General features: G+C 63.1%; 48 protein-coding genes, 1 tRNA gene and 1 riboswitch (1 of these 50 running past the window's edge). Of the genes, 30 read left to right on the top strand and 19 right to left on the bottom strand.

From position 1 onward, the window contains the following. Nucleotides 1–196: the end of an adenine deaminase gene (locus tag BMX94_RS02240; protein WP_091002985.1), read on the top strand. It extends 1,631 nt beyond the left edge of the window; the window shows 196 of its 1,827 coding nt (coding positions 1,632–1,827); its start codon lies beyond the left edge, outside the window; the stop codon is at nt 194–196. A 94-nt stretch (nt 197–290) separates the two neighbouring features. Here BMX94_RS02240 and yfbR read toward each other — a convergent pair whose 3' ends face one another. Continuing rightward, entirely contained in the window at nt 291–893 is a 603-nt protein-coding gene (gene yfbR / locus BMX94_RS02235) for a 5'-deoxynucleotidase (RefSeq protein ID WP_091002984.1), read from the bottom strand. Nucleotides 894–987: 94 nt separating this feature from the next. On the opposite strand from yfbR, the gene BMX94_RS02230 reads away from it, so the two are divergent. After that, nucleotides 988–1,611 carry a flavodoxin family protein gene (locus tag BMX94_RS02230; protein ID WP_091002982.1) on the top strand — a complete coding sequence of 208 codons (624 nt, stop codon included), beginning with the start codon at nt 988–990 and terminating at the stop codon, nt 1,609–1,611. Nucleotides 1,612–1,634: 23 nt separating this feature from the next. Here the strand turns inward: BMX94_RS02230 and BMX94_RS02225 are convergent, their stop codons facing one another. The 4 genes from BMX94_RS02225 to BMX94_RS02210 form a co-directional block, all read right to left on the bottom strand. Then, nucleotides 1,635–2,429 (bottom strand): energy-coupling factor transporter transmembrane component T family protein, encoded by a 795-nt coding sequence (locus BMX94_RS02225; protein ID WP_091002979.1) that lies wholly within the window; start codon nt 2,427–2,429, stop codon nt 1,635–1,637. A gap of 2 nt (nt 2,430–2,431) precedes the next feature. Continuing rightward, the gene (locus tag BMX94_RS02220; RefSeq protein WP_091002977.1) at nt 2,432–4,279 is read right to left on the bottom strand and encodes an ABC transporter ATP-binding protein; all 1,848 of its coding nucleotides are present in this window, start codon (nt 4,277–4,279) and stop codon (nt 2,432–2,434) included. Beyond that, the gene (locus tag BMX94_RS02215) at nt 4,280–4,891 is read right to left on the bottom strand and encodes an ECF transporter S component (RefSeq protein WP_091002975.1); all 612 of its coding nucleotides are present in this window, start codon (nt 4,889–4,891) and stop codon (nt 4,280–4,282) included. A gap of 7 nt (nt 4,892–4,898) precedes the next feature. Then, nucleotides 4,899–5,035: riboswitch (FMN riboswitch) on the bottom strand. A 62-nt stretch (nt 5,036–5,097) separates the two neighbouring features. Next, complete coding sequence (locus tag BMX94_RS02210; protein ID WP_091002973.1) at nt 5,098–6,090, bottom strand: hypothetical protein; 993 nt, start codon at nt 6,088–6,090, stop codon at nt 5,098–5,100. 146 nt (nt 6,091–6,236) lie between these two features. On the opposite strand from BMX94_RS02210, the gene murB reads away from it, so the two are divergent. Both murB and BMX94_RS02200 read left to right on the top strand, forming a co-directional pair. Further along, nucleotides 6,237–7,172 carry a UDP-N-acetylmuramate dehydrogenase gene (murB, locus tag BMX94_RS02205; RefSeq protein WP_091002972.1) on the top strand — a complete coding sequence of 312 codons (936 nt, stop codon included), beginning with the start codon at nt 6,237–6,239 and terminating at the stop codon, nt 7,170–7,172. Between the two features lie 524 nt (nt 7,173–7,696). Continuing rightward, nucleotides 7,697–8,548, top strand: a complete 852-nt coding sequence (locus BMX94_RS02200; RefSeq protein WP_143052245.1) for a hypothetical protein — start codon at nt 7,697–7,699, stop codon at nt 8,546–8,548. A 248-nt stretch (nt 8,549–8,796) separates the two neighbouring features. Here the strand turns inward: BMX94_RS02200 and BMX94_RS02195 are convergent, their stop codons facing one another. Together BMX94_RS02195 and BMX94_RS02190 are read right to left on the bottom strand one after the other, a co-directional pair. Next, nucleotides 8,797–10,161, bottom strand: coding sequence for a PFL family protein (locus BMX94_RS02195; protein WP_091002968.1), 1,365 nt, complete (start codon nt 10,159–10,161; stop codon nt 8,797–8,799). 168 nt (nt 10,162–10,329) lie between these two features. Next, nucleotides 10,330–10,980: an HAD family hydrolase gene (locus tag BMX94_RS02190; RefSeq protein ID WP_177171292.1), complete on the bottom strand. Its 651-nt coding sequence runs from the start codon at nt 10,978–10,980 to the stop codon at nt 10,330–10,332. Nucleotides 10,981–11,105: 125 nt separating this feature from the next. On the opposite strand from BMX94_RS02190, the gene BMX94_RS02180 reads away from it, so the two are divergent. After that, complete coding sequence (locus BMX94_RS02180) at nt 11,106–11,621, top strand: DUF1653 domain-containing protein (RefSeq protein ID WP_218138442.1); 516 nt, start codon at nt 11,106–11,108, stop codon at nt 11,619–11,621. Nucleotides 11,622–11,639: 18 nt separating this feature from the next. Continuing rightward, entirely contained in the window at nt 11,640–12,017 is a 378-nt protein-coding gene (locus BMX94_RS02175) for a peptide chain release factor family protein (RefSeq protein WP_091002962.1), read from the top strand. Nucleotides 12,018–12,237: 220 nt separating this feature from the next. Here the strand turns inward: BMX94_RS02175 and BMX94_RS02170 are convergent, their stop codons facing one another. Continuing rightward, a complete protein-coding gene (locus BMX94_RS02170; protein ID WP_177171291.1) occupies nt 12,238–12,876 on the bottom strand; it encodes a TMEM175 family protein in 639 nt (212 codons plus the stop codon). Between the two features lie 134 nt (nt 12,877–13,010). Between BMX94_RS02170 and BMX94_RS02165 the strand changes: the two genes are divergently transcribed. The 5 genes from BMX94_RS02165 (at nt 13,011) to BMX94_RS02145 (ending at nt 22,924) form a co-directional block, all read left to right on the top strand. Then, the gene (locus BMX94_RS02165) at nt 13,011–13,880 is read left to right on the top strand and encodes a MurR/RpiR family transcriptional regulator (protein WP_091002953.1); all 870 of its coding nucleotides are present in this window, start codon (nt 13,011–13,013) and stop codon (nt 13,878–13,880) included. Between the two features lie 281 nt (nt 13,881–14,161). Beyond that, nucleotides 14,162–17,260: a glycoside hydrolase family 3 C-terminal domain-containing protein gene (locus BMX94_RS02160; RefSeq protein ID WP_091002950.1), complete on the top strand. Its 3,099-nt coding sequence runs from the start codon at nt 14,162–14,164 to the stop codon at nt 17,258–17,260. Further along, nucleotides 17,260–17,712 (top strand): hypothetical protein, encoded by a 453-nt coding sequence (locus tag BMX94_RS02155; protein WP_091002947.1) that lies wholly within the window; start codon nt 17,260–17,262, stop codon nt 17,710–17,712. Before BMX94_RS02160 ends, BMX94_RS02155 begins: the two co-directional genes overlap by 1 nt. A gap of 98 nt (nt 17,713–17,810) precedes the next feature. Further along, nucleotides 17,811–20,393 carry a family 78 glycoside hydrolase catalytic domain gene (locus BMX94_RS02150; RefSeq protein ID WP_091002945.1) on the top strand — a complete coding sequence of 861 codons (2,583 nt, stop codon included), beginning with the start codon at nt 17,811–17,813 and terminating at the stop codon, nt 20,391–20,393. Then, nucleotides 20,390–22,924, top strand: coding sequence for a glycoside hydrolase family 2 TIM barrel-domain containing protein (locus BMX94_RS02145; protein WP_091002943.1), 2,535 nt, complete (start codon nt 20,390–20,392; stop codon nt 22,922–22,924). Before BMX94_RS02150 ends, BMX94_RS02145 begins: the two co-directional genes overlap by 4 nt. Before the next feature lie 507 nt (nt 22,925–23,431). On the opposite strand, the gene BMX94_RS02140 is transcribed toward BMX94_RS02145, so the two are convergent. After that, complete coding sequence (locus BMX94_RS02140) at nt 23,432–24,937, bottom strand: MFS transporter (RefSeq protein WP_091002941.1); 1,506 nt, start codon at nt 24,935–24,937, stop codon at nt 23,432–23,434. 311 nt (nt 24,938–25,248) lie between these two features. Here BMX94_RS02140 and rhaB point away from each other — a divergent pair, with 311 nt between their 5' ends. The 4 genes from rhaB (at nt 25,249) to BMX94_RS02120 (ending at nt 29,226) form a co-directional block, all read left to right on the top strand. After that, nucleotides 25,249–26,685, top strand: coding sequence for a rhamnulokinase (rhaB, locus tag BMX94_RS02135; RefSeq protein WP_091002939.1), 1,437 nt, complete (start codon nt 25,249–25,251; stop codon nt 26,683–26,685). Continuing rightward, nucleotides 26,678–27,964: an L-rhamnose isomerase gene (locus tag BMX94_RS02130; protein WP_286159988.1), complete on the top strand. Its 1,287-nt coding sequence runs from the start codon at nt 26,678–26,680 to the stop codon at nt 27,962–27,964. Before rhaB ends, BMX94_RS02130 begins: the two co-directional genes overlap by 8 nt. Before the next feature lie 27 nt (nt 27,965–27,991). Then, on the top strand, nt 27,992–28,807 hold the full coding sequence (gene rhaD, locus BMX94_RS02125) for a rhamnulose-1-phosphate aldolase (protein WP_091002937.1): 816 nt from the start codon (nt 27,992–27,994) through the stop codon (nt 28,805–28,807). Nucleotides 28,808–29,037: 230 nt separating this feature from the next. Next, a complete protein-coding gene (locus tag BMX94_RS02120) occupies nt 29,038–29,226 on the top strand; it encodes a hypothetical protein (protein WP_218138441.1) in 189 nt (62 codons plus the stop codon). A 129-nt stretch (nt 29,227–29,355) separates the two neighbouring features. Here BMX94_RS02120 and BMX94_RS02115 read toward each other — a convergent pair whose 3' ends face one another. The 3 genes from BMX94_RS02115 to BMX94_RS02105 all read right to left on the bottom strand — a co-directional run bounded on the left by BMX94_RS02115 (nt 29,356) and on the right by BMX94_RS02105 (nt 30,688). Next, nucleotides 29,356–29,670, bottom strand: a complete 315-nt coding sequence (locus BMX94_RS02115) for a type II toxin-antitoxin system RelE/ParE family toxin (protein WP_177171290.1) — start codon at nt 29,668–29,670, stop codon at nt 29,356–29,358. Further along, nucleotides 29,667–29,939 (bottom strand): type II toxin-antitoxin system Phd/YefM family antitoxin, encoded by a 273-nt coding sequence (locus BMX94_RS02110; RefSeq protein ID WP_091002933.1) that lies wholly within the window; start codon nt 29,937–29,939, stop codon nt 29,667–29,669. Before BMX94_RS02110 ends, BMX94_RS02115 begins: the two co-directional genes overlap by 4 nt. A 113-nt stretch (nt 29,940–30,052) precedes the next feature. Continuing rightward, on the bottom strand, nt 30,053–30,688 hold the full coding sequence (locus tag BMX94_RS02105; RefSeq protein ID WP_091002931.1) for a hypothetical protein: 636 nt from the start codon (nt 30,686–30,688) through the stop codon (nt 30,053–30,055). Between the two features lie 101 nt (nt 30,689–30,789). Here BMX94_RS02105 and BMX94_RS02100 point away from each other — a divergent pair, with 101 nt between their 5' ends. Both BMX94_RS02100 and BMX94_RS02095 read left to right on the top strand, forming a co-directional pair. After that, nucleotides 30,790–31,812, top strand: a complete 1,023-nt coding sequence (locus tag BMX94_RS02100; protein WP_091002930.1) for a LacI family DNA-binding transcriptional regulator — start codon at nt 30,790–30,792, stop codon at nt 31,810–31,812. A gap of 212 nt (nt 31,813–32,024) precedes the next feature. Further along, a tRNA-Val gene (locus BMX94_RS02095) sits at nt 32,025–32,099 on the top strand. Nucleotides 32,100–32,542: 443 nt separating this feature from the next. Here BMX94_RS02095 and BMX94_RS02090 read toward each other — a convergent pair. Beyond that, nucleotides 32,543–33,043: a hypothetical protein gene (locus BMX94_RS02090; RefSeq protein WP_091002928.1), complete on the bottom strand. Its 501-nt coding sequence runs from the start codon at nt 33,041–33,043 to the stop codon at nt 32,543–32,545. 352 nt (nt 33,044–33,395) lie between these two features. Continuing rightward, complete coding sequence (locus tag BMX94_RS02085) at nt 33,396–33,575, bottom strand: hypothetical protein (RefSeq protein ID WP_091002925.1); 180 nt, start codon at nt 33,573–33,575, stop codon at nt 33,396–33,398. Between the two features lie 903 nt (nt 33,576–34,478). Between BMX94_RS02085 and BMX94_RS02075 the strand changes: the two genes are divergently transcribed. The 8 genes from BMX94_RS02075 to BMX94_RS02040 all read left to right on the top strand — a co-directional run bounded on the left by BMX94_RS02075 (nt 34,479) and on the right by BMX94_RS02040 (nt 44,066). Further along, entirely contained in the window at nt 34,479–34,685 is a 207-nt protein-coding gene (locus BMX94_RS02075; RefSeq protein WP_091002921.1) for a hypothetical protein, read from the top strand. Then, nucleotides 34,685–36,520, top strand: coding sequence for a type I restriction-modification system subunit M (locus tag BMX94_RS02070; RefSeq protein ID WP_091002919.1), 1,836 nt, complete (start codon nt 34,685–34,687; stop codon nt 36,518–36,520). Before BMX94_RS02075 ends, BMX94_RS02070 begins: the two co-directional genes overlap by 1 nt. Then, the gene (locus BMX94_RS02065) at nt 36,517–37,734 is read left to right on the top strand and encodes a restriction endonuclease subunit S (protein WP_091002917.1); all 1,218 of its coding nucleotides are present in this window, start codon (nt 36,517–36,519) and stop codon (nt 37,732–37,734) included. Before BMX94_RS02070 ends, BMX94_RS02065 begins: the two co-directional genes overlap by 4 nt. Next, a complete protein-coding gene (locus BMX94_RS02060) occupies nt 37,734–39,026 on the top strand; it encodes a hypothetical protein (RefSeq protein WP_091002916.1) in 1,293 nt (430 codons plus the stop codon). Before BMX94_RS02065 ends, BMX94_RS02060 begins: the two co-directional genes overlap by 1 nt. A gap of 14 nt (nt 39,027–39,040) precedes the next feature. Next, nucleotides 39,041–42,163, top strand: a complete 3,123-nt coding sequence (locus BMX94_RS02055; protein WP_091003519.1) for a type I restriction endonuclease subunit R — start codon at nt 39,041–39,043, stop codon at nt 42,161–42,163. 279 nt (nt 42,164–42,442) lie between these two features. Continuing rightward, nucleotides 42,443–42,949 carry a hypothetical protein gene (locus BMX94_RS02050; RefSeq protein WP_091002914.1) on the top strand — a complete coding sequence of 169 codons (507 nt, stop codon included), beginning with the start codon at nt 42,443–42,445 and terminating at the stop codon, nt 42,947–42,949. Between the two features lie 124 nt (nt 42,950–43,073). Then, nucleotides 43,074–43,379: an integrase core domain-containing protein gene (locus BMX94_RS02045; protein WP_091002912.1), complete on the top strand. Its 306-nt coding sequence runs from the start codon at nt 43,074–43,076 to the stop codon at nt 43,377–43,379. Between the two features lie 141 nt (nt 43,380–43,520). After that, nucleotides 43,521–44,066, top strand: a complete 546-nt coding sequence (locus BMX94_RS02040; RefSeq protein ID WP_177171289.1) for a hypothetical protein — start codon at nt 43,521–43,523, stop codon at nt 44,064–44,066. A 63-nt stretch (nt 44,067–44,129) separates the two neighbouring features. Here the strand turns inward: BMX94_RS02040 and BMX94_RS02035 are convergent, their stop codons facing one another. Further along, on the bottom strand, nt 44,130–45,872 hold the full coding sequence (locus BMX94_RS02035; protein WP_091002910.1) for an RNA-binding domain-containing protein: 1,743 nt from the start codon (nt 45,870–45,872) through the stop codon (nt 44,130–44,132). 844 nt (nt 45,873–46,716) lie between these two features. Between BMX94_RS02035 and BMX94_RS02030 the strand changes: the two genes are divergently transcribed. The 3 genes from BMX94_RS02030 (at nt 46,717) to hslO (ending at nt 52,892) form a co-directional block, all read left to right on the top strand. Next, nucleotides 46,717–50,907, top strand: coding sequence for a hypothetical protein (locus tag BMX94_RS02030; protein WP_091002908.1), 4,191 nt, complete (start codon nt 46,717–46,719; stop codon nt 50,905–50,907). A 137-nt stretch (nt 50,908–51,044) separates the two neighbouring features. Then, complete coding sequence (locus tag BMX94_RS02025; protein WP_091002907.1) at nt 51,045–51,470, top strand: potassium channel family protein; 426 nt, start codon at nt 51,045–51,047, stop codon at nt 51,468–51,470. Nucleotides 51,471–51,938: 468 nt separating this feature from the next. After that, on the top strand, nt 51,939–52,892 hold the full coding sequence (gene hslO, locus BMX94_RS02020; protein ID WP_091002905.1) for an Hsp33 family molecular chaperone HslO: 954 nt from the start codon (nt 51,939–51,941) through the stop codon (nt 52,890–52,892). Between the two features lie 45 nt (nt 52,893–52,937). On the opposite strand, the gene BMX94_RS02015 is transcribed toward hslO, so the two are convergent. Then, nucleotides 52,938–53,450 carry a nitroreductase family protein gene (locus tag BMX94_RS02015; protein WP_091002904.1) on the bottom strand — a complete coding sequence of 171 codons (513 nt, stop codon included), beginning with the start codon at nt 53,448–53,450 and terminating at the stop codon, nt 52,938–52,940. 120 nt (nt 53,451–53,570) lie between these two features. Continuing rightward, nucleotides 53,571–54,086 carry a pyridoxamine 5'-phosphate oxidase family protein gene (locus BMX94_RS02010; RefSeq protein ID WP_091002902.1) on the bottom strand — a complete coding sequence of 172 codons (516 nt, stop codon included), beginning with the start codon at nt 54,084–54,086 and terminating at the stop codon, nt 53,571–53,573. Between the two features lie 357 nt (nt 54,087–54,443). Between BMX94_RS02010 and BMX94_RS02005 the strand changes: the two genes are divergently transcribed. Next, nucleotides 54,444–55,460 carry a GlxA family transcriptional regulator gene (locus BMX94_RS02005; protein WP_177171288.1) on the top strand — a complete coding sequence of 339 codons (1,017 nt, stop codon included), beginning with the start codon at nt 54,444–54,446 and terminating at the stop codon, nt 55,458–55,460. Between the two features lie 61 nt (nt 55,461–55,521). Here BMX94_RS02005 and budC read toward each other — a convergent pair whose 3' ends face one another. Then, nucleotides 55,522–56,313, bottom strand: coding sequence for a meso-2,3-butanediol dehydrogenase (gene budC / locus BMX94_RS02000; RefSeq protein WP_218138440.1), 792 nt, complete (start codon nt 56,311–56,313; stop codon nt 55,522–55,524). Nucleotides 56,314–56,422: 109 nt separating this feature from the next. Beyond that, nucleotides 56,423–57,274, bottom strand: a complete 852-nt coding sequence (locus BMX94_RS01995) for a GRP family sugar transporter (RefSeq protein WP_286159987.1) — start codon at nt 57,272–57,274, stop codon at nt 56,423–56,425. Nucleotides 57,275–57,444: 170 nt separating this feature from the next. Between BMX94_RS01995 and BMX94_RS01990 the strand changes: the two genes are divergently transcribed. Beyond that, a partial coding sequence (locus tag BMX94_RS01990) for a transposase (protein ID WP_143052243.1) occupies nt 57,445–57,671 on the top strand: 227 nt, incomplete at its 3' end.

The raw sequence follows: 57,671 nt of genomic DNA, 5'->3' as shown, positions 1-57,671 counted from the left end.
CCCCAAGAGCGTGGAGGAGGTGGCCGCGGAGGTCCGTGGCGCCGAGAAGGCCTGGGCAAAGATGGGCTGCACGATGCCCTCGCCGTTCATGACCATGGCGCTTCTCTCGCTTGCCTGCATCCCCGACCTGCGCCTCACCAACCGGGGCTACGTGGACTGCCACAGCTACCAGTTTGTCCCGGTGGTCGTGGAGTAGGCGAGAAGGACGTGCGTTTCCGGGGCGGCGGCGAGGGCCGCGCCCCGGGAAGCCCCGGAACGTCTCGTCCTGCTGTCCCGCGCTGCCCGCGCCCCTAGAGCAGCTGGTCGAGCGTCTTGCCGTAGCTCGGGAGGAACTCCTCCACAAAGTCGGCGACCTCGGGCAGCTGCGAGGCCATCTCGTCCACCTTGGTGCGTATGCCCTTCTCGGCAGTCTTGAACTCGGCGTTTCCGGACTGCGCCTCGTCGACACACTTGATGAGGGCCGAGATCTTGTCGGCAGCCTTCACCAGCCGACGCAGGTAGACGTCGTCTGCGTCGGCGGGGTTGCCGCGGAAGATTGCCTCGTACGTGGGGCGCAGATCTGCCGGCAGCGTGTCGAGCAGGGTGTCCTCGGCCCCGTGCTCCACGTCCTTGTAGGCGTCGCGAATGCCGCGGTTGGCGTACTTCACCGGTGTGGGCATGTCGCCCGTCACAATCTCGGTGGTGTCGTGGAAGAGACCGATGAGTGCGGCCTTCTCGGCATCTAGGTGGCGCCCGTAGCGAACGTTGCCCAGCGTGGCCAGGCCGTGCGCGATGGCCGCCACCTCGAGCGAGTGCTCCGAGAGGTTCTCCGGCCGCGCATTGCGCATGAGCGCCCAGCGCTCGATGTACTTCATCCTGGAAACGATAGCGAAGAACGTGGACTGTTCCGCCATTTCAACCCCTCCTGCCGAGTTCGCGTCGCTCAATGGTACGCTCGAATGAGACAAGGGGACAGTCCCTTTGTCTCATTCGAGAGAGGGAACGCACATGAAGGTCCTTATGCTCAACGCAGGGATTAGCCCCAAGGGGAACACCGGCATCGCGCTTGCGGAGGTCGGCCGCACGCTTGCCGAGCAGGGCATAGACTCCGAGGTCTATCACCTGCCGCTCACGCCCGCGCGCGACTGCGTGAGCTGTGGCAAGTGCTCCAAGCTCGGCCGCTGCGTCTTTGACGATGACGGCGTGAACGAGTTTGTCGAGAAGGCCGCGGCTTCGGACGGCTTTGTCTTTGGCACGCCCGTCTACTATGCGCACCCGGCCGGCCGCGTGCTGTCCTTCCTCGACCGCGTCTTCTACAGCGAGCATGGCCAGTTTGCCTTCAAGCCCGGTGCCTGCGTGACCGTGGCGCGACGCGGCGGCTGCACGGCCTCGTTCGACGTGATGAACAAGTACTTTGGCATCGCCAACATGATCACGGTGGGCTCCTCGTACTGGAACATGGTCTATGGCGCCAAGACCGGCGAGGCTGCGCTGGACATCGAGGGCATGAAGACCATGCGAAACCTGGGCCGCAACATGGCATGGCTGCTCAAGAGCATCGAGGCCGGACGCGCGGCCGGCGTGCCCGCGCCTGAGGTCGAGAGTGGCAGCTGGATGAACTTCATCCGATGAGACAAAGGGACTGTCCCTTTGTCTCATCCCAGCGCGACGAGAAGGGAGATTGCGGCGGCCGTCGCCACAAAGGCAACGGCGTCGCGCGCCCCAAAGCGCAGCGGATGCCAGTGCGACCGCGTGCCGCCGCTCTCGTAGCAGCGTGCGTCGAGGGCGCGCGCGAGGTCGTCGGCGTGGTGCATCGAACTCGCCAGGAGCGCCACGAGCACCGAGCCAACGGCGCGCAGACGACTGCCCACGCTGCCTCGTGCAACCTCGCCGCCGCGCGCAACCTGGGCGTCCATGATGGCCGAGGCGTCGTTTGCCAGCGTGGGGATAAAGCGCAGCATGAGCGAGAAGACCATGGCCAGCTCGTGGCCGGGAAGGCCCAACTTCGTGAGCGGCGAGCATGCGGCATCAAAGGCGTCGCCCAGCTCGGTGGGCGTGGTGGTAAGCAGGAGCAGCGCGCCCACCACGATGGCCGAGAACGCGCGCACGGGGTAGAGCACGGCCGACCATGCGCCGCCCGTGGTTATGGTCACGGGTCCGGCGGCGAGAAGCACGCTGCCGTCGCGAATGAGCAGCAGGTTAAAGACGGCAAGGACGAGAAGCACCCAGAGTACGCCCCGCACGGACGAGAGAACCTCGCCAGCCGGGACCCGCGCCGCCGCAAGCAGTGCAAGCACGCAGGCCACAAGCGCTACCAGCCCAAGCGGCGAGTGCACGAAAAACGTGGCAATCATGAGGGCAAGCGCACAGGCCGTCTTTGTGCGGGGGTCGAGGCGGTGGATGGGGGAGTCAGCGGCGTAGTACTGGCCCATGGAGATGCGAAGCGCCATGACTACTCGTCCCTTCCCTCGGCGGCTGCGGGTGTGCTGGTCGCAGGCGCGCTGGTTGTTGCACAGACGATGGCATCTGCCAGGCCTTCGTTGGTGAGGGGCTCGCCCAGAGGCGCACAGCCAGCGTCCTCCATCGCCCGCGCGAACGCGAGCGGCCGGGGAATTCCCAATCCCATGTCGTGGAGCTTCTCGGCATTGTCTGCCGAGAACACCTGGGCCGGCGTACCCGTAAGCACCACGCGCCCGCCGTCGAGCACGGCCACGAGGTCTGCCCGCGCGGCGTCCTCCATGGCGTGCGTGACCTCGACGAGCGTGGTACCAGTGGCGTTGAGGTCACAGAGGATGCGCCGCAGGTTGCGGCGGCCACGGGGGTCAAGTCCCGCGGTGGGCTCGTCCAGCACGAGAAGGTCCGGCTCCATGGCGAGGATGCCCGCAAGCGCGCAGAGACGCTGCTGGCCTCCGGAAAGCTGGAACGGCGACGCGTCGTCCTTGCCCGAGAGGCCCACGAGTGCGAGTGCCCGCCGCACGCGCTCCTCAACCTCACGGGGGGAAAGTCTCAGGTTGGTGGGCCCGTACGCCACGTCTGCCGCGACGGTCTCGGCAAAGAGCTGCCGCTCCGGGCGCTGCATCACGTAACCCACGCGGCCATGAAGCTGGCGCCTGTGCTTGCGGTCGGCCGTGGTGAGGCCATCCACCTCAATGCGCCCCTGGTCAGGCACCTCGAGGGCGGCAACAAGCCGCAGCAGCGTCGACTTTCCCGAGCCCGTCTGCCCCACGAGCGCAACGTGCGCGCCGCGCGGCACCTCGAGCGTCACGCCATCGAGCGCGGCGGGCGTGGCATTAGCGCTTCGGCGTCGGCGGCGGGACTGCTCGTAGGAAAAGTGCACGTCCTCCGCGAGAACCACGGGTGCTGCGGTGGGGTGGGGCGTCGTAGCTGCGGCGGGACGCACCTGCCGGCAGCCGTGGCCGCCCGTCCTTCTCGCCAGCTCGTGGAGGAGGACGTCCTCGTCGCAGGTCCAGGCAACGTCCATGCCGCGCTCTTGCAGCTGCGATGAGAGGCGACCTGCGAAGGGCTCCTCAAGGCCGAGCGCGCGAATCTCGTCCACGTGCGAGAAGACCTCCCGCGGCGTTCCCGCCAGGGCAACGTGACCGTGGTCGAGCACCACCACGCGGTCTGCGCCAAGCGCCTCGTCCATGAAGTGGGTCACGTGGACCACGGTGCACCCAACGCCGCGGAGCTTCTCGACGACCTTCATGACGGAGCGCCTGCCGCGCACGTCGAGCGAGGATGACGGCTCGTCGAGCACCAGTACGCGGGGCTCCATGGCAAGTGCGCCGGCGATCGTCACGCGCTGGCGCTGGCCGCCGGAGAGACGCGCCGGGTCGGCCTTGGCGTAGCGCTCCATCGCAACGCGATGCAGCTCGCGGCGGACGAGGTGCTCGATTCTCTCGGGCGGAAGGCCCAGGTTCTCGGGCCCAAAGGCCACGTCCTCCTCGACCACGCTGGTTACGATCTGGTCCTCGGGGTTCTGGAAGACCAGACCCAGCTTGCGACGCGCGCGACGGTAGGCGTCAAAGTCTGCGGCGCCGTTGACAAAGACCTTCTCGCCCACAAGTGTGACGTCGCCCGCGTCGGGGGCGAGAAGCCCGCAGACCACCGAGGCGAGCGTGGACTTGCCCGAGCCGTTGGCGCCCAGCACGCAAAGCCGCTCGCCCTGTCGCACGTCGAGCGAGACGCTGTCGAGCGCCCGCACGTCGCCGTACGCAACCGTTATGTGCGCGAGCGAGACGATGGGCGTCTCGCTCGCGTTTGCGCTGGTAGCTGCTGTGTCTGTGGTCTCTTGCGGCATCTAGCGGGCGTCTCCTGCGCTATTCGCCGCGGGGGCTTCGACGCCCATGGCCTTGAAGACCGGTCGCATGATGAGGACAAAGACAATGCAGTTGATTGCGATCTTGATAATGTTGAAGGGGAGAAGCGCCGGCACGATGAGGGCAACCACGGCGTCGACGGGCATGCCGGTGTAGAAGGGCGTCACGATGAGGTTGCCCACGATGCAGGCCGCGAGGCACACGATGCCACCCGTGACTAGCCCGATGATGACGCCGCGCATGGTGCGCTGCTTGCGGTAGATGAGAGACGCGGGCATGACCAGCGCGAACGTTGCGAGGGTTGCCATGACCATGCCGTAGACGCCGCTGGTCGTGGCGATGTGCACCAGGTACGGGATCACGGAGACCACGGCGCCGGTTGCCGGGCCAAACGCAAAGCCGGCGATGAGGGCGACGATGCCCGAGGGGTCGTACTTGAGCCAGGTGACCCCGGGAAGGATGGGGAACTCGAGCAGCAGCGTGCAGATGGCAGACATAGCGCAGAGAAGTGCGGTGACCGCGATGCGACAGGTGTCCCAACCCGAGGCTGCGTGCGTGGAGTGGCTTGCGTTGCGCGATGAAATGGTTGCCATAGCGGCATCTCCGTTTCTTCCATCCGGACTGTAACCGTTGGTCCTGGAATCTCACCAGGTCAGCCGCCTTTTTAGCGGGTCGCGGACTCCGCGCATGCGCGCGTCACCACCAGTGGGGAATTTCACCCCGCCCTGAAACTGTCAGAGGCACTATAGCACGTGAGGATTCATGCGCAAGAGTTGCCTACGGCTTTGGAGCAAGATCGCTACGCGTTTGCGCTTTCGGCGCCCTCCGCAGGGGTGTTGGAGGCGGAGCTCGTGTCCTTGTCGGCGCGCGTGGGACGGATGCCCGGGAACAGGAGGAGTGCGGCGGTCACCCACACTGCGGCACCGAGCGCGACCTCCACGGCGTAGATCCAGGGGTTCTGCCAGGGCACCAGGAAGGCGAGAAGCACCACGGCACCCGCGGGCGGAAGCCAGGTGCGCAGGCCGTTCCAGGCGAGCACGAGTGCCGCGAACGCGAACGCCGCCACGAGCGGGCTGGGCAGGCCAAGGGTGACCACGGCATTTCTCGCCAGCGTGCCTATGACACCTGCGACGGCAAGCACCGCCCAAGCCCGCCAGGGACGCAGGCGCAGCGTGAAGTCGGGGCGCGTGAGCTCGGTGTAGGCAACGAGCAGCGGCGGGACTGCGAGGAAGGGATTGCCGGTTGCGTAGGCGGGTGCTGCGAACAGCGCAAACACAACCAGGCGGCGCGTCCAGCTGGCAAGTGCCTTCTTGGCGGGCAGACGGAAGGGCTGGTAGTCGATGGGCTCGCGCAGGCCAGCGCGCTCGAGGGCAACCTGGCCCAGCTCGACGAGAGCTACCAGCACGAATACCGCCACGGGGTAGACCCAGGAGTCGGTGCCCAGGAGCATGGGGAGGATCGCTGCCGAGAGCATGGGGGTCATGTCGGCGCCGACGACGTTCATGCACAGGGCACAGAACGCATAGCCGATAACAGCGCGAACCGGCAGCGGAATGCCAGGGAAGGCGAGGTTCATGACCAGGCCAAAGACGGCACCCGCGGTCATGAGGGCAAGCATGCGGGGCCGGTTGACGTTCCAGGCCTGCCTAGGCTGGATCCATGCGCCGCAGAGGATGGCGGTCATCTCGGGGAAGAGGACCTCTGGCGAGCCGGTGAGCACCGAGGCGCCCACCATGGCGACGACAAAGACCCCGGCCAGAAGGATGGGCAGCCAGCGCTTTTGAAATGACATGCGGAACGGCCTTCCGTGTTTGTGGTGTCGGGAGTGTAAGCGCAGGATGAAGGCATGCGCACAACATCCAACATCGTAGCCCACCTTGCTATACTCAAGTGCCAAGCGCGTGTATGCGGCGCGCAAAACCCAAACTGAGGAGCAAGATGTCCGAAAGTGGCACTACCGGCGACGACCACTTGCAACCGCTCGCCTGGAAGCTTCGCTCGATTGTTGGCGAGGACAACGTCCTGATTAACGAGCCAATGAGCGAGCACACTACGTTCGAGATTGGCGGTCCGGCGGATTTCTTCGTGATTCCCGAGGACTTTGACGAGGTTCATGACGTTATCGATGCCTGCAAGCAGGCTGGCGTGCCCCACTTTGTGCTGGGCCGCGGCTCCGACCTTCTCGTTTCAGACGAGGGCTATCGCGGTGTGATTGTCGCTGTGGCCGATGGGCTCGTGGGCGTGAGCGTCGACGACGACGAGATGTGGTGCCAGGCTGGCGTGACCCTGCGCGAGGCTTCCGAGATGGCGTGCGAGCTGGGGCTTTCCGGCCTCGAGTTTGCCTGCGGCATTCCCGGCTCCATTGGCGGCGCCTGCTTCATGAACGCTGGGGCGTACGGCGGCTGCATGGCTGACGTCCTCAAGAACGTGCACGTGCTGCACCAGGACGGTCACGAGGAGACCATTCCCGTCGATGAGCTTGACCTGGGCTATCGCCACAGTCGTATTGCGGACGAGGACATGGTGGTCCTCTCGGCAACCTTCGACCTCGACCGCGGCGACCCCGAGAAGATTCGCGAGACCATGGACGAGCTCACGCGCAAGCGCGAGGAGAAGCAGCCGCTCGAGCTGCCTAGCGCTGGCTCGACGTTCAAGCGTCCGGAGGGCTACTTTGTGGGCAAGCTTGTGACCGACGCCGGCCTGCGCGGCTACCAGGTGGGCGGCGCCGCTGTCTCGAAGAAGCATGCCGGCTTTGTGGTTAACCTGGGCGGCGCCACGGCAGCGGACGTGCAGGCGGTAATCGCGCACGTGCAGGATGAGGTCGAGCGCCAGTTTGGCGTGCGTCTCGAGCCCGAGGTTCGCTTCCTGAGGTAGCGCTCCAGGAGTGCTGTGCGCGCTTGATGGCACGTTCTTACGGTTGGTGGCAGTTTTTCGGGGCGTCCCCGAGTATTGGACGGCTCTGGTTCCGCGGAACCGCAGGTCAGCGATTTGCGACTCTGGCTGTCTCACATAAGGTGTTTTCCGATTACTGCCACCAACCGTCATTTCTTGCAATGACTGCTCAAGAACCTAAGAGCAAGGGCCTTCGTGGGTGCTGCCTTAGAAACTGACGGTTTTCTGTCGATATTCCTATTCCGCCTTATGCGTAGGTCTACCTGCGCGTTCATACGTTCATCACGACAATTCTCTCCCTCTAGCTGCGGTGTCAGTTTCGTGTAAGCGCCTCACGAACGTGCTTGGACTCCGCGCGTTATTCTCAGCCAACAAACATTGAGGGGGTTGAGATGAGCGTCGTTCTGTGTCACGAATCTGCTCTAAGGTATTGGCTTACGAAGACCTGTAACGAGGCAGTTCCATCTGTGAGTCCTTGCCAGAGTCTTTCGTTCTCAAGTGCCAATATGCGTGACGTGCTCGGTGATGCGCTGCCTTTTGCCTGTTCAGAGCGACGACCATTGCACGTTTTGGTGAGCGATTCCGATTCGGTTCGAAATCAGCGAAGCCTAGTTGCGCACCGATGGGGCGGCGTGTTGCCGCCTGGTTCGTTCTACGAACTCTCCGGCTCCAACCTTGTTTGTTCACCCGAGTTTACATTTCTGCAGATGGCGCCTGGGAAGCCTTTGCGAGAGATCGTGGAGATTGGCGACTACCTGTGTGGCCTGTTTTCCATTGGCGACTCCGGTTGCGGATATACAGGCCAGCGCGATGCGCTAACAACGCCCGAGTCAATCGCTGGTTTCCTCGACCACGTTTCTGGAGCATATGGAGTCAAGCAGGCGCGCCGCGCGCTGCGTTATGTCGTTGAGCGCACGGCATCGCCTAGAGAGATCATGCTTTGCAGTGCCCTTGCTCTTCCCAAGTCGGAGGGCGGCAGGGGGATTCGTCGCATAGTCGCAAACCAAGAGGTCAAGGTCCCCGAGCACCTGTGGGAGTTTGCGGGTACCGACAGCTTCTACTGCGACGTGTATATCCCCAGCTCTCGCGGCGATGTGGAATATGACAGCGAACAGTACCACACGGGCCGCTACCGGCTGGATCACACACAGAAGCGCAGAAACATCCTGGAGGTTTCGGGCATCAAGACGATGTCGGCCACGCCTGGCCAGCTCAGCTCTTTCGAGTACTTTCAGAACTTTATGTGGATGCTCAACAAGAGATTTGGCCTCAGGGAGCGGGGGCTCGCGGATGCGCACCTCGAGGCTCGACGTGACCTGTACGAATTCTTCAGTGACCCTCGCCGCGCCCTTTTCTAAGCGCCCGGGGCGTGAGTCAGATACCCATTGCAAGAAATGACGGTTGGTGGCAGTAATCGGAAAACACCTTATGTGAGACAGCCAGAGTCGCAAATCGCTGACCTGCGGTTCCGCGGAACCAGAGCCGTCCAATACTCGGGGACGCCCCGAAAAACTGCCACCAACCGTAAAAATGTGCCATCAGAGGGAAAGCGCAGGGCTTGAATGACGCATAAGAGGCACCTTTGCGAGCCCCGCTTTGCCCCGTCCTAGTTCTTCAGGCTGTTGAGCGGCGCGGGGAAGCGACCGCCTCGGTGCGCCAGGACGTTCCCGGCAAAGCGGTTCACACTCATGACCGGCGCACTGCCAAAGAGACCGCCAAACTCCAGCGTGTCGCCGTCCTTGTGGCCAATCGCGGGAATCAGGCGCACGGCTGTAGTCTTGGTGTTGATGACGCCGATGGCCATCTCGTCGGCGATAATGCCGGCAATTGCCTCCACGGGCGTGTCACCAGGGATGGCAATCATGTCGAGACCCACGGAGCACACGCTGGTCATGGCCTCGAGCTTCTCGATGCAGAGCGACCCGTCCTCGGCGGCGCGAATCATCCCGGCATCCTCAGAGACGGGGATAAAGGCGCCGGAGAGCCCGCCCACGCTGGAGCTCGCCATGACGCCGCCCTTCTTGACGCAGTCGTTGAGCAGCGCCAACGCACAGGTGGTGCCGGGGCCGCCGCACTCGCCCACGCCGATGATCTCGAGGATCTTCGCCACGGAGTCGCCGGCAGCGGGGGTGGGCGCAAGCGACAGGTCCACGATGCCCTTCTCGACGCCCAGCCGGCGCGACGCCTCGCGGCTCATCAGCTCGCCGGCGCGTGTGATCTTGAACGCCGTCTTCTTGATGGTCTCGGCGACTTCCATGAGGTTTGCATCGTCGGGCAGCTGCTCCAGCGCCGCCGCCATCACGCCCGGGCCGGAGACGCCCACGTTAATCACGGCGTCGGCTTCGCCGGTTCCGTGCACCGCGCCGGCCATGAACGGCGAGTCCTCCACCATGTTGGCAAAGACCACGAACTTCGCCGCGCCGTAGCAGTCGATGTCCGTGGTGCGGCGCGCGCACTCGAGGATGGTCTGGGCCGAGAGAAGCACGGCATCCATGTTGATGCCGGCCCTGGTAGAGGCAATGTTTAGCGAGGAGCAAACGCGCTCGGTGGTTGCGAGCGCCTCGGGCACCGAGTTGATGAGGCGGCGGTCGGCGTTGCCGATGCCCTTCTGAACCAGCGCAGAGAAGCCGCCCATGAAGTCGATGCCCAGCGTCTGCGCGGCGCGGTCCATGGCGTGCGCGATGGGGGAGAGGTCTTCGTCTGCGCAGCCTGCCGCCACCTGTGCGACCGGCGTCACCGAGACGCGCTTGTTCGCAATGGGGATGCCGTACTCGGAGGCCAGATCGTCGGCAACGGAGACGAGGTTCTCGGCTTGGTGCGTGATGCGGTCGTAGATCTTGTCGCACATGCGATCCATGTCCTCGTCGGCGCAGCCTGCGAGCGAGATGCCCATGGTGATTGTCCGGAGGTCGAGGTTTTGCTCCGTGACCATGGCAAGCGTCTCGGATACTTCCTGCGGCGTGATGTCCATCTGGGCCCCTTTGCTGTGACTGCTGGCTGTGCCACGTCATTATAGGTGAGCCGGTGTGACGTTCGAGCCGCAGTATGCAACAGGAAAAGGCCTTGCAAAGTAGGGTGAGCGCTGTTGGCGGGGGCCGCCCGCGCCGCGGCAAGGGGCCGCCCGCGCCGCGCACGGCCTTTACCAGCGCAGCTCCTTGAACGACGAGAACCGCTCGTCTGCGGCTGGGAGCTCCTGCGGCACGCATGAACCTGTGAACCCCAGCGTGTAAACGCCCGCCGCCTGTGCCGACGCAACTCCCGAGGGCGAGTCCTCGAACGCCACAGCCTCCGCGGGCGCCACGCCAAACGCTTCGAGCGCGTGGTCGTACGGCTCTGGGTTTGGCTTGTGCTGCTCGACGTCATCTCCGCCAATCACCAACTCGACGAGGTCGGCAAGGCCAACGCGCGCAAGGCCAGCCTCTACGAGCGCGTGCCGCGTGGTAGAGACCACGGCGATGCGTGCGCCCGCCGCACGCAGCCGCTCCATGACCTCGCGCGCTCCAGGGGATACCTTGATGGGGAGCTCCCGGTAGATGATGTCGCTCGGCCCGCGACGGGCAAAGAACTCGGCGGCGCTTACGTCCATGCCGTGAGCGCGGAAGAGCGCGGGGATAGACTCCAAGCCGTCGGTCCCAGCCAGCGAAGCCTTCTCGGCCTCTGTTGGCTCGATGCCGTAGGAGGCGTAGGCCTTCTCGTCCAGCTCGATGCCAAAGCGCTCGGTGTCTGCGAGCGTGCCATCGAAGTCGAAAAGCGCCGCCTTCACGCATGCCGGCCGATGCGGCTTCCCCATGCTTCCTCCCGTATTCCTCGATTTCGCGTAGGGTTCATTGTAGTGTGTAGGGGCAGTTCGTCCGAAGCGATTTGCGCCGCGAGGGGCGCAGAATGGTGCCATGGTTTTGTGACGTTGGGAGCGACATGGGCAAGGGCAAGAAGCACGGCGACAAGGGTGCCAAGAAGGACGTCATCTGCGGTTGCAAGCATGTGACCAGGGCGGATGTGGAGGCCGCGGTTGCTGCGGGCGCGACGGGCTTGGCTGACGTCAAGCGCATGACCGGCGCCGTAACCAAGTGCGGCAAGTGCAAGGGCCGCGTGAAGGCGTGCCTCGACCAAGCGCTTGAGGCGCGGGCCGCAGCGGGAGCCGCCGCGCCGGAACCCGAAGCGGCGCCGGAACCCGAAGCGGAGAATCACCTGGTCATTCACGGGATTTACCGACACTTCAAAGGCGACTTCTACCTTGTCGAAGACGTGGCGCACGATTCCGAGACCGGCGAGGAGGTCGTGGTTTACCGCAAGCTCTATGGGGACGGCTCGCTTTGGGTCCGACCCAAGGAGATGTTCCTCTCGCCAGTTGACCGCGAGAAGTACCCGGAGGTCTCTCAGTACTGGCGTTTTGAGCTGCAGCACGTGGAGAGCGTGGCTCGAAGGGCTTAGGAGGTAGGCGGTTGACACATGGATAAGAGGTTTACATACCAAGATTATGCCCGCTTTGCCCACCTAGGCAGTTCGGAGCTTGCTCGCCAGTGCGTGGCAGAGGCGTTTCGGGCTACAGGCCCGGGCGGCCAAGGCGTCAACACCACCGACTCGGCCGTGCGCATGCGCCACGTGCCCACTGGCATAACCGTGGTGAGCAGGGAGTCTCGCAGCCAGCTCCAGAACAGGGAGCGCTGCCTCGAGAAGATCCATGCCGAGCTGCTCCGGCGCTCGCGGCGGCCGAAGAAGCGTCATGCAACCAAGCCTACCAGGGCATCTGTGCGTCGGCGACTTGACGAAAAGGGTAGGCGCGGGGTGGTAAAGCGCCTTCGGCGACGTCCTGGGATGGACGAATAGGGCAAAGGTGGTAATGCGTGCTCGACCAATTCCGGGTGCTACGGGTTGGTGGCCCCGCTCCGATGCATAATTTTGCTTTATCGGACGGCTTCTGGCTCCCGGCTGCATAAAAGTGGTCTATCGGACAGTGCTTTTTACCAACTATCATCAATAATTTAACTAACCCACGGGCACGAACCTCTTGATCCGGACCCGGGCCCGGGTCAAGAGCGCCGGGTCCTTAGCCCTCCTCTTCCTCCGCGAGGAAGTCGAGCAGTCGAACAATGCGCAGATCGGGGACGATCCACAGCAGAAATGCGACGACCACCGCCACTAGAGCGATGTGGGACTTTGGGAGGACAAGGGCGAGTACCAGCGCAATTGCCTCAAGCCCAAGGGTAAGTCGCTCCTTGAGGAGGGAACGCTCCTCGACCATCGCGCGGCGCTCCATCTCTCGGTCGTTTGCTGGATTAGGTGGGCACGAACGGCTGAGGTTTCGTCGGATGACACGCTCCAGGTTCATGTAGGCAACCGAGACCAGCATGTTCACTATCACGTAGCAGGTGGTGGGCAGCGCGGCGAACTCCGTCTTTTGCATCCAGTCGGTTGCCAGCGGAAAGAACGAGAGGACAAAGAGAAACGCGAGGTTCGACCAGAGCATGCGGCCGGTCACGCGGTTGACCAGCTTGAGCAGGTGATGGTGGTTGTTCCAGTACGTCCCCACGCCAACAAAGCTCACGGCGTACGCGGCAATGGCCGGCAGCAGCCCTAGCAGGTCGGTAAGCTCGTCGCCATCGGGTGCGGTGATGCCCAACACCATGATCGTGATAATGATGGCAATCACACCATCGCTGAACGCTTCCATCCGGCCCTTGTCCATACGTCCTCCCTCGCTGCAATCACGGCGCATTCAGGATAGCGCGAGCGTGCCCCGTGCGGCGGGAGCGCCCGCCGCGATGGCGCTCGCGGCCCCCCGCGGTGCTACCCTAGAGGTCTATCCAGAGAGGGGTCGCCATGACAGGAAGCGAGAGCCGCGGAGGCGTCGTTGACGCAATTCTTCAGCGTTACGAGGACCTTTCCGACGCCGAAAAGGCCGTTGCAGATTTTATCCTCACGCACAAGGGAACGGTATCGTCCCTCTCGGCGGTCGAGATTGCCCGTCTCTCGGGCATCTCCAACACGACGGTCTCGCGCTTCGTCCGCTCGCTCGGCTATGCAAGCTTCGCCGACATGCGCTACGCCCTCGCGCGCGAGGAGACCGCCAGCAAGGAGCGCTCGTTCGACGACTCCCGCGGCATAGGCCTCTCCGACGTCCAGGGCTCGCTCGACTACGTGCTCGAGACCAAGGTCGAGGAGCTGAGAAGCACGTTTGCCGCGCTTAGTGAGGAAAGCGTCGTCAAGGCAGTGGGCATCCTCTCCTCCGCACGCATCGCGATGTTTGTGGGCGTGGGCAGCTCTCTGCCCGTCGCGCAGGGCTCCGCCATCAAGTTCTCGCAGGCAGGTGTCAACGCCATCTCTCCCTCCACGAGCGACGGCGCAATGATTACCGCCTCGCTCATGCATCCGGACGACTGCCTGGTGGTCATCTCGAACTCCGGCCGTTCGGACCGACTGCGCAAGATCATGAGCAACGCCATCGACCGAGGCGTCTCCACCATCGTGATCACGCGCAACGCAGAGTCACCGCTCGCCGAGCGTGCGGACGTCGTCCTCAAGGTGGTCTCGCGCGACCACCTGCTCGTGAACGACTTCGACTTCTCCCACAACTCCATCAACTACGTGCTGGAATCGCTTCTGCTGCTGCTCTTCCACAGCTCGCGAGACGCCAACGAGTACAACCTCGAGCTCTTCAACCGCACCATCGCAAGCGAGAAGGAAGGCTAGCGAGAAGTCCAAAGCGCAAGCTCCTGGTACGCCTGCGGGCGGCGCTTCCCCAGGGGGCGCCGCCTGCATCTTGTATCATCGCATCACGGAGATAGGCTTCGCAACGCGCTCGCGGGCACGCACATACCATTGACGGAAAATCGTTTTCACAAAAATAGATAAACATGGCATTCTTTTTTACGAAAAACGGCACAGATGCCGGAAGAGCTGGCCGCGCGTCTAGTCGCGGGGGCGACCGTTGCCACACGGCCAGCAATCACGCAGTTGGAGGGAGCAATCGGATGGGGATAGAACAGAAGCAGGTCACGCGCCGCGGTGCTGTGGCCCTCGCACTGTCTGCCGGCCTCGGCCTGACGGGCATGCACGGCGTAGCTGATTCCTGGAGAGGAACCATCGACTCTGCGCTGGGCACGACAAGCACCGAGCAGACCGCGGACGACAAGTTCGCGCCTAGCCTCGCCTCGACGGATGACCTGGTGAAGGCCCACGAGGAGCTGGGCCGCCGCGTTGGTCAGGAGGGCACCGTCCTCATGAAGAACGAGGGTCAGGCGCTGCCGCTTGCCAAGGGCTCCAAGCTCACGCTCCTGGGCATGGGCTCGATGTATCCCTTCCTGGGCGGCAAGATGGGCTCGACGATCACCACGGATGCCGCCGTCGACCTTGTTTCTGCCCTTGAGCAGGGTGGCTTCGAGATCAACCCCACGATGACCGACATCTACGAAACCCTGGGCGCCGTCGAGGACACCGCGGCGGCAAACCCCACGCCGTGGATGCAGTCGGTTGCCTACAAGTACCGCCCCGCAGGCTTTGCCACGCCGTACGTGCCCAACGAGCCCTCCTTTGACACCTATGTGAGCGAGGGCGGCGCGAGTGAGGACTTTGCCAGCAGCTTTGCCGAGTACAGCGACGCGGCAATCGTGGTGCTCTCCCGCCCCGGCTCGGAGGGCAGCGACTACTATCCCGGCGCCACTGGCATCGATGTCGAGACCTACGGCACAAAGAACCCGCTGGGCATCTGCACCAACGAGCTCGCGCTCATCCAGCTTGCCGAGGAGAACTTCGACAAGGTCATTGTGATGGTGAACAGTGGCTCGACCATGGAGCTGGGCGACCTCAAGGATGACCCCAAGATCTCGGCGATCATGAACATCGGCTTCCCCGGAGCCTACGGCACCCTGGGAATCGCGGACATCCTCAACGGTACCGTGAGCCCCTCCGGCTGCCTGGCGGACACCTATGCCACGGACACCGCCATGGCCCCGGCGTCGCAGAACTTCGGCTCCATCAAGATCGCCGACACGTCGATGGTCACCTGGCCCGACTCCCGCATGGGCGCCATGGGTACCGACATCGCCGGCGGCTTCCTCGGCGGAGAGAACAGCACCGCGTCGGCCTACTATGTGGTGGAGGCCGAGGGCATTTACACGGGCTACAAGTACTACGAGACCCGCTACTACGATTCCGTCATTGGGGCGGGCAACGCAACGGGCGCGGCCGGCGCGTCCAACGGCGCCTCCTCGTGGAACTACGACAACGAGGTTGTGTATCCGTTTGGCTATGGCCTCTCCTACACCACCTTCCAGCAGACGCTCGACGACGTCCAGGTGAACGCGGACGAGAAGACCGTCACTGCCAAGGTCACCGTAACCAACACCGGTTCTGTTGCCGGCAAGCACGCCGTCCAGCTCTACGTCTCGGCGCCCTACACGGACTACGACAAGAAGGCTGGTGTCGAGAAGTCCGCCATCCAGCTCATTGGCGTTGCCAAGACCGACGAGCTCAAGCCGGGCGATGACCAGCAGCTCACCATCACCGCCGACCTCTACGACATGGCGAGCTGGGACTCCAGCGCCAAGGGCGGCAACGGTGGCTGGATCCTCGACGGAGGCGACTACTGCTTTGTCCTGGGCGAGAACGCCCACGCTGCCGTGAACAACGTGCTGGCAGCGCAGGGCAAGGGCACCACGGGCGACACCTCCCAGGCGAGCATCAAGCCCCTTGGCTCCGAGGGCTCCGTTGACGAGTCGACGCTTGCCAAGTCCAAGAACGGCACCGAGATCGCAAACCAGCTCGCGAGCGCCGATGTGAACTACTACCTGCCCGGCTACGCCACGCAGCTCTCGAGGAGCGACTGGAACGGCACCTTCCCCCGCACCTACGATGACCTCACCATTGGTGGTGACAAGCAGGAGGAGTGGGTCAAGAACCTCTGCTGCGAGGAGTACCAGATCACGCAGAACGGCGAGGTCGCAGACGTTGACGGTGCCCCTGCCGGCCTCACCCTCTCAAGTCTCGCGGGCGATGACAACATCGACGACGCCCAGTGGGACAAGCTCGTCGACGAGATCCCCGTGGACACCCTCTTTGCGAAGATCATCAAGGGTGGCAGCCAGTCCGACGTTATCCCCGAGATCGAGAACCCCGTGGTCTACCAGAACGACGGCCCCAACGGCTTTGGCACCACGCTCTCTGGCCGCGGCCTGCACACCGACGACGCCAACGCTGCCTACGTCCTCAACACCATGGCAAACGAGACGACCATCGCGAGCACCTTCAGCGAGGACATCGCCAAGAGCTGGGGCGAGCTTCTCGGCAACGACGGCCTTTGGAGCGGCAACTACCTCCTGTGGGGCACAGCCGCGAACCTGCACCGCTGCCCCTACAACGGTCGTAACTTCGAGTACTACTCCGAGGACCCGGTGCTCTCGAGCCTCATGTCCGCACGCACGGTCGAGGGCGCGCTCGAGTATGGCATCATCATCGGCCCCAAGCACTTTGCCTTCAACGACCAGGAGACCAAGCGTGCTGGCGTCGCCCCGTACATGACGGAGCAGAAGGCCCGCGAGGGCGAGCTTCGCGCTTTCCGCGCCTCCTTCGAGGATGCGGGCGCCCTTGGCGCGATGACCGCCTTTGGCAGGATCGGCGCGACCCCCGTCAACGGCTCCTGGGGGCTTCTCCGCAACATCCTGCGTGGCGAGTGGGGATTCAAGGGCCTCATGTCGACCGACATGGTGAACAACCCTGGCTACTTCCGTCCCGAGACCTGCATCTATGGTGGCGTAACGATGATGGCCGACTTCTCGACTGACGAGACACTCGCCGACGTCCAGGAGAGCTGGCCGTACATGACCCACGACCTTATCGCCAGCGATGCGACGCTCGTCGAGTACGCGCGCCAGAACATGAAGTACCAGCTCTACGCATTCGCCCAGAGTGCTGCCCAGAACATCAAGACCGTAAAGGTCACGCCCTGGTGGGAGATGGCGCTCAACGGTGCCACGGTGGCTGGCTACGGACTCGCTGCAGTGTTTGGTGCGCTCTACGTCCGCGATGCCGTCAAGGGTGCGCATGACGCCACGGAAGCCAAGGAGGAGAACTAATGGGAGCTGACAAGAAATCCATGGGGGCGGCTGGCGTCTTCAATGTCATCGTCTGCCTGCTGAGCATTGTGACGTTCGTGCTCTACGTGATGAACGCGACCCGCGCGTACTACGTCGATCTCAACCCGGTCATCGCGGCGCTGCTTGTTGTGGCGATTGTCGCGGAGGTGGTTGTCCTTGCCGTCGGCCGCGGAAAGGGGAGCCCCGCGACGGCCGTCCTCTCTGACGTGCTGCGGGTTGTTGTCCCCTGCTGCCTTGCGGTTGCCGGCGTGATGTTCATCTCCGCGCGCGTGGAGTCTCTGGCTCAGGTCCTTGGCTCGAACCTCGAGCTTGGCAACGTGGAGGCGCACGAGGCAGCAACCCAGGCCGTTGCGGTTATCGTCGTGTCGCTGCTGGCCTGGCTCCTCTCCGTGGTCGCCGCCTTCATCGGCCGCGGCAAGAGCGCAAAGTAGGGCCCTTGGCCGACGGTCGTTCGTCGGCGAGAATTGACCGTACTGGGCGGGCAGGGGATGCGTCCCGTGCCCGCCCATTCTGTGAAGTGGGGGATGGCATGCTGAGGCTACGACGTTTTGCCTGTGAGGGCCTTGAGAGCGGTTGCGTGACCGACGAGAGCCGCCCAAGGTTCTCCTTCGCCTTCGAGAGCGATCGCAACGGTGCGAGCCTGCGGGAGGTCACGCTTGAGGTGAACGGCTGGACCTGGCGGGGCACAGGTCAGGCAGTGGTGCGCTACGATGGCGCGCCACTTATGCCCTGCACGTCCTACCAGGCGCGCGTTTGTGCAACCGATGACGCGGGCGAGTCCTGCGAGGGCACGCTCGAGTTTGAGACGGGGCTTCTCGGCGGAACTTGGGACGCGCAGTGGATCAGCGACGCCTCCTACCACTTTGACGAGAAGGGCGTGGCGCCTGTGCCCATGGTCTTCAGACACAGCTTCCCGCTTGGCGGCACGGTGCGCCGTGCTCGTCTCTACGCCACGGCGATGGGCATCTACGACGTTGAGCTCAACGGCCGGCGCGTGGGGGATCGCTACTTTGCGCCCGGCTTCACCTCGTACGGCTCTACGCTGCAGTACCAGGCCTATGACGTGACTGAGCAGCTGGGCGCGACAAACGACCTGGTGGTGACCGTTGCTGGCGGGTGGGCCGTGGGCCCGTTCTCGTACACGCGCAAGAATCACGTCACCGCAGACAGGCAGGCGCTTCTCCTCGAGGTTCGCGTGGAGTTTGAGGACGGCACCACGCAGGTCCTGGGCACAGGCGAGGACTGGCAGGTCACCGAGGGCGGCCCGTGCCGCATGGCCTGCTTCTACGACGGCGAGACGTACGATGCGCGCGTGGCCCTGGACAACGCCACCTGGCGCCCTGCCACGCGCGAGACCCTGCGCGTGAGCCCGGCCCTTCTCGCCGAGGACGGCGCGCCCGTGCGCGCACACGAGGTCATGCATCCCGTGAGCTGCACAAAGGTGGGCGACGAGTTGATCTATGACTTTGGGCAGAACTTCGCCGGCGTCGTGGACCTGGTGATCGACGGACATCACGGCCAGACCGTTACGGTGCGCCACGCCGAGATCCTGAAGCCCGACGGCACGCTCAACACCGACTTCCTGCGCACGGCCAAGGCCACGCTCACGTACGTGTGTCGGGAGGGGAGGCAGGAGTTCTCGCCGCGCCTCACGTACATGGGGTTCCGCTACGTTGCCGTGCGGGGCGTCAACGAGGACAGCGTAGAGGTTCGTGCGTTGGCACTCTACTCAGACCTGCGTTTTACCGGCGAGTTTAGCTGCTCGGACGAGCGCCTCAACCGCCTGCAGCAGAACATCGTGTGGAGCTCGAAGTCGAACCTCATGGACATTCCCACCGACTGCCCACAGCGAGACGAGCGCATGGGGTGGACCGGCGACATTGCAGTCTTTGCCCCCACGGCGTGCTACAACTTTGACATGGGCCGCTTCCTACGCAAGTGGCTCCGCGACGTGCGGGCGGAGCAGTATCGCACGGGCGGCATTCCCGTGACCGTGCCCGCCCAAGGCTTTGGCTTTCCCACAACCATCCCGCCCATGGCGGTGGACTTCTGGGGAGACGCGTGCGTCCTGGTGCCGTGGGCGCTCTACCAGGCCGAGGGCGACATCGAGGTCCTGCGTGAGAACTTCGACATGATGAAGCGCTACGTCGACGCCTGCCGCTTCTGGGCAGCCTTTGGCGTGGGTGACCACCGCTACATCTGGCACACGCCCGCGGTGCTCCACTTTGGAGACTGGGTTGCGCCCGACGTGCCAAAGATGGGCCAGTGGCAGGCGCGCAGCAAGTGGACGGCAACGGCGAGCCTCCAGCACACGAGCGGGCTCGTGGCCCGCATTGCGGAGGTGCTTGGCGAGAAGGACGCCGCTGAGAAGTACGGCCGCCTGAGCGAGCGCGTGGCCAGGGCGTACCGCAACGTCTTCACCGACGGCCACGGCAGGCTCAAGCAGGAGTTCCAGACCGCCTACGTGCTGCCCATCCAGTTTGGCATGCTCAAGGGTGACGAGCTGCGCGCGGCCGTGGCTCGTCTCGCCGAGCTTGTCGCGCAGGGTGGCTACCGCATTGGGACGGGCTTTCCCGGCACCCCGTACATCCTCTTTGCCCTGGCAGACAATGGCGAGAAGGACGTGGCGTTCCGGATGCTCGAGTGCACGGACTGCCCCTCGTGGCTCTACGAGGTGGTGCATGGCGCAACGACGATCTGGGAGCGCTGGGATGGCCTTGACGAGAACGGCAACTGCCCCATAGGCGACGACGGCACGGACATCATGATCTCGTACAATCACTACGCGAGCGGTGTCGTGGGAGACTTCCTCTACCGTCGCGTGGCCGGCCTGGAGACGCTCGAGCCGGGGTACCGCAGGTCACGCGTGCAGCCGCTGGTTGGGGGAGGCCTTCGCTCCGCGCGCGGCGCGGTGGAGACTCCCTACGGCAGACTTGCCAGTAGTTGGAAGCTTGATGGCACGGCGTTCTCGCTTGAAGTCGAGGTCCCCCTGGGAACGACGTGCGAGGTCGTGCTGCCCGATGGCGCTACGCACGAGGTAGGGTGTGGCACGTACACGTTTACGTGTGCCCTGCCGGTTTGCGTGCAGGACACTGCGGGAGGAGCGCGATGAGGGGCCAATCGTTCAACGACGGATGGCGGTTCAGGCGGATTGCCGCCAAAGGCGAGCAGGACGCGCCATTCGAAGAGGTCACGCTTCCCCACGACGCGATGATTGGCGAGACGCGCAGCCCGCAGGCGGTCTCGGGCCGGAACAGCGGGTGGTTCGAGGGTCGCGACTACGAGTACGTCAAGACCTGGACCCCGCCAGAGGAGCTTGGCGGTAAGTTTCTCCTCCTCGAGTTCGAGGGCGTCTACCACCTGGCCCAGGTATGGGTCGACGGCACGCTTGTTGCGGAGCGGCCGTACGGCTACACGAACCTCTACGTGGACCTTGCTGGGCTTGTGGAGCCCGGTAGGCCCTGCGAGCTGCGCGTTGTTGCCAGGAACTCCGACCAGCCCAACAGTCGCTGGTACTCTGGCGCCGGCATCTACCGTCCCGTCACGCTGTGGGTGGGCGAGCCGGTTCACCTGCGGCCAAACGGCATCGCCGTGCGGACACTCTCGCTGGACGGCGGCAGCGCCCGCGTCGAGGTCTCCCTCGAGGCGAGCGGACATGGGCTGGCAACGGTCGAGCTCCTCCCCGAGGGCTCCCAGATGCCGGTGGCAGCCGGTAGCGTCGAGCTGGGCGAAGACGGAACCGGGGCGATGACGCTCGAGGTGCCGCAGCCCCGCACCTGGTCGCCGGACCATCCGGACCTCTATCGTTGCCGCGTTGACCTTGCGGCAGGGGGCAATATCGCCGATCGCGGCGAGACGCTCTTTGGCATCCGCACCCTTGCGTGGGGCGATGACGGGCTTCTTCTCAACGGAGACCGCATCGTGCTGCGGGGCGCCTGCATCCACCACGACAACGGCGTGCTGGGTGCCCGCGCCTTTGCCGATGCGGAGTGGCGCAAGGTCCTGCTCATGCGCGAGCAGGGCTACAACGCCGTGCGCTCTGCCCACAACCCGTGCTCGAAGGCGCTGCTTAACGCATGCGACCACCTGGGCGTGCTGGTCATGGACGAGTACGTGGACCATTGGTACATCCACAAGACGCTCCACGACTACGTTGAGTACTTCGATGCGTGGTGGCGCCGCGACCTTGCCGACATGGTCGAGAAGGACCGCAACCATCCCAGCGTCGTGATCTACTCGATTGGCAATGAGGTTGCCGAGACTGCCCAGGAGCGAGGCGTCCTTCTCACCCGCCAGATGGTCGAGCATCTGCATTCCCTTGATCCTACGCGACCCGTTACCTGCGGTGTCAACATCTTCTTTAACCTGCTGAGCTCGCTTGGGCTGGGGCAGTACTCAGACGAGAAGGCCCGCCGCGAGGCCGAGCAGGCCGCTCGCCAGGGCGCAACGCCGCACCGCGCGGTGGGAAGCGAGTTCTACAACAGGCTGGCCGGGCTTCTTGGTGCGGGCGTCATGAAGCTGGGTGCGGCGTTGCCCGCGTGCGACCGCGTCACGCGCGACGCCTTCGCGCAGATGGACGTTGCGGGCTACAACTACGGCATCGACCGTTACAAGCACGACCTGCGGGCCTACCCGCACCGCCTGATCTTGGGCAGCGAGACCTTCTGCTCCGATGCGCAGCGGTTCAGCGACCTTGCCAAGAAGGAGCCTCGGCTCATCGGCGACTTTGTGTGGGCAGGCATGGACTACTTGGGCGAGACGGGCGTGGGCGCCTGGGAGTATGCCGACTACGCGCCTCGCGAGGGCGGGTTTGGCTGGCTCACGGCTGGCTCCGGTCGCGTGGACCTTACGGGCAAGCCCCTGGGGGAGGCGCTCTACACGCGCGTCGCGCTTGCTGGGGAGGCAGGTCCCTACCTGGCCGTTTGTCCCGTGAACCATACGGGCGAGCCGCACACGCCAAGCGCCTGGAAGATGTCGAACGCCATTGCATCGTGGAGCTGGGACGGCTGCGAGGGGAGGGTTGCCAACGTCGAGGTCTACGCGCGAGCGCACGCGGTGGTGTTGCTTCTCAACGGCCGTGAGGTTGGCCGCAGGCTGCTTAGGGGCTCGTGCCTGGCGCGGATGTCGTGCCGCTACGAGCCTGGTTCGCTTGAGGCCGTTGCCCTCGGCGCAGATGGTCGTGAGCTGGGGCGTTGCGTGCTGAGAAGCGCGGACGGCCCGACGGAGCTTCGCGCCGAGGTGGAGTATGCCGGCGTGCCGGGCGGGTTCGTGCGGCGCGACGTCTGGCGCGAGGGCGAGCCGGTGGTAGAGACCCATGTCGGTGCCGAGGCGCCCGACGTTTCTCACGAGGGCGCGGTCGTCGGGGCCGGCCGGCTTGCGTTTGTCCGCGTGCGCTACACCGGTGCCAACGGCGAGACCCGGCCGCTCGCAAGGGGTGTGCTGAGGGCTTCGGTCGAGGGTGGGGACCTCCTCGGCTTTGGCTGCGCTTCGCCCTTCAACGAGGGGAGCTTCGTCACGGGCGAGACCCAGACCTACTTCGGCGAGGCTCTGGCCGTGGTGCGTCCGGCTGCAGGGTCCCGGTGCGTGCGTCTCTCCGTCACCGATGGCACGCTCTCGGCGACGGCGACTCTGACTGTCGCTTAGGAGACAAGCCCGTCTTGTTGTTGTGACCGCCTGGCCGCTTTCGAGCAGATGACGCGCATGGCGTGGCGACTCTGCCGAAGCCGAGCCGGCGACCCCTGCTTTTTGGTCGCGATTTCTCCCCGCGCAGGGGTCCTCGCAACCTCGGGACCTCAAATTACGTGCAGAAGTGAGGTTGTGTGTAAGTGGCCCCTCCGCCGGAGGGGCCACTTCGAAGTTGGCCTCTAGAATATTGCAATACAATAAAAACGTTACGCCTGTTGAACTCGGGTTAGGAGGGCACATGCCTCCCACGTCATGGCCACCGGGGCGTTATTGAACACGTGGCCGTGCCGTTTCGTGCCCCCAGAGCCCACACAACCTCACTTCTGCACGTACTTTTGCCGATCCTAATTGCCTGGACCCTTCCGTAGTACGAAAACCCCTCCGGCACGTGCGTGCCGGAGGGGCGGGGAAGGGAGGGACAGGTTGGTTTTCGTGGCCGATTGAGGTTTTTGCGGCGAGCGGTGCCTACTCGTGATTGGCCTCTGTAACTGCACCTTCGTTGCGCTCCTTGAGGGCCGCCTGCTCTGCCGGGAGGTTCTTCTCAACCGTGAAGAACAGGAGCAGCACGCCGCAGATGGCAAACGCAACGGTCTCAACCCAGATGTAGCTGCCGGCGATTGCCGCCTGTGCCGCCGCGGACTGTGCGGCAACGCCACGCGCAACGTCGGCGGCCTGGTCGTAGCCCACGCCACCAAGGATGCCCGAGAAGATCGCGTTGCAGATGGGCGTGGCGGCGACGGCGATGCAGCTGTAGATGGACATGGTGAGGCCGTCGGTGCGGATGTGGTTCTTGTACTCGATGTGGTCGATTACGTCGGCGAGCATGGCAAGAATCATGTAGCCAAGCGGCGCAGACCCAAGGCACTTGATCGCGACGCCCGCAGCAACAGGGACAATATTGCTCCCGCCAAGACCTGCAATGACACCGCCAATGACGCCCACTACCATGCCCACAATGCACACGCGCTGCTTGCCAAACTTGTTGCACAGCGGAATCACAAAGAGGATGGCTGCGGCCATGGGAAGGGCGCCCATGATGCTGAGGAGCGACTGAGACGCGCCCCACGCCTCTACGGTGCCAAAGTAGCTGTTATCCAGAACCCACTTGCAGAAGTACACCATCGAGCCGTTCTTGAACGCTCCGCTGAACTGGTAGAGCAGGTACGCAACAATGATGACCCACCACATGGGCTCGTGCGTGACGGAGGAGAGCTGGCGCGAAAGCGACGGCGCCTCCTGCTTTTCGCCCTCGCTCTGCGAGGCGCTTACCTCCTCGGTGATGCGCTCGCGTGTGAAGCGAAACTGCAGGTAGACGGTGATAAGCGTAAAGAGGGCGATGGCGGACATCGCAAGGAGCCAGAGGTTCTGGTCCTCCTTCAGGAAGAACGAGACAAGGATGGGGAAGACCATGGTTCCGGCACCCATAACGCCAAAGCCGGCAATGTTGGTGAAGGATGCCATGGTGCCGCGCTTCTCGGTGTCACGCGTGGAAACGGCGACAAGGGTCGAGTTCGCGGTGTTGTAGATGGGGTAGGCCACCGAGTAGTACAGGTTGAACGCAATGGCAATCCACACCATGCGCGCGACGCCCTCAAACGGCACAAAGAACATGAGCACCGTGGACACCGCGAGCGTGAGTGCCGAAAGCAGAATCCAGGGGCGCGCCTTGCCGGCAAGGCAGTGCGTGCGCTCGATGAGCTGGCCCACCATAAGGTTGGCTATGACGATAAGAACGGTCGAGATAAGCTGCAGCGCCGTGAGGAACGAGAGGTCGAGGCGCAGGACATCCGTGAAGTAGTTCTGCAGCTGGCTCGTGAAGATGCCGCTGGCGAGAAGGCCGCCAAACGGGCCGAGGAAGTAGCCAAAGATCACCTCGGGCGGTGTAACGCGGTCGCGCTTTGCAAGCGAGCTGGTAAATGGGCTAGACCAGAAGCCCTTGTCCTTCTCGTCCGTCGACGTGTTGTCTGTCATGTGCTCCCCCTGTCCTGCATTTTGGGCCGGTGGCCCGCAATGATGACGAATCCGACACAATCTCATTGTGGGATATGTTACCAAGAAATACGTAAGTTATGAAAACGATTTGCAGACGGTCGAGTTCGCCCGGTGACAGGCACCTAGGATCGGCCTGCGCGCGCGGAGGAACCGGTTAGAAAATTCTTACCTACGTTTAGCGAAATTATGTGACTAATTACCAAATCCGAGGTCAACCCTTATGGTCCAGCAGGTATTGTAGTGCGTGATACGAGGACATCACGCGCTTGAGCGTACGTGAAGGAGAGTCCATGACACTTCGCCACCTTGCAATAGACATTGGTGCTTCCAGCGGGCGCGCCATCGTGGGCGAGCTTGACGAGACGGGCCGGCTGCGTCTCACCGAGGTTCATCGCTTCGAGAACGGCCTCGTCCGGCGCGGCGGGCATCTGTGCTGGGACATCGACGTCCTGTGGGAGAGCGTGCTCGACGGGCTTGCCGCCGCGCACGAGCGGGGCCTCACGCCTGCCACAGTGGGCGTGGATACCTGGGGCGTGGACTTTGTCCTGCTCGACGGAAGCGACCGTCGCCTCGGCGAGGCCGTGGGCTATCGCGACGCGCGGACCCAGGGCGTGCGGGAGGAGCTAGAACGCACGGGCGTGCTGCCCTTCTCGGAGCACTACGCACGCACGGGCATCCAGTACCAGCCCTTCAACACGGCCTACCAGCTGTGGGCCCTCAAGCGCGAGCACCCCGAGCAGCTGGCGGCGGCGCGCACCTTCCTCATGGTGCCCGACTATCTCAACTTCCTGCTCTGCGGCGAGAAGGCCAACGAGTATACCAACGCGTCGACGACGGCGCTGGTGGGGGCCACGTCGCGGGATTGGGACCGCGAGCTGCTCGGGCGTCTCGGCCTGCCGACAGACATCTTCCTGCCCGTTTCCATGCCGGGCTGCGCGCTGGGCCACCTGCGTCCGGAGGTCGTGCGCCGCGTGGGCTTTGACGCCGAGGTGGTTCTGCCCGCCACGCACGACACGGGCTCGGCGTTCCTGGCCGTTCCCGCGCGAGACGATCGTGCCGCGTTTCTGAGCTCGGGTACCTGGAGCCTTCTTGGCACGGAGCTGGCGGCGCCCGTGACCACGCCCAATAGCGCGGCGGCAAACTTTACGAACGAGGGCGGCTACCAGGCCCGCTATCGTTACCTCAAGAACATCATGGGTCTCTGGATGATCCAGTGCGTGCGCAGGGAATCCGCACGCCCGGACGGTAGCCTTCCCACCTGGGGCGAGCTTGTCTCGGCGGCAAGCGACGCTCACGAGCGGGGCTTCCGTTCGACCGTGGACGCGGAGGACGAGCGCTTCCTCTCGCCAGACTCCATGGTGGCCGAGGTTCGTGCCGCGTGTGCGGAGGCTGGCCAGCCGGTGCCCGGCACCACGGGCGAGGTTGCCTGCACGGTCTACGACTCTTTGGCCGCAGACTACGCGCGCACGGTGCGCCAGATGCAGGAGCTCACCGGCACGTCGTTTACCAGCGTAAACATTGTGGGCGGCGGCTCCGCCAACGCCTACCTCAACCAGGCCACGGCCAACGCCTGCGGGCTTCCCGTCTACGCCGGTCCCACCGAGGGCACCGCGCTCGGCAACCTCATTGTGCAGATGATCCACGCGGGCGAGCTGGCGGATCTCGCCTCTGCCCGCGCGGCAATCTCAAGAAGCTTTGACATCAAGGAGGTACTACCCCATGAGTGACGCAAGCACCATGTCCGCGCAGGCCACGGCCTACGAGACTGCCCGCGCACGCTACGCCGCCTGCGGCATTGACACCGAGGCCGCGCTCGCGCGTCTGGCAGCCAAGCCCATCTCGATGCACTGCTGGCAGGGCGACGACGTCCAGGGCTTTGACCAGGGCGACAACCCCGCGTCGGGCGGCATCATGACCACGGGCAACTACCCCGGCCGCGCACGCAACTTCGACGAGCTCACGGCCGACTTTGCCTACGCCGCGAGCCTCATCCCTGGCGCCAAGCGCGTGAACCTGCATGCCAGCTATGCGGTCTTCACGGACGAGAACCCCTGGCATGACCGCGACCAGCTCACCTACGAGGACTTTCGTCCCTGGGTGGAGTGGGCGCGCGAGAAGGGCTTTGGCATCGACTTCAACCCCACGTTCTTCTCGCACCCGCGCGTCAACCACGGCCTTACGGTGAGCTCGCCGGATGAGGAGACGCGCGAGTTCTGGATCCGCCACGGCATCTGCTGCCGCCAGATTGCCGAGAAGATCGGCGAGGAGCTTGATGACGAGGTCCTTCTCAACTTCTGGATTCCCGACGGCCTGAAGGACACCCCAACCGACCGCTACGGCCTGCGCAAGAACCTGGTCGACGCGCTTGACCGCATCTACGCCGAGCCTGCGCCGCACGTGGTGGACGCCTTCGAGCAGAAGGTCTTTGGCCTGGGCGTCGAGGGATTTACCGTGGGCGACCAGGAGCTCTACGAGGGCTGGGCGGCGCGTCACGGCGGGAGCGCCTGCGTGCTTCTCGACACCGGGCACTTTAACCCCACCGAGAACGTGGCGGACAAGCTCTCGGCGCTGGCGCTGTTCTTCGATCGCCTGCCACTGCACGTCACGCGACCCATGCACTGGGACTCGGACCACGTGACCCTCTTCAACGACGACCTGCGCGAGCTGGCCGGCGAGATTGTGCGCGTGCCGGGCGCCTGGGAGAAGTCGATGATCGGCATGGACTTCTTCGACGCTGCCATCAACCGCATTGGCGCATGGGCAACGGGCATGCGCTCCATGGAGAAGGCCCTGCTCTTCCAGCTGCTCCAGCCCACGGACCAGCTCAAGGAGCTGCAGAACACGTTCCAGGACTCGCGCAAGATGCTGGTGCTCGAGCAGTTCAAGTGCATGCCCTTTGGCGACGTGTGGGACGAGTACTGCCGCCGCGAGGGCGTGCCTCTCGAGGGCGAGCTCTGGGACAAGGTCAAGTCGTACGAGGACGACGTTCTGAGCACCCGCGCGTAGGCGTTGGCGAGAAGGGGAGAAAGACTCATGGCAATGGTGGACCTGGATTTTGTGAAGGGCTTTGTCCGCATGTGCAACGACGGCTGGCTGCAGGGCTGGCACGAGCGCAACGGCGGCAACCTCACGTATCGTCTGAGCGAGAAGGACGTGGAGGCCGCGCGTCCGTTCTTTGACGAGCCCCGCGAGTGGCACGAGCTTGGCGTTGCCCTTCCCAACCTGGCGGGGGAGTACTTTGTGGCAACGGGTTCAGGCAAGTACATGAGGAACGTGGCGCTTGACCCCGAGGCGAACATTGGTATCTGCGAGCTGGACGAGAAGGGCGAGCGCTGGCGCGTGGTGTGGGGCCTTCCCGGTGACGGCGTGCCCACGAGCGAGTTTCCCACGCACCTCATGAACCACAGCGTGCGCAAGCGCGTGACTGGCGGCGCCAACCGCGTGATCTACCACTGCCACGCCACCAACGTGATCGCGCTCACCTACGTGCTGCCGCTCACCGACCGCGACTTCACGCGTCCGCTCTGGCAGAGCGCCACGGAGTGCCCGGTGGTCTTTCCCGAGGGCGTGGGCGTGGTGCCATGGATGGTCCCCGGTGGCGTCGACATCGCGCGTGCCACGAGCGAGAAGATGGAGACGTACCAGGCGGCAATCTGGGCCATGCACGGGCTCTTTGTGAGCGGTCCCGACTTTGATACCGCGTTTGGGCTTGCCCACACCATCGAGAAGAGCGCCGACATCTACGTGCGCGTGCTTTCCTGCGGCGGCGTGCGCCAGACTATTACCGACGACGACCTGCGCGCCATCGCGCGCGACTTTGGCGTGACGCTCAACCCCGCGATGTTGTAACGGGCGCCGGGCGGCGTGGCCGGCGGCGGCTGGGCCGGCCCGGTCCCGACCCGCCACGGTCCCGGCCGCCAAAACTGCGGCTTAGTTGCAGTGTCCGAGAGGGCCGCAAGCCGTCTGCCTGCGGTTCTTCTCGGCAGTTTCCTCTGCGGACTGCAATTAAGTCGCAGTTTTTCTGGAGGCCCGCGCGGAACCCCGCACGGGCCCGCCGGCACCCACGCGAGCCCGCGGATATGGATACCGTCGAGGCAAACGACGAGGACGTGCCCCGCGACCTGGTGTGCCACGTCGACTCGGCAGGCAACACCTACGACTTTGGATTTGGTCTCAACTGGAAGGGCGTCATCGACGACAACCGCGTAAGCACCTATGCCAAGGTTGCCCCGCTCACCGAGCCCCAGTCGGTCTCGATTCAGCTGTAGCAGCGAGAGCGTTCACCCCGATGCGGCGCCCCATCGTCTTTGGTGGGGCGCCGCGTTCGTACCCGGAATCGCCCCGCGCGCCGCGTCTGTGCTTTCGCCCCGCGCCGATAAATGGCGACTTCGCGTTTCCTACCACGCCCCACGCGAGAAGTCCGAGAGCAGGTGACGGATACGGTATATGACCACACGCTTCCCGTTCAGGTAGTAGAAGACTTTGAAGTTGTAGACGTTCGTGGACCGGTACTCGTGAAGAGTTGGCGTCGGAGGCTCAAACTGGTAAACGGGATGCTGCTCCGCCTCGTCGAGCAGTCGTTCGAAAGCTGAGAAGAACTCGTCCTCAAGTCGATCGACAAAGGCCTCGTCCTGATAGGTGAGCACGTAGTCCTCAAGCTCGCCGAGGTCTCTGACGGCATCATCGGTGAGCAGGTATTCCTTGTACCTCACGACGTCCGCCTTGCCTTGAGGGCGGCTCGTGCCTCCTCCGCGCTCAGGAGGGTGAGGTTGCCCGCCGCTTCGCGCTTCTCGGTCTCTCGGATGGCCTGCGAGAACGATCGCTCCTCCGCGCTTGTTGCGGCATTCCAGGTGTCATAGTCGATCATTGCCCATTTAGGACGTCCGTTTTGCGTGAGGACAACCACTTCGCCCTCGTCGGTGAACTGCGATACGGACTTGATGTCAGCACGAAAGTCACTCACGGGAACAATCCTCGGCATGGCAATCGCCTCACCTTCGTAGAAGAAATTTCTTCTATTGTAGAGAAAACCATCCTACGGAAGTCGGCGGGGTCGAGCGGGGTCGCGGGGCCAAACGCAGGACCCCGCGGTGGCTACTTCTTGTCGCTCGAGCGGCGAGCCATGTCCTGCAGCTCGCCCGCGGCAGCGTTCGCCTTGTCACGCCACTCGGCGACCTTGGACTTCTTGTGCGCGTTCTCGTACTGGGTGGCAATGAGCAACGCCAGCCGCATGCGCTGCTGCGGGCTCTTGGCCTCCTTGAACTGCTGCTCCATCTCGGTGATGTGGCTTGAGTCGTTCTCGGCGAAAATCTCCCACATGAGTCGGGATTCCTTGGCCACGCCCTTGTCGGCAGTCTTCTCTATCTCGTCGAGCAGTGGCTTGGCGTCCTTGTAGCGCTCGTGCTCCATGTAGAAGCGGTAGGCCTTCACCACGACCTCGCTGCGCTGGTTCTTGGACGAGCGCATGGTGAGCAGAACGTCGAACTGCCGAGAAGCGCCCTCGACGTCGTCCTTCACAAGGTAGGCGTTGAGCTTCATGTACTCCCTGTTGAACGGCGGGTAGAGCCACTTGGAGCTTGGCTTGTCGAGAAGCTCGAGCGCCTCGTCGCAGCGGCCGTCGCGCAGGAGCAGCGCAAACTTGTTGAGTCGCGCGCTGCGCATGAGCTGCTCGACGATGAAGTAGGCCGCCGCGGCGGCGATAAGCGCGATGGTTATGGGGTTGAACTGCATGGGGCCTCCGCCTGACGTGTGGTCATTGCAGGCAACAGTGTAGCCCCGGATGAGACAAAGGGACAGTCCCTTTGTCTCACTGCTTGACGAGAGGAGACACCATGCCAAAGGTGACGCTCAAGGACATTGCGCGCGAGGTAGGGCTCTCACCCACCTCGGTCTCTCTCGTCCTCAACAACCGACCGTGCCGCGTGAGCGAGGAGAACCGCCGCCGCATCAAGGAGATCGCGCAGCGTAAGCATTACATTCCCAACCAGATTGCCCGCAGCCTGGTCATGCAGCAGTCGCATTCGTTTGGGCTTGTCGTGCCCAACATCCAGAGCCGGTACTTTGCCTCGCTCGCCAACAGCCTCGAGATTCTCTGCCGCGAGAAGGGCTACCTGCTGCTTATCACTAACTCGGTCGGATCCTCCGAGAGCGATGCCGAGCTGGTGCGGCTGCTGGTGAACCGCGGCGTCGACGGGATCTTCCTTGTGGTCTCGGACGAGTTCACCACCGATCGAGAGCTCATCGACGACCTTACGCAGCTGCCCGTGCCGCTCGTGATGGTCGACCGCTTCCTTGATGGCGTGAGCCGTGACCGCGTGCGCTACGACAACGAGCTTGGCGGATACCTTGCGACGGACCACCTGCTGCGCCATGGCCACCGTCGCGTGGCGTGCATCATCAACCCCGAATCAAACACCGGCCGTCTGCGCCTCGCGGGGTACCGACGGGCCTTGGACGAGCATGGCATTCCGTTTGACCCCGAGCTGGTTTTCGAGAGCGACTACTACATTCCCGATGCCTGGCAGGCGGCCGAGGGGCTTCTCGCCACGGATGCCACGGCAGCGTTTGCGAGCAGCGACAACATTGCGCTGGGGCTGCTCAAGCGCGTGTACGAGCACGGCCTGCGCGTGCCGGACGACCTTTCGGTGGTGAGCTACGACAACAGCGCGGCAGACTCGCTCTTCGAGCCGGCTCTGACGTCGATCGAGCAGAACGTGCCGGCCATCGCTGGCGTGGCGGTGGAGATGATGCTCGCGCGCGTGGGGGAGCATGCCGACGACGCGGAGTACGCGCCGCCGGTCGAGCGGATGCTCACGCCGCGTCTGGTCGAGAAGGACAGCGTGCGGAGCTTGTAGCACTCGGCGAGCTTGGAGCGGCGCGGGCGAGAGAGGCGACGACGCTGGCGAGAGAGGCGACGACGCTGGCGAGCAGAGGGGCCTTCGGCGCTCGTCGCGACCTTCTTACTGAGCAATAATTGTGATGCGAGAAAAACTTGCGATTGACGGTTGCGTTACATGAGCGTTTTCGCGTAAGATACTCCTCGCTGCAACCCCAGCAGCAGAGATTCGGGCGTTTAGCTCAGGGGGAGAGCGCTTCCCTGACACGGAAGAGGTCAGAAGTTCAAATCTTCTAACGCCCACCATAAACGCAGGTCGGAGGCCCTTTCCAGGACCTCCGATTTTTTTGTTCAAGGCGAATTGGATACTAATCGTGTGAGAAACTCGCTTCGCTAGACGTCTGGTCCAAAGTCCCGTCTCGGCCGCGCGGTGTAGTCGACGGACGCGTCGGCATCGACTGGGAGGACGGAAGTAGGTCCAAGTAGGTTCGAGTAAAGCTGGCCCGTCCGAGGTCCTCGCAGGTAAAGGGGCCCGCGGAGGTCGAACCTCGGGTTCGAGTAGGCTCTGGCGGCGCGGCTACATCCAGCGCAGCGTGATGCATGCGATGGCCTTCAGCAACCGCAGCAGTGCCCTAAGCGCCCTCATGGTCGGCCTCCTTTCGCTTGACCTCGGCAAGCATGGCCTCTAGCTGCCCCACGGTGAACGTGAGATCCTTTGGCTCAGCAGCTGTCGTCGCCGTCTGCGGCTCCTAGAGTGCCGACGAGCTCACGTCGGCGTCGAAGCTCCCCTCTACCTCCGACGCCGCCGCCGGCCTCGCGTCGGGGTCCACGCCGGCGTGGATGTCGAACGTCGTGCCCACGCTCGCGTGCACCATACAGCTCGCCGCGGCCCTCGCGTCGCAGCCGCCCGCGATCACCATGGTGGCGAAGGTGTGCCCGGGGTCGCGGGAGGTGCCCTTGAAGTCGTTCGTCTTGCAGAGGTCGACGAAGTCCTTGCCGAGTTGCGTGGGGCTGTAGGGCCCGCTCTTCTCCTCCTGCGTTCCCGGTATGCAGGGGTCGCCGAAGGGGAGTGCGAGCTCGTTGGCGATGCGCACGGCGCCCGCCCGCGCGAGGCGCAGAATGTCGAGGGTGCGCCTGGTGAGCGCGTCTCGCGTGCGCTCCGCCTGCCGGCGCGTCTTGCCCTCGACCGTGTGGAACGTCCTCACGACCTCGCCCGTTACGGGTCGGTGTGCGAGAGGACCGCCTCCCATCGGTCACTGTTTCTCCGTCTCTCCAGACCACGGCTGGCGTAGGTAAGGTTCTGCATCTCCACTTCCTTCCACTCGATTTTCAACAGCCGTTTCTGACCGGCATTGTGACCGCTGAAGTGACCGCCAAATGACTGCCAAAACGAGGTTGGAGATGCAGAAGGAGCAGACTCCTACAGACCGTTGGAGACGCGAAATAATACAAAACGCCTGCTCAACACAGTGTATCCAGACGAGGTAGACGAGGGAGAACTTGCGGAGCCTCCAGCCTGACTCGTTCATAACCCAAAAGGTCATTGGTTCAAATCCAGCCTCCGCGACCAAACGTTACAGTCTCCTTCGGGAGGCTTTGTTATTACCGGAATCCACTGGCAATGCGCCACGTCGGGTGGCCTTCCATCGAGTAGACCCAGTCTCGGCGTGTCGCCTTCGCGGAGTTGTCTGCGACCTCGACGCTGATGGCGGAGAGCACGCTTCTGAACTCGACCGCGTGCGGGATGCGACCTGCGTTGTCGTCGTGGTAGACGATGGCCACCTTGTAGTCGGGGAAGTCCTCCCGTACCCAGACGACGGCAAGGCAGCGCAGTCCCTCGAGGGGGGACGGCGTCGCCGGGATCGGGCGAGATCACGTAGTGCTTGTAGGTCCGAGCGGGCCTGCCGCCCCAGGGTGTGTCGTTGCGGTAGGCATGGCGGGTCTCGTCCATGACGGCCGCCCAGTCGAAGCCTCCCTCCTGCGGCGCGTCGATGTTGAGGAAGTCGCGCGCAAGCGCTCTGCCGTTCTTGGTGAGGTACCTGTATATCCCGGCGCAGGAGGTGTGGCCGGATATGGGCTTCAAGATCTGCATTGCGGCCCCTAGAGGAAGAGGATCCGCGACTCTGCGATGGAGCGCACGCTGGAGGCAAGCGGCCCGGCGCCCGGCGTACCGAGTCGAGGGAGCCTCCTTGCTTGCGCCAGCGCGACGGCGCACTCCGCGGCGACGTCGTCCGCCGGCAGCTGCAGGAGCAGCCGGACGAGGTCGGACACCGAGAGCTCCGTTCCCCCTGCCAGCGCCTTGGCGCGGGCGAGGTCGGCGTCGGTGACCCCGCACGTATATCCTCCGCGTGCATCGTTCCATGCTGCTCTGATCTTCCCTGCGGGCGAGAAAGCCCGCGAATCCCAGGGGCGCGGGGCCTCCCCCGCTTGGAGGAGCGTAGCCGGTGCGCACGTGGATGTGCGACCCTCGCTCCGGATTGGCGCTGCGCGGCCCCGGATTCGCTCCGCCGCAATCCGGGGCGAGCCAGGTGCTAACAAGCGCTGTCTTGGGCGTGTACGCACGAGACAGGCTGTTGCTTAGGGCTGATTAGAAACGCCAGATGGTCGGATGGCTGATAGGCTGCGATACGGCTGTTGCTAGAATGTATTCATTATGTATTCAGCCTGACTGAGCGGGGGCATTTTGTGAAGTGCTCAGACTTCGTTAGCTTGAGCGCCACCGAGATGGAGCTGCTAGAGTGTCTCGCTGGCGGTGGGATGACGACCATCGCAATGCGTATCCCCGTGAACTTCAAAGAGGCGGCTGCTGAAAAGGCGGCGCTGCGCAGGATAAGCTTCAGAGCCTTCTCGCGCATGTGCATGATTGACGAGCTGACGAAGGGAAACAAGTAATGGCCGACATCCGGAAACTAGAGAAGGAGCTCTGGGAGGCAGCGGACAACCTCCGCGCTAACTCCAAGCTCACGAGCCAGCAGTACTGCATGCCGGTGCTCGGTCTCATCTTTCTGCGATACGCGTGGGGCCGCTTCAAGGCAGCCAACAAGGCCATTCGTGAAGAGCGGGCGAAAGCAACAGGCAGGCCGATTCCCATCGAGCCTGCCGACTACACCAAACGCGGTGCGATGTATCTCCCCGAGAAGGCACGCTACGACTACCTCCTGAACCTGCCCAAGGGCGAGAAGAATCTTGGCAAGAGGGTCGACGAGGCCATGGCGTCTATAGAGGCGGAAAACAAGCAGCTTGCCGGTGTCCTCCCGAACAACTACACCGAACTCGGAGACGATCTCCTCGCAGAGACCCTGCGAATCTTCAACAACCCTGCTCTCGACGAGGCCGGCGACGACATTATCGGTCGCATCTACGAGTACTTCCTGGGGAAGTTCGCCCCCGCGGTGGCCTCGGACGATGGGGTATTCTTCACGCCGAAGTCGCTGGTCCGCATGATCATGAACGTCATAGAGCCCGAACGAGGCGTGATGCTCGATCCCGCCTGCGGCTCGGGTGGCATGTTCGTCTCCGCGAGCGACTACGTGCGCGACCACGGTGGGAACCCCGTCGAGTCCATGACCTACTACGGCCAAGAAAAGGTGGAGTACAACGCCAAGCTCTGCCTCATGAACATGGCGGTGCACGGCATGAACGGCAAGATAGTCTCGGGCGATGCTGCGAACACCTTCTACCACGACGCCCACTCGCTCGACGGTAAGTGCGACTACGTCGCCGCAAACCCGCCCTTCAACGTGGATAAGGTGAAAGCCGATGACGCGCAGAGTGCGGGCCGCATGCCGCTGGGGCTCTCGGGCATCAACAAGAAGGGCGAGTTCTCCAACGGAAACTACCTGTGGATTAACTACTTCTACAGCTACCTTAACAGCAACGGCCGCGCCGGCTTCGTCATGGCGAGCTCTGCCACCGACTCCTCCGGTAAGGACCGCGGGCTCCGCCAGAAGCTCGTGGAGAGCGGTGACGTCGACGTGATGCTCTACGTGGGCAACAACTTCTTCTACACTAAGAGCCTTCCCTGCACGCTGTGGTTCCTCGACAAGGGAAAACCGGAAGAGCTGAAGGACAAGGTGCTCTTCATTGACGCGCAGAACTATCACACCGCCATAGACACGACCCACAACGAGTGGAGTCCGTGGCAGCTGAAGAACCTTACCGCGATCGTCTGGCTCTACCGAGGAGAGACCTCGAAGTACCAGGAGCTGATAGACGATTATTGCAGTGCGATACGCGAAGCCGGGGATTTAATTGGCGGTGAGGCGGGGTCAGCGCTGGCGAAGGTCTCTGGAATCGATGACCTTGCAGGCGCAAAGGAGACTCTAGCCACGTTTATCTCCGAAGTGAAAGACGAAGCGAAGGATGCTGTTGAAGCTGCGAAACGTAACGAGCGCAAGAAAGTCCGTGCCGCATTTGACGAGCGCATTGCAGGGCTGGAAGAGCAGCTGACAATTGTCGACGAAGTCCTCTGGCTTACCGAGAAGTTCGACGCTGGTGAGTATGAGGACGTTGCCGGACTGTGCAAGGTGGCGACGCGCTCGGAAATCGAGGAGAAGAACTGGAGCCTCACGCCGGGGGCACACGTGGGCGTGCCGCCAGTAGAGGATGACGGGGTCGACTTCCACGAGCGCATGGGCGAGATCCACTCCGAGCTGTTGAGGCTCCAAGCCGAGAGCGACGAGCTCATGATGGCCATCTCCAAGAATTTCGAGGAGATGGGGCTATGAGCGAATGGAAGCAAGCAGCCCTTGGCGACTTGGCCGAAGTACAGCTTGGAAAAATGCTCGATAGAAAGAATAATCAGGGCGAATATCGTCGCTATCTGGGTAACGACAATGTCCAGTGGAATGAGTTCAATCTCGATGGCGTTAAAGAGATGCGCTTCAAGGAAAACGAGCTCGAACGCTTCCGACTGAAAAAGAACGATCTGCTTGTTTGTGAGGGTGGAGACCCTGGACGTTGCGCTCTTTGGGAGGGAGAAGAGGAACTTTATTACCAAAAGGCGCTTAATCGCGTCCGGGTTGGCGAGCAGCTGGATGCACGCTTTCTGCTCTATTACATGATGTATATCGGAATGACAAAAGAAATCCGCCAATACTATACAGGTGGTGCAACCATTAAGCATCTTCCAAACGCTGCTTTAAAGCGGGTGATTGTGCGCTATCCGTCTTTGCGTTCTCAGAAGAAGATTGCCGAAATTTTAGATGCGTACGACAAACTCATCGAGAACAACCGCAAGCAGATTTCCTTGCTCGAGGAAGCGGCGCAGCGGCTCTACAAGGAGTGGTTCGTCGACCTACGGTTCCCTGGGTATGAAGACGCTGCAATTAGTGGCGAAATACCTCTTGATTGGGCTTTTATACCTATTTCAGAATACGCACAAGTTGTGAAGGGATGCTCCTACTCTAGTGGGGAAATTGATGTAACAAGCGGCATCCCTATGGTCAACCTCGCGAGCGTATCCTCATGGGGCGGCTATAATCCCTTCTCGGAGCGTGTATATAGCGGGGCATACAAAGCGGAGCAGATATTAGACAAAAATGATGTTGTCATGGCAATGACGGAGCAGGCGCCGGGCCTCGCTGGATACGTCGCTCGCATCCCCAGGTATGCTGCAGGTGCAGTTCCATCTATGGATTTGGTTTGCCTTAGGCCAATGAACGGCAGCAAGGCATACTTGTATGGGACTTGTCGTTATGGGAACGTGTCAAGACTCTTGTCGCCCCTGGCCAATGGAACAAAAATCAGGCATCTCAAGCCAGAGGCCTTTGACTATACAAAGATACTCGTGCCGCCTGTCGAACTGCAAGGGCGGTTTGAGGCTGCTGTCGCTCCAGCTTTCAGTGTTATCGACGTTCTTTACGAAAAGATTGCACTGCTTCAGAAGGGCAGAAACAATGTCCTCCCTAAGCTCATGTCGGGCGAGATCGAGGCATTGTGATGAGTGAGAGGAAGAGGTACAAGATTCATCTGGATCCTCAGCTCATCGAGGACTTCAGCGAGGCCATCGACGCCCAGGAGCACATTACCGAGCAGGTCTCATTCGTCGAGAAGGCATTTGCTAAGAAGAAATACCGGGGCGTGCCCGCATGGGACTGCATCTGCGCATGTGTGCATCGCATCCGCGACACCGTTGAGTATTTGAACGATCAGACTCTTGGTGAGCAAAACTATCGCAGCGCCTTCGACTTCATCAACTTCATCAACAACACGTCTGTGGTGCTCGACAGCGTCGACATGCTGGCTCGTATCTTCGGTGTCGATTTAACTGTAGAGGATGCCAGAACGGAAGCGTTCCACCAGCTGGGAGATAACGGCAAAGGCACCGACAAGAAGTACTTTGAGTTCCTGCGCTCACTCTGCGCGGTGCATCCCATGGAGACAAACCGTTATAAGGGGATGTATCACGAGACGGACATCGTCACATGCCCCTATCTCACATGGGTGGGCGGAACGTTCCTCGAAGACCATTGGCATTGCGATTTGCACGGGCATGCCTTCGTAAACGAGTCGAACAGCTGGGGTGAGGACGTCTGCGTGCACATGGACCAGGTGTTCGCCCACATCAAGTACCGCTACAGCCTGCTCAGAAAGATTGGGGCGGCTCTAGAGCGATACCAGGAGAGAAGGATTGAAGAATATCGCAATACGCCGGTTCCGGGTTGCGGTGCGGACGAGTCGGAAATCGACTACATAGAACGCCTCAAGAACGCTGAAATCGAGCGCTTTGGGTCGAACAACGACTTTGTTTACGACTTTGCCGAGAGGGTCATGGCATTCGAGCCGACGAATGCCGGCAACAGGGCTGCGTCTGAGCGATACAAGAACGCGTGGAGATTTGCCCTGGGGCTTCAGCTGAACGTTCTGCGCGATATGGATCGGAACGGCGTGGGGCATGCGGGAGTTGCGGACAACGACACGGACTGGATTCTGTTCGAGCACCTCATATACGCCGGCTGCACATGCGACGAGCTCGACGGATATGACTATCAACTCGAGAAGCTTGGCTACCTCGCGGGGCACAGCGGACCGAGCGATGCAGCGTGGGGTCGTCTGAAGCTTCGCGAGCTCGAGCCCGTGTTCCGCAGGTACGTCTCGATGGACCTGGACAATGACAGCGACGAGGAGTTGTACATGCTTTCCCGCATAGCGCTGTATGAGATCGCGCTCCGACACGATTGCGAAGTGAACAGGGCTATTCCATACAGCCCGAAATACCGGGAAGTTTCATAGGGGTGTGGCGACGCATGGCCGGCAGGTACTCAGAGGAAGAGGCGGTACAGAAGCCCGCGGGTGAGAGGCTCCAGAGGCTCGGCTGGGAGCTTATCTACGCCTACAACGACGAGCGCGTCGGCGAGCAGAGCACGATGGGTCGCAGCTCCTACAGCGAGGTGGTTCTGCGCCCGCAGCTTGAGTACGCGCTGATAGAGCTCAACGAGTGGCTGGACGAGGACCGGTGCGCGGAGGCCATAGACACGCTCATGGGCACTCTCAGCACCGACTCGCTCCTTCAGACCAACGAAAAGAAGTACCGGATGCTGCGCGACGGCATCCCCGTGGAGATGCCGCGCGAGGACGGCACCACTTACATCGAGTACGCGCAGGTCTTCGACTTCGACCATCCCGAGGCAAACCGCTTCATGGCCGTCGAGGAGATGTGGGTCTACAGCGCCGACGGCGTGTACCACAGACGCCCCGACCTCATGGGCTTCGTCAATGGCATCCCCCTCCTGTTCGTTGAGTTCAAGCGGCACGACAGGGATGTGCGGCGCGCCTACGAGGACAACTACTCCGACTACCAGGACACCATCCCGCAGCTCTTCTACTTTAACGCCTTCGCCATGCTCTCCAACGGGCTCGAGGCGAGGGTGGGCACGCTGGGGTCCAAGTACGAGTTCTTCGGCGAGTGGAAGCGCCTGGCGGAGGGCGAGCCCGGCGCCGTCGACCTTGACACGATGCTCCTGGGAATGTGCAACAAGGCCGCGTTCATGGACCTCTTCGAGAACTTCATCCTCTTCGACCACTCCGGGCCCAAGACCGCCAAGATTCTGGCGCGCAACCACCAGTATCTCGGGGTCAACCAGGCCATAGAGTCGTACCATCAGCGCGAGCTGCGCGACGGGAAGCTTGGCGTGTTCTGGCACACGCAGGGCTCCGGCAAGAGCTACTCGATGGTGTTCTTCGCGCAGAAGGTGAGGCGCAAGTTCGAGGGCTCGCCAACCTTTGTCGTTGTTACCGACAGAGACGAACTCGACAAGCAGATAGCGGGTACCTTCGCCGGATGCGGGCTCCTTTCGGGCACGAACGCCTCGGCTTACATCGCCACGAGCGGCGAGGACCTACGCCGCCGGCTCAAGGGCAACCCGAGTTTCGTGTTCACGCTCATCCAGAAGTTCAACGACCCGGCCGCGGAGCCCATCGAGCCCGACTACGACATCGTCATCCTCTCGGACGAGGCGCACCGGACCAACAACGGCAAGTTTGCTGCAAACATGGTCCGCATGCTGCCGACTGCGTCGCGCCTAGGCTTCACGGGAACCCCGCTCTTCTCCTACGACAACATCACAGAGCGCACGTTCGGCGGGTACGTTTCCGTGTACGACTTCGCAACGGCGGTCGAGGACGGCGCGACGGTGCCGCTGTTCTACGAGAACCGCAGCGACTTGCTCGACATCGAGAACCCTGAGATGAACGACGAGCTCGCCGAGGCTGTGGAGGCCGCGGACGTCGACGAAGACCAGCGGGAGAAGCTGGAGCACGACCTCTCGCGTGAATATCACGTGATTACCTCCGAGAAGCGCCTCGACAGAATCGCCCGCGACTTCGTGAAGCATTACTCGGGAATCTGGGAGTGCGGTAAGGCCATGTTCATTAGTGTGGACAAGGTCACCGCTGCACGCATGCACGCCCTGGTGCAGAAGTACTGGGCTGAGGAAATAGAGGAACAGGAGCGTGCCCTGAGGAGGGACAGCCAGCAAGAGGCTCAGGAACGACGACGCAAGATTGAGTGGATGCGCGATACCGAGATGTGTCTCGTGATAAGCGAGGAACAGAACGAGGTTTCCACCTTCGCCAAGTGGGGGATTGACATTAGACCACACCGCAAGAAGATGAAGGACCGCGAGCTCGACAAGGAGTTCCGCGACCCCGACAACCCGTTCAGGGTCGTCTTCGTGTGCGCGATGTGGCTCACGGGCTTCGATGTGAAGCCGCTGGGGGTCATGTACTTCGACAAACCCATGAAGGCCCACACGCTCATGCAGGCCATCGCCCGCGCCAACCGCGTGTCCGAGGGCAAGAGCAATGGCCTCATCGTCGACTACATAGGCGTCGTGAAGGCCCTGAGGAAGGCGCTCGCAGACTACACGCGCGACCCGGCGCAGGGCGCGGGCGGCGACCCCGTGATGGACAAGGACGAGCTCGTGGAGAGGATAATGGCCCTCCTTTCGGAGATTGAGGCGTTCCTTGCCGAGAGGGGCTTCAACCTGTCTGACCTGCTCTCCGCAGACGACTTCGACAGGCTCGCCAAGGTGAAGGACGGTGCCGACGCCGTGGCTGGGAATGATGAGGCGCGCAAGCGTTTTGGCATCATGGCCCGCGAGCTGTTCAGGATGTTCAAGTTCGTCGAGCGCGGCGACGTGGGTCGGGACGACTGGGCGCGCCGGGATGCAATCGACGCCATCTACAGGCAGCTTACCAAGCGTCGCGAAACTGCCGACACGACGGATATCATGGTCAGCCTACAGCAGATCATCGACGAGCATATCTCAGTGAAAAAGTCCGACGACGACAGGGACAGGCGCTTCGACATCTCCAAGATTGACTTCGACCTGCTGCACAATGAGTTCTCCAAGGTCAAGCAGAAAAACCTGCTCGTGGGTGATCTTAGAGGCGTTATCGAGGAGAGGCTTATCAAGGCGCTCAAAGTGAACCCTATGAGGTCTGATTTCTACAATCGCTACCAGACGATTATCGAGGAATACAACAGAGAACAAGACCGCGCGTCTATCGAGGCGACTTTCGAGAAGCTTATGAAGCTCTCGGAGGACCTGGACGATGAGCAGAGGCGGTACGTGCGGGAGGGCTTCTCCGACGAGCGGCAGCTTGCCGTGTTCGACATGCTCTACAAGGACTCGCTCACCAAGGCCGAGATAGTCCAGGTGAAGGAGCTTGCGCGGGATCTCGTGGACAAGATTCAGGAAAGCCTCGCCAGCATGACCCACTGGACCGAGAAGCCCGAGACGCGCGCCGAGGTGGACACACTGATCCGCAACGAGCTGTACAAGCAGCTACCTGCCAGCTATCCGGATGATTCAATACAGACGTACAGGTCGGAGATTTACGAGTATTTCTACTCGCGTGCAGCGTAAGAGTACTGCGCAATCATCGTGAAGACATTTCGATGTCTGTTTTGAAAGGATCGGCTTGAAGAATAAAGATGCCTGGGAAGCAACGAATGATGTGGTTGGCGTCTTTGAGACACCGCGTTGACCTCCCCTCCGAATCCCGCGATGATGTGCCGAGAGGGCACGGATTGCGATGCTCGGTCTATCAAAGACGACGAGGAAGACCTACCCGCCAAAGTTCAAGATGGCGGTCGCGATCGACGTGGTGAGAGGCGAGAAGACCCTCTCCCAGGTCGCCGCGGAGTGGCGCGCGAGCTGCTCGACGGCGCCGACGACGTGTTCGGCAAGACCCAGCAGGAGCGCGAGGGGAAGAGGTCGGAGGAGGCCGCGCGAAGGAAGTGCGACGAGGCGCTGCCCGGGGGGGTGCTGCCGCGCGAAAGGGCATGCGATCTGCTGGGAGTGAGCAGGGTGACCGCCCACCGCGACATGGGGCGCCCCGGGACGGACGGCGACGAGCGCCTGGCGGCCCTGGTCGACTGCGAGCACGTCAACCACCCCGCCTACGGCGCCAGGAAGATCGCCCACGTGCTGCGCGGGTCTGGCGAGCCGCGCGCCACCTGGTGGCGCGCCGCGAGGCTGATGGGGCTCATGGACATGCGCCCCTGCTGCCCGCTGCCGTCGCCCTCGGCGCCGTCCGAGGCGTCCAGGCGCTTCCCGTACCTGCTGCGCGGCAAGGTCGTGAGGTTCCCGAACCAGGCGTGGTCCACGGACATAACCTACGTGCAGATGGGGGACGCCATACGTGTCTGACTGACGGCGGTGATCGACTGGCACGGCCGCCACATCGTGTCGTGGCGGCTGTCGGACACCATGCGCGCCTGCGAGGTCCGCCGCCTGCGCGAGGGACGCCTTCGCCTCGCGCGGCACGCCCGGCGTGACGAACGGCGGCGACCAGGGGTCGGTCTTCGGCCCGGAGGAGTACGTCTCGCCGCTCGCCTCCGAGCACGTGGCGCAGAGCATGGACGGCGTGGCGCGCTGGGCCGACAACGTGCTGATGGAGAGGTGGTCCGGGACGCTCAAGAGCGAGTGCCTCAGGAACGCGGAGTACGAGACGCCGGCGCGGCTCGAGGACATGATCAGGGGGTTCGTAGACGAATACAACACGACAAGGCCCCACCAGTCGCTAGGCTACGCGACCCCGTCAACGTGGTACTCCGGCGGCATAGCGGAGGCCGCGTAGGCTAGGATGCAAGGGTAACAAAGGACAGGGATTCGGAAGAGCGAGGGTCCGCCTGTCTCAAACTCTCTGCCACTTCACTCGGATATTGCCGACGCCATACGGGGGCAGAACGGGCTCTCGACGCTCTACGCGCCGGGCGACATGGCCGCAGCCATCCTGGCGCTCGAATGGGACGTGGGCTACAAGATCCGGGCGCTGCTGTTCGACGACGGCACCCTGGAGATCAACTACTACGAGCGGCGCACGTCGGTGACCGGCGGGCGCATCGTGCAGGTCTTCGAGATAGACCCCGCCGGATACTCGTCCGCGAGCGCATGCTCCTACGACTCCATCAAGCTGCTGGTGAAGAAGGTCTACATCGACTCGACCATCGGTTCTCTCGGCCTGACGAACTGCAACTACTGGTTCAACGCGTTCTCGAACTGCACCGAGGTGCGCGGGTTCGAGAACCTGTCCGGCATGGCGAGTGCCGACCAGATGTTCTCCATCTGCTCTTCTCTGGAGACGATTTATTCCGACTCGACCTGGACGCTTCCTTCGAGCGGCCTCACGGGATCTCAGTGCTTCTACTCGCGCTTCACGTCACTTGTGGGCGGAAACGGCACCGTGTGGGCCACCAACAAGACGGCGTACACGTACTTCCGCATCGACCCGGCGAGCACGCCAGGGTACATCACGATAGCGTAGGACGACGATTGGACGCGAATAGGACATGTCCTAACCTGATGGACTATTGTCCCATCATGTCTATCAATGTCCTATTCTCTCCCAGCCCTTTTCCGTAATCTCGTAGTGGGCACCTCCGCCTCGACCAACAAGCACGAGACTGCCATCCTCGACGAGCTTGACCAGGGTCCTGTATGCTTGCTTCCGGTGCAGGTGCAGTAGATTCTCCACGTCGCGCGTCGCGACAGACCCGCCTTGCCTCTCGGCCAGCTTCATGATGAGCTCCGGATAGCGGATCTTGTCTATGTCGGACTGCCGAACGTATCCGGCTTCCTTGCCCGATTGCGAGTAAACCTTTCCGCTGAGCATGTACGAGCGTGCGGTCGAGCTCCCGCGAGCCTCGACGAGCCCGGCCTCGAGCAGCTCCTCAACCGTCGCACGCGCCGCCGCGTCAGTGATGTGGAGTTGCGCGGACAGATCTGCGACCGTAAGCCGCCTCTGCTGCTTGAGCGCGTCGAGCACGAGCAGTGACCTGAGCGACAGATGCTCGCCGGTCTTCTGCTGTTCTTCGTTGATCATCCGCATGAACAGCTCGTCTGGCGCGCTCCGCGCGATGAAGACGCTTACGCTAGCCGACGTGCTTCCGGTGTAATCGGGCAGGGGCCTTCCGTAGTACAGGGACCCCTCGAAGATGCGGTCGACACCGCGTCCGGTCTTCTCGGCGAGGCCAATGCGCTTGAGAGCGTTCATCAGGCACTCGTTTCGCCCGTGTGGCTCGACGGTGAGCAGGTTCTCGATGGTGACCCCTTCGATGAACCCGCCGGGGTTTGCGATGGTGAGCCCCTCGTCGTCTATGAGCACACGTACGCGCCCCAAGGCGGCATAGTCGCGATGGCCAAAGGCGTTGACGAGCGCCTCGCGGAAAGCTCTCCTGTCGAACTCGGGCACCGACTGCCTGAAGAGTCCGTCCTCAAACTCCCGCTCTGGGTTCCAGGGGTCGAGCATCTCGCGCATCTTCTCGATGGTGTAGAGGAGCGGCTGCTCGAAATCCTGGTTGACGCGCACCTCCGTGCCCGCAAGCACCTGGAAGGTGGCGGCCGAGGTCGGTATGGTGCGGGCTATGACCTCTGCCCTGCCCGCGAGCAGGATGCCCGTAACCGTCGGTGTGACCTTGCCGTCGGCGAGCGTCGTCATGCGGAGGGCGCTCAGGATCTCCTCGTCGGGTAACTCCAAAAGCGCCTGGTCGCTGTTACGGTTTCGAGCCAGAATATCGCGCAGGCGCTTCAGCTCCTCCGGGCTGAAGTCGTCGATGGTGGTGTCGGGCACCGGGAATGCAGAGTAGTCGAGTTGGCCCAGCGTGGAGAGCCTGGTGATGATCTCGTAGGGATAGAGGGGGGCGCTCTCGGGCGTGCCGTCGGCTTTGAGCCTTCGGCGCATGATCTTGCCCTCGGAGGACGAGACGATTGCCATCGACCTCGGGATTTCCACGAGCGTCACCTGCTTGCCGGCGTCATCGACAGATCCATCGGGTGCGAGGAAGAGGGTCGAGACGCGCGCCGGAACGGGCGGCACCGTCTTGTTGGCGATGAGCGCTGCAAGCTGCGTGACGTCGCGATGGTCTTTATGAACCCCCGTGGGCTCGCCGTCATCCTCAACGCCGAGGTATATCTCTCCGCCGTTGGTGTTGCTGAGCGCGACCACCGTGTCCACGAGCTCCCCGTCAGGCAACCTACTGGGCTTTAGAGCTCCATTCGGGCCTCTCTTGAACTCGCTTTTGAACTCGATCTCTATGGTCTCCCTGGACGGAATCTCTCGCCGCTTCGGCATTCTTCGCCTTTCGATGCGATGGTCATCTTGGACGCATTATAGACCATCGTTAGGACATGTCCTAATAATGATAGGACAATGTCCCATCATGTCCCATCGAATGGAAGCCCTCCCGGCCGTTTCGGTCAAGAGGGCTTTCCTTAGCACTCGTCACTGTAACTAGATGGCCTCAAGCTCCCTATACAGCAGGTCGCCCTCATCAATGAGCACATTCCACCACCACTCGGGGTTTCGACCCACGACTGGCAGAGCATGTCCAGAAGTGTGTTTGACAGCCTCGCAGTTGCGGGTTTGAGCGCCGAAAGATTTCGGGTCTGAGCACGAAAAACTTTCGGGTGCGAGCATGGGCGCGTCGACCACCCGCGGTCGGCCCGGCAATGTCGTTGCTTCGGTCTGCGACGTTGGGAGGGCCAGAGAGGAATGATCGACGTGGACAAGATAGAGGACATGCGCGGGAGGGCCAGGCGCGGCGAGCCGCCTCGAGCCTGACACGGAAGAGGTCAGAAGTTCAAATCTTCTAACGCCCACCATAAACTCGCAGGCCAGAGGGTATTTCCTCTGGCCTGTTTTCGTATCTATCGTCCGGGTGGAACGAACCTGGTACGAATCGTCCCGCGCTTTGAATCGTCCGGGACCCCTGATGTGTCGCGCGTATCCACGGCGCTCTTCCGGTTGTGTCCGGTCCCTCCGCCTGCCTGCTGCAGCCGTCCCATGTTGCTGCGCCCTCATACTTTGGGATGACGCGCGTTGCTTTCATGCCGTCGAAAATCACCTAGAAGCTGAACACCTATAGCCTGCAGGCAGAATCAGCCGATCAGGTGGACTTTCTAGGATTGGAGCGACCATGACAACGCGCCTCACACGCACGCGGTGGCTGCCCGTCGTATCCGGTGCGGTCGCGGCGGTGCTCGCATTTGCCGCCCTGCCCATGACGGCGCTGGCAAACGACGAGCTGAGCCCCGGACCCTACTCGGAAAGTAGCCAGCTGAGCACCGATGCGTACTCCGCCCTTGGCCTCACCGTCTCGGACGATACCGGTGACGCCGGCACCTATGCCCCCTATGGCAACGACGAGAACGTGAGCACCACCCTGCTGAGCGACGACGAGGTCTACATGGCAGCCAACGGCGCCAGAAACAACGTATACACGCTGCGGGGGAAGCTCAACCAGCTCTACAATGCCAATACGAACGCGGAAGGTTTGATTGGCTACACCACGATCTCTGACGACTACGGAGGGATGGGCGGAGCTTATCTGTTCTGGCCTATCAACGAGCTCTACGGTACGAGCGGCGATTCAGGGATAGCCGTGGATATGGTTGAAAAGGGCGTTAGCTACTACTCGCCGCTCAGCGACAACGAGAATGACGTCATCAAGGGGTCTACCAACAACGGATTCAGCGGCAAGTATGCCACCGGTGTCTCGGCAGACCTCGGCAGTGGCTACAAGGACCACGTCGTCGAGCTGCGTGCCTATGGGAGCCAGTACTACACCATGGTCGGCAACCGGCAGTTGAGCGGCGCCTTTGCGGTAAAGGTATTCTCGCTTGACGCAAAGGGGAACCGCACGGAGGTCGCGAGCCTCAGCCCCACGGTCAATGACAGTCAGATCCAGGTGAATGATTACACTGACGAGCTGGCGTACCTCCGGGCCGGTTACCTGCAGGAGTACGACGCCTACTTCGAAGTGGCCGCCGCGGACGTGGACGGCGATGGCGTGGACGAGGTCTTCTGCTACACGGGCTGCTACAAGGACGAGAACGGCGAGCGCCTGGCCTGCGTCGACATGTGGGACCTGCAGTCCGACAGCTCCTGGGGCCACACCCAGGAGTGGGTGGACTGCGGCCAGGCGTCCTACTACGTCACAGATGATGAGCTTAACCAGATTCGCAACAGCAAGGATGACCCCACCGCTCGAATGCAGCTCATGAAGGCCCCGGTGGTCACCCTTGCCGGCGGCGACCTTGACCGCCGCGGTGGAGATGAGCTTGCCATCACCGTCTCCGCGCCCACGAACCACGACAACCCGACCGACGCGGCTCGCTGCTACATCTACACCTGGGATGACACCGCAAAGCGACTCTCCGCCGTCGTAAACGACGGCTTGGGCGACGACTATATCCCCCTGAGCACGACCGTCGGGGCAGCCTCCGCCATGGTCTCTGCCAACTGCACCTTCGGAACCTTCAGGACGAGCGACACTGATACGGCCACGGCCCTCATCATTGCCGGCTGGGACTGCGGTGGCAGCTCAAACGCGGAGTATGCCAACTTCGGCTACCGCTACGTATACTATGACACATCCCAGGACGATTTCGTCGTCTCCGACTACATCCGCAAGGCCCTCGGCAAGGACGCTGCGCACATCACCGAGACCGCCTGCAAGGACGCGAACCAGGGCGGCCGATACCGTCCGACCCTGGCGCCCTTCGCCCTGGGCGCCGCACGCTTGAACGGCCTCAACCAGAGTGCCGCCGAGAACGACGACGTTCTCATGGGCGGAGACATCTACTCGTTCAGTCTCTCCGCTGGGGTGAGCCTCGACACTCTCGGCAGCATCAGCCTCACCTCTGACCAGGTGAACTCGAACCGTTACACAAAGGGCAAGGAGCAGGTCTGGATCGGCGACGTGCGCGTGGGCGCCGTGTCGGGCTCCAGCCAGTACGAGGAGAGCTTCCTCGCCGTCACGGGCGTCCACCGCGACGAGGACCTCGGCAAGGATGACGACTACTACTGGATGGACGTCTCGCACTTCTCTGCCAAGTGGTCTGACGGCAAGCTCCGGGGCTACACCACCGGTGAGGAGGGCGTCATAAACGAGAGCGTCCGTGTCCACGATACGACGCAGTACGGATGCTGGATCAGCCTGTGCCTGCCCAACGTGGACCACGATGGCATGCAGGTACGCTTCAAGGCGGCGGCCGAGTACTACACTGCGCCGCAGCTGCTCGCGGTGCTCCAGGGGTCCCCGTACTTTCAGGACCTCCAGGACAGCTATGGCTACCTCAACTACGGCGGCACCGCGTTTGGCTCCGAGTCCAGCAGCGCCTCTGGCTCCGGCTGGTCCATCGAGGGAGAGGCAGGCGTCTTCGGCGAGGCGTCGGGCGGCTTCCTTGGGCGCGTGGAGCTCGAGGGGGAGCTTACGGGCCATGCGGGCTACGAGTACCAGAGCTCCTCGACGCTCTCGTATGGTGTGGACTACGACGCGCACGCGGCCGAAGGCAACAAGGCCGTGGTGTACGCCGTGCCCATCATGTACTACTGGTACGAGGTCAGCGACTCCAGCAGCCCGGAGTGGACGGACGTCGTCATGCCCGTGTTCCTCACGCCGGTCACCGCGGTCGTGAGCCAGGAGACCTGGGACGAGGCGGTCGAGAATTACGACCTCGACGCCAGCGTGAGCAGTGACAGCTCCACGCCGCTCACCTACAAGGTCTCCGACGTCCTCAACAACAGGCAGGGCGACCCCGCCAGCTACGGCGTCGACACCCTGACCAAGACGACCCTGCTGCCTACCGCCAAGCGTGCCTTCACGTACCAGCTTGACGGGAAGGACGCCTGGTCCATAGCCTCGAACGAGGAGGGCGTCGCCACGGTGCAGACCATCGCGGCCGAGAACGAGACCGAGAAGACCGTCGACGTGGGCGGTGCCGTTGCTCTGCAGATAGGTGCCGGCTTCGGCATTGGGGAAAACGAGATCGTTACCGGTATGGTGTTCGGGCTGTCGGGTGGCTACACGACGCTGAAGTCCAGTTCCACGGGCTTCTCGTTCACGGGCACCGTGGACAACCTGCCCGAGGCTGCCGAGGGCTACGGCTTCAGCTGGAGGCTCGCGGTGGACCAGAGCTCCTCCGACATGTCCGTCGACGGCACGCGTCCCGCCACCAACCAGTTCTGGATCGTTGGCTATGACGTCACCAACGTGAAGCAGCCCGAAATCCCCATGGTGAGCGGCTTTGCCACGACCGGTGCCAGCTACGATGCCACCACGGGCAAGGATGCGGTCACCCTGTCCTGGAACGACATTCTGGCCTCCGACCAGAAGGCGAATGGCTACAAGTACGCGGTCGCCATGTACCCCACGACCGATGATGACCACTACAGCTATTCCTACACGCTGGACGGCTCCACCACAAGCTACGTCTGGGAGGGCCTCTCCACCAGCAGCAGCTACCGCTTTGCGGTGTTTGTCGTGGACGGCACGGGCAGGCAGGCGAGCCTGCGCTCGCCCATCGTGAACGTGACCACGCTGCCGGCCGGCGACGCGATGGCCGTGGACGGCATCAACGTCCAGGGCCAGGCCAACACAGACGACGCGAGCGATACGTCCACCAGAAAGGCCACGCGCAGGATGGGGGAGTCCCTCACGCTTGCCATGAGCGGCAGCTACTACGACTCCGCCTCCGCCAACCCGGACAAGCAGCCGCTCTTTCGCTGGTATCGCAAGGAGGCCTCCAAGCCCTACTGGCAGGAGATCTCTGCCGGAGCCACCCTTGGTACCCAGGACGACAAGACCTACACGTCTACCTACGCTATCGACGAGGTAACGGCGGAGGACGATGGCACGGTGTATCGCTGCGACGTGAGCTACAACAACATCGTGGTCTCGTCCCAGACGGTTACCCTCGATGTCACGCACACCTACTTGATTGCCGATTCTGCCAGCACGTACTCGGCAACCAGGAGGCGTGTCAACTATCTGAACGCCGGCCTGCTCCGGTTCTTCCGGCCGGTTGCTGCCGAGAACGAGTCCGGCCTCAAGCCGGACGAGGGAGGCACCACGGACAGCGGCAGCGCGACCGGTGGCACCACGGACAACGGTAACGCGATTGACGCCACGACCGATGGCGGGACCAGCGCTTCCGCTGGCACGAGCGCTGCCACAGGCTCCGCAAAGGCGGACTCCACGTCGGGCACGCCTCAGACGGGAGACACCGCGCCGGGCATCGGGACACTGGCCCTTGTCGGCTTGGCTGGCACTTCGGTCCTGGTGGCTGCGCTGGCGCTTCGCCACCGTTCCAAGGACCGTGGCTAGCGACCTGTAGGGACCTGCGGTAGGCGATAAGGGTCTGCACCCGTGACCTCTTCGCCACGGCAGACGGTGACTTGCTGCCCCACACCCCGCCCGTCCTGTTGGGCAGGCGGGGCATCCCGTTTGAGACGGAGGCTTCGATGCTCAACCACAAGCTGCTACGTGCCGTGCTGCGCAACACCGGCCTTGCCCGCGCCGCATGGGGGTTTCTGGCGACGTTCGTTGCGGCGTCCGCGCTGCTCGCGCTGGTGGATCCAGGCGTCAACGGCTTCGGCGACGCGCTGTGGTGCTGCTTCCAGGCCGTCACGACCATTGGCTACGGGGACATCGCCGTCACGAGCACCGTTGGCCGCGCGATTGTGGTGGTGCTCAGCGTGGTGGGGATCCTGTTCGTGGCAGTGCTCACGGCGGCTGTGGTCAGCTACTGCAACGAACTCATGCTGGCGCGGCGCAACGAGAGCCTGGCCCTGTACCTGGACAAGCTGGAGCACCTTGACCGGCTGACACGTGAGGAGCTGGCCGAGCTCTCGTGGGCGGTGCGCCGGCTGCGCGGCTCGCGGGGGTAGCGCGCCCCGGACGCGCAAGAAGCTCTTCGGTCACTCGCCTCGACTACCTGCAGCAGATTACGCGCTGGAGATTCTACTCGGGTGCGCTGCGGCCTTCTCGTTGGCCTAATTACGCACGGCTGAGCTTGCGAGAAAAGCCAACTGGGCTTTTGTCGGCGAGAACTTCAGCCGTGCGTAGTTCGCGATGGCCTCGTGTTTGTTAAATGGCTTATGTTTACGGTTGGTGGCAGTTTTTTCGAGATGCCCCGAGTAGAAACCGATTTGATACTTGATAAACCGCAGGTCACAGAATTGCTATCAATTAGGTGATACATAAGAAGTCTGCGAAAAACTGCCACCAACCGTCATTTCTGGTCAAGCCCCTCCCCGCGGGTTGAATTGGAGCCGAGTTCGTGCCCCGTCGTGAAGAAAAACGGCCGCTTCTCGTTTGGCTACCATGGTTCCCGACAAACGCGAATGGGGAGGACCATGGCAGACGAGAAGAACGAGCAGGTGGCCGGTGAGAGCGGCGTCATCGACTTCAACGCAGAGACGGTCCGCCTCGGCGACCACCTCGTGCGTGGCACGGCGGCCGAGGGCCAGGTGCGCGCCTTCGCGATAACGGCACGGGCGAGCGTCCAGGAGCTGCACGACCGTCACCAGACATCGCCCGTTGTGAGCGCCGCGCTTGGGCGCCTTCTGATGGCAGGCATGATGATGGGCGCCATGTCCAAGAACGACGACGAACTCATAACCCTCGTGGTGCACGGCGAGGGCCCCGTGGGAGGCCTCACCGTGACCGCCAACAACCACGGCCAGGCCAAGGGCTTTGCCAACCACCCGCACGTGTGGCTGCCGCTGAACGGCGTGGGCAAGCTCGACGTGGGCAGCGCCGTGGCGGGTGAGAGCCACGTGGGAACGCTCTCGGTTATCCACGACCTGCCGGGCATGGACCCCTATTCCAGCGAGGTTGCGCTCGTCTCCGGAGAGATTGGCGATGACCTTACGTACTACTTTGCCGCAAGCGACCAGGTGCCAACCTCGCTTGGGGTGGGCGTGCTGGTGGACACCGACCAGAGCATCCGCCAGGCGGGAGGTTTTATCGTCCAGCTCATGCCGGGATGCGATGATGCGGTGGTCGACCGCCTGGAGGCAAACCTCTCTGGCGTGCGCTCCGTCACGGACCTGCTGGAGGCCGGCATGAAGCCTACGGACATCCTCGGGCACGTGCTGGACGGCCTGACCTACCAGGAGCTGGATGCCATGCCGGTGGAGTTCCACTGCGGTTGCAATCGCGATCGCGCCGCCCGCGCGGTGCTGGCGCTGGGCCGCGCCGAGCTGGAGGACATGATCTCCAAGGGCGAGCCCGCCGACGTGTACTGCCACTTCTGCGGCGAGCACTACCGCTTCGAGCCGGACGAGCTGAGCGACCTTCTCGGCTGATCAGCTGCGGCGGCACCGGCGCGCCACCTCCCCGGTGCCGCCCCTCTACAGCCGCGTGACGGTCTCGGCCAGCTCCTTGCGTGAGGCGTGGTTGGGGAGCGGTCCCGTGCCCTCGGCGGCGTAGCCCAGGTCGATCGCGCAGAGGACCACCTCGTTGCCGGGCAGGCCAAAGGCCTTCGCGACCTCGTCGGGGTTCAGGCGGTTCACCCAGCAGGAGTCGACGCCCTCGTTCGCGGCTGCAAGGATCATGTGGGTTGCCACGATGCTCGCGTCCTCCACGCCCGAGGTGCGCTCGCTGCTGGGATAGGTGTAGACGTTCTCGCTGTCGAACGCGACGAGAAGGACGGTGGGCGCGCCGTAGCGGCAGGGGGTGAGGCCGTTGAACTTCTCGAGCGCCTCGGCGGACTGCAGCACGTAGACGTGCTGCTCCTGCAGGTTCTTCGCGGTCGGCGCCACGCGTCCCGCCTCGAGGATCGCCGTGAGCTTGTCCTCCTCAACGGCCCGGTCGCTGTACCTCTTGCATGAGTAGCGGTTCTTGATGACGTCGGTGAACTCCATGGGACGGTCCTCCTCTGCTGGTGGTTCCCTTGCGGGCGGCAGGTTCAGTGTACGCGTCTACGCTGGGCTTATATGGCCGAGAAACGCCATCTTCCGCGTGCCGCTTTGCGGCAGCGTGCCCTACTCGCCCAGGTCAAGCCACTGGCGTGCGTCGAACTCGCGCTTCTTAAGCGCGCTGCACAGGTAGTCGATGCGCGTGGGCGCAACCTCGATCAGGTGAAGCCGCGTGCGCATGCGCTCCAGTACCGCGCCGGTGAGGCCCCTCGCCTCAGCCGCTCGCGTGTACTCTTCACTCGTGGGGTCGACGATCTCTGCGGTGCCTGTGACCTGCACGCTTTCGAGCTTCCCAAACTCGTACGAGGGGTTGAAGACCGCAAGAGACACGTGGCTGTTCGCCTTGAGTGCGTGGAACTTGAGGCCGCCCTCGGAGAAGATCCAGAACCTTCCGTCCCGGTAGGCGTACTCAAGCGGGGTGCAGCGCACGAGGTCGCTCGATGCCGTTGCCAGCGCGCAGACGCCGCGCGTGCCGAGAAACGCATCGATTGCCTGTCGCAGCTCCTCCTTGGGCATGCGGGCAGAGGTGGCCTCCTTCTCGGTCCAGTAGCGCGCCGCCTCGTCGAACTCATCTGGTGTCATAGTCAGTCCTTCCCATCGTTGTTGATGTGCTCCAGCGCTTGGTTGCTCCGCTCACGCCGAGGATCGGATGCGCAAGGCGCCGGAAGTTGTCCCTCCAGCCATTTTTCCCATTGCGAAGCGCCCGCCTGACCTCCAGGCCAAGATAATGCCGGGCGGACGTACGTCGATGGGGCGCGACGATGTAGGCATTGCCTGGCGACTGACCGGCGCGAGCTGTGGCTAAGACGCGCCCACTGCCTCCTTGAACCGGGCATGCGCATGCTTCTCGTGATGACGGGTGGTATCCTTCTGGACGCGATGCCAGGCCAGAGGCCCCTTCCCCTGGCCCCGCGCGACGCTGACAGGAGATCGCAGCCCATGTCCAGAGGCCAAGGCACATCGGAGAGCAGCTCCCCGCGCATCCCGCGCGTGGTCGCCCTCCTCATGGATGGCATGTGGACGCACGACCTGGCCAACGTGATCCAGGTCTTTGGCAACGGCGCCCCGCTCAAGGGCCAGGCGCCCTGCGAGCTCACCTTTGCCTCCTCGGGAAGCTCTGCCTCGCTCGACCATGGCCTCTCTGCCGCAACCACGCCGCTCCGCGCGTGCAACACCACGCCTGACCTGGTGTGCGTTCCCGGTTTTGTGGATCCGTGCCGCGCCATCCAGTCAGACGAGACGGACGAGACAATCGCCTGGCTCTGCGAGTCCGCCCGTCACGGGGCCGAGGTGGCCTCGCTTGGGACCGGCGCGTTTGTGCTGGGGGCCGCCGGACTTCTCGACGGCGTGCGCTGCACGACGCACCATGCCTTCTCGGTCGAGTTCCGCCTGCTGTTTCCCGCAGCGCTACTGGACGAGGACACCATCTTCACGCACGATCGCACGCGCGGCATATGGACGTCCGCGGGCGGGGCGTCCGGCCTGGACCTCTGCCTCTCGCTCGCCTCGCACCTCTCTGGCCCAGTGGTTGCGTCGCGGGTCGCCGAGGCGATGAGCCTGTGGAACCCGCGGCCGCTTGGCACGAGAAGCGACGCCTTTGGCATGCCCGACACGCCCGAGGTCGAGCGCCGGGGCAAGGACGTCGAGCAGGTCTGCAAGATTGTGAGCGCGAACCTCTCGCGCCCGTGGACGGTGGCGTCGATGACGCGTCTGGGCGGCGTGAGCGTTCGTACCTTCCAGCGGCACTTCCTCGAGTCCTTGGGCGAGACGCCCAAGGAATGGCTTCTCGCTCAGCGCCTGGAACTTGCGACCTTGCCCTTGGTTCAGACGGACCTGCCGATGCCCGTCGTTGCGTCGCGCGTGGGACTCTCCGGGGCGGACGCGCTCTACCGCCTGTTCGTGGCGCAGCTGGACGAGTCGCCCTCCTCGTACCGCAAGCGTTTCTCGTCGCAATAGGGGAGAGGGGCTGCCGCCGGAAGCTCCGGGGCAGCCCCTCTCAGAGCGTGATGCGCCGAGTCTAGATCTTCTCGTCGTACTCGCCGGGCGCCTGGCCGTCGGAAGCAGTGACGCCACCGTCCACGCAGAGCACCTGGCCCGTGATGTATGCCGCGTCGTCCGACGCCAGGAACATGACCGCGCGGGCGATGTCCTCCACCTGGCCGATGCGCGCCATGGGGATGCGCTCGATGAACGGAGCGACCTTCTCGGGCACGGTCCAGACGCTACGGTTCATGTCGGTGGCGGTCATGGCCGGGGCAACGGCGTTGATGCGGACGCCCTTGGGGCCGTAGTCGATGCAGAGGCTGCGCACCATGCCCACCACGGCGTGCTTGGTGGCGTTGTACGCCCAGGACATGTAGTCGCCGCCCAGGCCGTTTACGCTTGCCGTCTGCACCACGTTTCCCTTGGTCTTAAGCAGGTGGGGCATGGCGTACTTGGTGAGGTAGAAGAGGCTGTCAACGTTCACGGAGAACATCTTGTGCCAGTCTGCGGCGCTCATGTCGGTGACGGGCGCCTGGCAGAAGATGCCGGCGTTGTTCATAAGGACGTCGAGGCGACCGTAGTGATCGACCACCTCGTCCACGAACGCCTTGCAGGCAGCCTCGTCGGCGATGTTGACGGAGTAGGCCGTGCAGTCCGGGTAGCCGGCGAGGGTCTCGTGCACGCCGTCGACGTTGAGGTCGGCGCCTGCGACCTTGGCACCGTTCTCGGCAAAGGCACGGGCGATCGCGCGGCCGATGCCGCGGGCGCAGCCTGTGACGATGACAACCTTGCCGTCGAAGTCGTACTTGTTGTGCGTGATGGACATGGGTGCTCCTCTCTGCCGCTGATGCGGCACATGGGTTTCTTACTGTGCGAAGGGGCTTTCTAGCCGAGCTTTGTGGCGCCGATGGCGATGCCACCTGCGGCGATGATGATCATGCCTGCGATGACAAACTTGAGCTCCTGGGGGTCTTCTTCTCGTGGAGGATGAACAGGCCGCCGAGCGTGGCGAAGATGAGGTTCATGTTCGCGAGCGTCCAGCCCACAGCCACGCCGTTGACCTGGTTGGAGAAGAGGACCGCGATGTTTGCGACGGACCACAGGACGCCGGTGAGCATGTTCTGCCAGGACTTGAGGCCAAACACGCCCTCGACGCGGCCAAAGACGCCGTCGACAGAATCGCGCTTACTTACGATGATGGAGATGACGATCGTGGCGGCGAGCATGAACATCGCCTGCGGGAGCAGGATCTGGAAGCTGTCCACGTTGAAGAACCTGGCCGCCGTGGCGTATGCCACGTACAGCGCCGAGGAGATGGCGGTGATGATGACGCCCTTGCGGATGTCGGACTTGCTGGTGGTTTCCTGGCCGGCCTCGGTGTAGGTGGTGAGCACGGTTCCCACGATGATGAGCGCGATGCCGGCAAAGCCCACGCCCATCTGCCAGGCATGCGGCCATTCGTTGAAGTAGAACGCGCCTATGACCGAGGTAAGGATGAGCTGCATGCCCGAGGTGAGCGGCATGGCTCGCGATACGCCGAGATAGTCAAAACTTTTGATTTGAAGAATCTGGGCGATGGCCCAGGGGATTCCGTTTACGGCCGCTGCTGCGATGAGCGCGGGACTCCAGGCAATGGGGTCTACCAGGGCAACGACGATGCTCATGACAAGGGCGGTGAGCACCATGCCCATCTGCTTGTTGGCGGTGGTGCCCCCGATCTTTTGCATGATGATGCCTTGGAAGCCCCAGCCAAGTGCGGGAATGAGTCCAATGAGAATGGAACCCATGGCGCCTCCTTGATGGAATGCGACTAAGACGTGTGCTGTTCGTGCCTCCCGGGATTGACCCTAGTATATGCAGCCTTAAAACCCGGTATTTTGCGTCAATCAGTCAATAATCCGGAGAAAGGGACCCCGGACGAACGATCGGACCTTCTCGGTCCGGGAGGGAGCCCGGGATGTATACCAAAGAGGAGCGCGAGGGGATACTCTGGGAGTTCCACCAGAGCGGGATGAGCGTGGCGGAGGCCTGCCGCAGGCTCGCGCTGTTCCCCAACGAGTGGAACCTGAGACGGTGGCTGCGCATGGAGGAGGCGGGCGAGCTCGCCGCCCGCGAGATGCCCGACCGGGCCTCCCGCATGCACTGCGCCCACGGCGAGGGGAGCCCCGCCTACCGGAGGGCGCG

The sequence above is a fragment of the Olsenella sp. KH3B4 genome (genome assembly GCA_900111695.1).
Lineage (GTDB): Bacteria > Actinomycetota > Coriobacteriia > Coriobacteriales > Atopobiaceae > Tractidigestivibacter.
The sequence above is the reverse complement of the archived record's forward strand: the minus strand, read 5'-3'. Positions and strand labels throughout refer to the sequence as shown.

What these genes read in the sequence shown, in the direction of transcription:
- BMX94_RS02180 (WP_218138442.1), top strand. Translation starts at nt 11,106, where the DNA reads ATGGGCAAGGGCAAGAAGCACGGCGACAAGGGTGCCAAGAAGGACGTC.
- BMX94_RS02160 (WP_091002950.1), top strand. Translation starts at nt 14,162, where the DNA reads ATGGGGATAGAACAGAAGCAGGTCACGCGCCGCGGTGCTGTGGCCCTC.
- BMX94_RS02230 (WP_091002982.1), top strand. Translation starts at nt 988, where the DNA reads ATGAAGGTCCTTATGCTCAACGCAGGGATTAGCCCCAAGGGGAACACC.
- BMX94_RS02040 (WP_177171289.1), top strand. Translation starts at nt 43,521, where the DNA reads ATGGCCGCAGCCATCCTGGCGCTCGAATGGGACGTGGGCTACAAGATC.
- yfbR (WP_091002984.1), bottom strand. Translation starts at nt 893, where the DNA reads ATGGCGGAACAGTCCACGTTCTTCGCTATCGTTTCCAGGATGAAGTAC.
- BMX94_RS02155 (WP_091002947.1), top strand. Translation starts at nt 17,260, where the DNA reads ATGGGAGCTGACAAGAAATCCATGGGGGCGGCTGGCGTCTTCAATGTC.
- BMX94_RS02100 (WP_091002930.1), top strand. Translation starts at nt 30,790, where the DNA reads ATGCCAAAGGTGACGCTCAAGGACATTGCGCGCGAGGTAGGGCTCTCA.
- BMX94_RS02130 (WP_286159988.1), top strand. Translation starts at nt 26,678, where the DNA reads ATGAGTGACGCAAGCACCATGTCCGCGCAGGCCACGGCCTACGAGACT.
- BMX94_RS02220 (WP_091002977.1), bottom strand. Translation starts at nt 4,279, where the DNA reads ATGCCGCAAGAGACCACAGACACAGCAGCTACCAGCGCAAACGCGAGC.
- BMX94_RS02175 (WP_091002962.1), top strand. Translation starts at nt 11,640, where the DNA reads ATGGATAAGAGGTTTACATACCAAGATTATGCCCGCTTTGCCCACCTA.
- rhaB (WP_091002939.1), top strand. Translation starts at nt 25,249, where the DNA reads ATGACACTTCGCCACCTTGCAATAGACATTGGTGCTTCCAGCGGGCGC.
- BMX94_RS02010 (WP_091002902.1), bottom strand. Translation starts at nt 54,086, where the DNA reads ATGACACCAGATGAGTTCGACGAGGCGGCGCGCTACTGGACCGAGAAG.
- BMX94_RS02170 (WP_177171291.1), bottom strand. Translation starts at nt 12,876, where the DNA reads ATGGACAAGGGCCGGATGGAAGCGTTCAGCGATGGTGTGATTGCCATC.
- rhaD (WP_091002937.1), top strand. Translation starts at nt 27,992, where the DNA reads ATGGCAATGGTGGACCTGGATTTTGTGAAGGGCTTTGTCCGCATGTGC.
- BMX94_RS02210 (WP_091002973.1), bottom strand. Translation starts at nt 6,090, where the DNA reads ATGTCATTTCAAAAGCGCTGGCTGCCCATCCTTCTGGCCGGGGTCTTT.
- BMX94_RS02195 (WP_091002968.1), bottom strand. Translation starts at nt 10,161, where the DNA reads ATGGACATCACGCCGCAGGAAGTATCCGAGACGCTTGCCATGGTCACG.
- BMX94_RS02200 (WP_143052245.1), top strand. Translation starts at nt 7,697, where the DNA reads ATGCGTGACGTGCTCGGTGATGCGCTGCCTTTTGCCTGTTCAGAGCGA.
- BMX94_RS02110 (WP_091002933.1), bottom strand. Translation starts at nt 29,939, where the DNA reads ATGCCGAGGATTGTTCCCGTGAGTGACTTTCGTGCTGACATCAAGTCC.
- BMX94_RS01995 (WP_286159987.1), bottom strand. Translation starts at nt 57,274, where the DNA reads ATGGGTTCCATTCTCATTGGACTCATTCCCGCACTTGGCTGGGGCTTC.
- budC (WP_218138440.1), bottom strand. Translation starts at nt 56,313, where the DNA reads ATGTCCATCACGCACAACAAGTACGACTTCGACGGCAAGGTTGTCATC.
- BMX94_RS02065 (WP_091002917.1), top strand. Translation starts at nt 36,517, where the DNA reads ATGAGCGAATGGAAGCAAGCAGCCCTTGGCGACTTGGCCGAAGTACAG.
- BMX94_RS02165 (WP_091002953.1), top strand. Translation starts at nt 13,011, where the DNA reads ATGACAGGAAGCGAGAGCCGCGGAGGCGTCGTTGACGCAATTCTTCAG.
- BMX94_RS02190 (WP_177171292.1), bottom strand. Translation starts at nt 10,980, where the DNA reads ATGGGGAAGCCGCATCGGCCGGCATGCGTGAAGGCGGCGCTTTTCGAC.
- BMX94_RS02015 (WP_091002904.1), bottom strand. Translation starts at nt 53,450, where the DNA reads ATGGAGTTCACCGACGTCATCAAGAACCGCTACTCATGCAAGAGGTAC.
- hslO (WP_091002905.1), top strand. Translation starts at nt 51,939, where the DNA reads ATGGCAGACGAGAAGAACGAGCAGGTGGCCGGTGAGAGCGGCGTCATC.
- murB (WP_091002972.1), top strand. Translation starts at nt 6,237, where the DNA reads ATGTCCGAAAGTGGCACTACCGGCGACGACCACTTGCAACCGCTCGCC.
- BMX94_RS02140 (WP_091002941.1), bottom strand. Translation starts at nt 24,937, where the DNA reads ATGACAGACAACACGTCGACGGACGAGAAGGACAAGGGCTTCTGGTCT.
- BMX94_RS02150 (WP_091002945.1), top strand. Translation starts at nt 17,811, where the DNA reads ATGCTGAGGCTACGACGTTTTGCCTGTGAGGGCCTTGAGAGCGGTTGC.
- BMX94_RS02060 (WP_091002916.1), top strand. Translation starts at nt 37,734, where the DNA reads ATGAGTGAGAGGAAGAGGTACAAGATTCATCTGGATCCTCAGCTCATC.
- BMX94_RS02005 (WP_177171288.1), top strand. Translation starts at nt 54,444, where the DNA reads ATGTCCAGAGGCCAAGGCACATCGGAGAGCAGCTCCCCGCGCATCCCG.
- BMX94_RS02215 (WP_091002975.1), bottom strand. Translation starts at nt 4,891, where the DNA reads ATGGCAACCATTTCATCGCGCAACGCAAGCCACTCCACGCACGCAGCC.
- BMX94_RS02025 (WP_091002907.1), top strand. Translation starts at nt 51,045, where the DNA reads ATGCTCAACCACAAGCTGCTACGTGCCGTGCTGCGCAACACCGGCCTT.
- BMX94_RS02070 (WP_091002919.1), top strand. Translation starts at nt 34,685, where the DNA reads ATGGCCGACATCCGGAAACTAGAGAAGGAGCTCTGGGAGGCAGCGGAC.
- BMX94_RS02105 (WP_091002931.1), bottom strand. Translation starts at nt 30,688, where the DNA reads ATGCAGTTCAACCCCATAACCATCGCGCTTATCGCCGCCGCGGCGGCC.
- BMX94_RS02120 (WP_218138441.1), top strand. Translation starts at nt 29,038, where the DNA reads ATGGATACCGTCGAGGCAAACGACGAGGACGTGCCCCGCGACCTGGTG.
- BMX94_RS02030 (WP_091002908.1), top strand. Translation starts at nt 46,717, where the DNA reads ATGACAACGCGCCTCACACGCACGCGGTGGCTGCCCGTCGTATCCGGT.
- BMX94_RS02090 (WP_091002928.1), bottom strand. Translation starts at nt 33,043, where the DNA reads ATGGGAGGCGGTCCTCTCGCACACCGACCCGTAACGGGCGAGGTCGTG.
- BMX94_RS02055 (WP_091003519.1), top strand. Translation starts at nt 39,041, where the DNA reads ATGGCCGGCAGGTACTCAGAGGAAGAGGCGGTACAGAAGCCCGCGGGT.
- BMX94_RS02225 (WP_091002979.1), bottom strand. Translation starts at nt 2,429, where the DNA reads ATGGCGCTTCGCATCTCCATGGGCCAGTACTACGCCGCTGACTCCCCC.
- BMX94_RS02035 (WP_091002910.1), bottom strand. Translation starts at nt 45,872, where the DNA reads ATGCCGAAGCGGCGAGAGATTCCGTCCAGGGAGACCATAGAGATCGAG.
- BMX94_RS02145 (WP_091002943.1), top strand. Translation starts at nt 20,390, where the DNA reads ATGAGGGGCCAATCGTTCAACGACGGATGGCGGTTCAGGCGGATTGCC.